Source organism: Candidatus Nebulibacter yamunensis (assembly GCF_024208055.1).
GTDB lineage: Bacteria > Pseudomonadota > Gammaproteobacteria > Francisellales > Francisellaceae > Caedibacter > Caedibacter lacustris.
Genome location: NZ_JAMBMW010000017.1, coordinates 1 through 44,517, shown reverse-complemented (window position 1 = coordinate 44,517; position 44,517 = coordinate 1). Strand labels below are relative to the sequence as shown.

The 44,517-nt window shown below is 37.4% G+C and carries 48 protein-coding genes; 30 read left to right on the top strand and 18 right to left on the bottom strand.

Annotation, left to right across the window (positions count from 1 at the left end; translation table 11 throughout):
• Positions 1 to 122 precede the first annotated feature (122 nt).
• From M1V25_RS07985 to M1V25_RS07895, 19 genes are all read left to right on the top strand, one after another.
• Complete coding sequence (locus M1V25_RS07985) at positions 123 to 422, top strand: hypothetical protein (protein ID WP_498842948.1); 300 nt, start codon at positions 123 to 125, stop codon at positions 420 to 422.
• A gap of 14 nt (positions 423 to 436) precedes the next feature.
• Entirely contained in the window at positions 437 to 1,168 is a 732-nt protein-coding gene (locus M1V25_RS07980; RefSeq protein WP_498842947.1) for a hypothetical protein, read from the top strand.
• A 48-nt stretch (positions 1,169 to 1,216) separates the two neighbouring features.
• Positions 1,217 to 1,696, top strand: coding sequence for a hypothetical protein (locus M1V25_RS07975; protein WP_498842946.1), 480 nt, complete (start codon positions 1,217 to 1,219; stop codon positions 1,694 to 1,696).
• Positions 1,697 to 1,770: 74 nt separating this feature from the next.
• Complete coding sequence (locus M1V25_RS07970) at positions 1,771 to 2,031, top strand: hypothetical protein (protein WP_498842945.1); 261 nt, start codon at positions 1,771 to 1,773, stop codon at positions 2,029 to 2,031.
• A gap of 9 nt (positions 2,032 to 2,040) precedes the next feature.
• Positions 2,041 to 3,792, top strand: coding sequence for a hypothetical protein (locus M1V25_RS07965; protein WP_498842944.1), 1,752 nt, complete (start codon positions 2,041 to 2,043; stop codon positions 3,790 to 3,792).
• A gap of 52 nt (positions 3,793 to 3,844) precedes the next feature.
• A complete protein-coding gene (locus M1V25_RS07960) occupies positions 3,845 to 4,057 on the top strand; it encodes a hypothetical protein (protein ID WP_498842943.1) in 213 nt (70 codons plus the stop codon).
• A gap of 3 nt (positions 4,058 to 4,060) precedes the next feature.
• Positions 4,061 to 4,429, top strand: coding sequence for a hypothetical protein (locus M1V25_RS07955; RefSeq protein WP_498842942.1), 369 nt, complete (start codon positions 4,061 to 4,063; stop codon positions 4,427 to 4,429).
• A 9-nt stretch (positions 4,430 to 4,438) separates the two neighbouring features.
• Positions 4,439 to 6,211, top strand: coding sequence for a portal protein (locus M1V25_RS07950; RefSeq protein WP_498842941.1), 1,773 nt, complete (start codon positions 4,439 to 4,441; stop codon positions 6,209 to 6,211).
• A gap of 50 nt (positions 6,212 to 6,261) precedes the next feature.
• Positions 6,262 to 7,185 carry a hypothetical protein gene (locus M1V25_RS07945; RefSeq protein WP_498842940.1) on the top strand — a complete coding sequence of 308 codons (924 nt, stop codon included), beginning with the start codon at positions 6,262 to 6,264 and terminating at the stop codon, positions 7,183 to 7,185.
• A gap of 268 nt (positions 7,186 to 7,453) precedes the next feature.
• Positions 7,454 to 8,575, top strand: a complete 1,122-nt coding sequence (locus M1V25_RS07940; protein ID WP_498842939.1) for a phage capsid family protein — start codon at positions 7,454 to 7,456, stop codon at positions 8,573 to 8,575.
• A gap of 11 nt (positions 8,576 to 8,586) precedes the next feature.
• Complete coding sequence (locus M1V25_RS07935; protein ID WP_498842938.1) at positions 8,587 to 8,937, top strand: hypothetical protein; 351 nt, start codon at positions 8,587 to 8,589, stop codon at positions 8,935 to 8,937.
• Between the two features lie 2 nt (positions 8,938 to 8,939).
• A complete protein-coding gene (locus M1V25_RS07930; protein WP_498842937.1) occupies positions 8,940 to 9,284 on the top strand; it encodes a hypothetical protein in 345 nt (114 codons plus the stop codon).
• Position 9,285: 1 nt separating this feature from the next.
• Positions 9,286 to 9,498 (top strand): hypothetical protein, encoded by a 213-nt coding sequence (locus M1V25_RS07925; protein ID WP_498842936.1) that lies wholly within the window; start codon positions 9,286 to 9,288, stop codon positions 9,496 to 9,498.
• 18 nt (positions 9,499 to 9,516) lie between these two features.
• Positions 9,517 to 9,924, top strand: a complete 408-nt coding sequence (locus tag M1V25_RS07920; protein ID WP_498842935.1) for a hypothetical protein — start codon at positions 9,517 to 9,519, stop codon at positions 9,922 to 9,924.
• Positions 9,924 to 12,074 carry a hypothetical protein gene (locus tag M1V25_RS07915; protein WP_498842934.1) on the top strand — a complete coding sequence of 717 codons (2,151 nt, stop codon included), beginning with the start codon at positions 9,924 to 9,926 and terminating at the stop codon, positions 12,072 to 12,074. The genes M1V25_RS07920 and M1V25_RS07915 overlap by 1 nt, the downstream gene beginning before the upstream one ends.
• 2 nt (positions 12,075 to 12,076) lie before the next feature.
• Positions 12,077 to 13,513 carry a hypothetical protein gene (locus M1V25_RS07910; RefSeq protein WP_498842933.1) on the top strand — a complete coding sequence of 479 codons (1,437 nt, stop codon included), beginning with the start codon at positions 12,077 to 12,079 and terminating at the stop codon, positions 13,511 to 13,513.
• Positions 13,514 to 13,529: 16 nt separating this feature from the next.
• Positions 13,530 to 14,798 (top strand): hypothetical protein, encoded by a 1,269-nt coding sequence (locus M1V25_RS07905; protein WP_498842932.1) that lies wholly within the window; start codon positions 13,530 to 13,532, stop codon positions 14,796 to 14,798.
• Positions 14,795 to 16,747: a hypothetical protein gene (locus M1V25_RS07900; RefSeq protein WP_498842931.1), complete on the top strand. Its 1,953-nt coding sequence runs from the start codon at positions 14,795 to 14,797 to the stop codon at positions 16,745 to 16,747. The genes M1V25_RS07905 and M1V25_RS07900 overlap by 4 nt, the downstream gene beginning before the upstream one ends.
• Positions 16,744 to 17,571: a hypothetical protein gene (locus M1V25_RS07895; RefSeq protein ID WP_498842930.1), complete on the top strand. Its 828-nt coding sequence runs from the start codon at positions 16,744 to 16,746 to the stop codon at positions 17,569 to 17,571. Before M1V25_RS07900 ends, M1V25_RS07895 begins: the two co-directional genes overlap by 4 nt.
• Positions 17,572 to 17,581: 10 nt before the next feature.
• Here M1V25_RS07895 and M1V25_RS07890 read toward each other — a convergent pair whose 3' ends face one another.
• The 6 genes from M1V25_RS07890 to M1V25_RS07865 all read right to left on the bottom strand — a co-directional run bounded on the left by M1V25_RS07890 (position 17,582) and on the right by M1V25_RS07865 (position 21,061).
• Positions 17,582 to 17,893 (bottom strand): hypothetical protein, encoded by a 312-nt coding sequence (locus tag M1V25_RS07890; RefSeq protein WP_498842929.1) that lies wholly within the window; start codon positions 17,891 to 17,893, stop codon positions 17,582 to 17,584.
• Entirely contained in the window at positions 17,880 to 18,230 is a 351-nt protein-coding gene (locus M1V25_RS07885; protein ID WP_498842928.1) for a hypothetical protein, read from the bottom strand. Before M1V25_RS07885 ends, M1V25_RS07890 begins: the two co-directional genes overlap by 14 nt.
• An 86-nt stretch (positions 18,231 to 18,316) precedes the next feature.
• Positions 18,317 to 18,580 (bottom strand): type II toxin-antitoxin system RelE family toxin, encoded by a 264-nt coding sequence (locus M1V25_RS07880; RefSeq protein WP_498842927.1) that lies wholly within the window; start codon positions 18,578 to 18,580, stop codon positions 18,317 to 18,319.
• Positions 18,577 to 19,167: a Panacea domain-containing protein gene (locus tag M1V25_RS07875; RefSeq protein WP_498842926.1), complete on the bottom strand. Its 591-nt coding sequence runs from the start codon at positions 19,165 to 19,167 to the stop codon at positions 18,577 to 18,579. The genes M1V25_RS07880 and M1V25_RS07875 overlap by 4 nt, the downstream gene beginning before the upstream one ends.
• 57 nt (positions 19,168 to 19,224) lie before the next feature.
• The gene (locus M1V25_RS07870; protein ID WP_498842925.1) at positions 19,225 to 19,449 is read right to left on the bottom strand and encodes a hypothetical protein; all 225 of its coding nucleotides are present in this window, start codon (positions 19,447 to 19,449) and stop codon (positions 19,225 to 19,227) included.
• Positions 19,450 to 19,597: 148 nt separating this feature from the next.
• The gene (locus M1V25_RS07865) at positions 19,598 to 21,061 is read right to left on the bottom strand and encodes a hypothetical protein (protein ID WP_498842924.1); all 1,464 of its coding nucleotides are present in this window, start codon (positions 21,059 to 21,061) and stop codon (positions 19,598 to 19,600) included.
• A gap of 398 nt (positions 21,062 to 21,459) precedes the next feature.
• On the opposite strand from M1V25_RS07865, the gene M1V25_RS07860 reads away from it, so the two are divergent.
• From M1V25_RS07860 to lysS, 5 genes are all read left to right on the top strand, one after another.
• The gene (locus tag M1V25_RS07860) at positions 21,460 to 22,821 is read left to right on the top strand and encodes a flavin monoamine oxidase family protein (RefSeq protein WP_116963742.1); all 1,362 of its coding nucleotides are present in this window, start codon (positions 21,460 to 21,462) and stop codon (positions 22,819 to 22,821) included.
• 144 nt (positions 22,822 to 22,965) lie between these two features.
• Entirely contained in the window at positions 22,966 to 24,516 is a 1,551-nt protein-coding gene (locus M1V25_RS07855; RefSeq protein WP_498842923.1) for an AbgT family transporter, read from the top strand.
• 102 nt (positions 24,517 to 24,618) lie between these two features.
• Entirely contained in the window at positions 24,619 to 25,479 is an 861-nt protein-coding gene (locus tag M1V25_RS07850; RefSeq protein WP_116963744.1) for a DUF2608 domain-containing protein, read from the top strand.
• Between the two features lie 109 nt (positions 25,480 to 25,588).
• Positions 25,589 to 26,684 (top strand): peptide chain release factor 2 gene (gene prfB / locus M1V25_RS07845; protein ID WP_116963745.1). Its coding sequence is split into 2 segments (ribosomal slippage): positions 25,589 to 25,660 and positions 25,662 to 26,684, totalling 1,095 coding nucleotides; the frame shifts between segments, so codons are not numbered across the junction.
• A gap of 22 nt (positions 26,685 to 26,706) precedes the next feature.
• Entirely contained in the window at positions 26,707 to 28,245 is a 1,539-nt protein-coding gene (gene lysS, locus M1V25_RS07840; protein WP_498842922.1) for a lysine--tRNA ligase, read from the top strand.
• Positions 28,246 to 28,260: 15 nt separating this feature from the next.
• On the opposite strand, the gene M1V25_RS07835 is transcribed toward lysS, so the two are convergent.
• Both M1V25_RS07835 and M1V25_RS07830 read right to left on the bottom strand, forming a co-directional pair.
• Positions 28,261 to 29,487 (bottom strand): MFS transporter, encoded by a 1,227-nt coding sequence (locus M1V25_RS07835; RefSeq protein WP_116963747.1) that lies wholly within the window; start codon positions 29,485 to 29,487, stop codon positions 28,261 to 28,263.
• Positions 29,488 to 29,529: 42 nt separating this feature from the next.
• Complete coding sequence (locus tag M1V25_RS07830) at positions 29,530 to 29,715, bottom strand: MGMT family protein (RefSeq protein ID WP_239986748.1); 186 nt, start codon at positions 29,713 to 29,715, stop codon at positions 29,530 to 29,532.
• Positions 29,716 to 29,936: 221 nt separating this feature from the next.
• On the opposite strand from M1V25_RS07830, the gene M1V25_RS07825 reads away from it, so the two are divergent.
• Positions 29,937 to 30,428 (top strand): WbuC family cupin fold metalloprotein, encoded by a 492-nt coding sequence (locus tag M1V25_RS07825; protein WP_116963749.1) that lies wholly within the window; start codon positions 29,937 to 29,939, stop codon positions 30,426 to 30,428.
• Positions 30,428 to 31,603 (top strand): chromate efflux transporter, encoded by a 1,176-nt coding sequence (chrA, locus tag M1V25_RS07820; protein ID WP_498842921.1) that lies wholly within the window; start codon positions 30,428 to 30,430, stop codon positions 31,601 to 31,603. Before M1V25_RS07825 ends, chrA begins: the two co-directional genes overlap by 1 nt.
• Before the next feature lie 6 nt (positions 31,604 to 31,609).
• Here chrA and ttcA read toward each other — a convergent pair whose 3' ends face one another.
• Entirely contained in the window at positions 31,610 to 32,416 is an 807-nt protein-coding gene (gene ttcA, locus M1V25_RS07815; RefSeq protein WP_498842949.1) for a tRNA 2-thiocytidine(32) synthetase TtcA, read from the bottom strand.
• A 102-nt stretch (positions 32,417 to 32,518) separates the two neighbouring features.
• Positions 32,519 to 33,181, bottom strand: a complete 663-nt coding sequence (locus M1V25_RS07810) for an O-methyltransferase (protein WP_498842920.1) — start codon at positions 33,179 to 33,181, stop codon at positions 32,519 to 32,521.
• A gap of 194 nt (positions 33,182 to 33,375) precedes the next feature.
• Here M1V25_RS07810 and M1V25_RS07805 point away from each other — a divergent pair, with 194 nt between their 5' ends.
• From M1V25_RS07805 to M1V25_RS07790, 4 genes are all read left to right on the top strand, one after another.
• Positions 33,376 to 33,630, top strand: coding sequence for an FAD/NAD(P)-binding protein (locus M1V25_RS07805; RefSeq protein WP_498842919.1), 255 nt, complete (start codon positions 33,376 to 33,378; stop codon positions 33,628 to 33,630).
• Positions 33,631 to 33,765: 135 nt separating this feature from the next.
• Complete coding sequence (locus M1V25_RS07800) at positions 33,766 to 34,941, top strand: ATP-grasp domain-containing protein (protein ID WP_116963752.1); 1,176 nt, start codon at positions 33,766 to 33,768, stop codon at positions 34,939 to 34,941.
• A gap of 9 nt (positions 34,942 to 34,950) precedes the next feature.
• Positions 34,951 to 36,042 carry an MFS transporter gene (locus M1V25_RS07795; RefSeq protein ID WP_498842918.1) on the top strand — a complete coding sequence of 364 codons (1,092 nt, stop codon included), beginning with the start codon at positions 34,951 to 34,953 and terminating at the stop codon, positions 36,040 to 36,042.
• Positions 36,043 to 36,320: 278 nt separating this feature from the next.
• On the top strand, positions 36,321 to 37,313 hold the full coding sequence (locus M1V25_RS07790; protein WP_116963754.1) for a P-loop NTPase family protein: 993 nt from the start codon (positions 36,321 to 36,323) through the stop codon (positions 37,311 to 37,313).
• Positions 37,314 to 37,386: 73 nt separating this feature from the next.
• Here M1V25_RS07790 and M1V25_RS07785 read toward each other — a convergent pair whose 3' ends face one another.
• The 8 genes from M1V25_RS07785 to M1V25_RS07750 form a co-directional block, all read right to left on the bottom strand.
• Complete coding sequence (locus tag M1V25_RS07785; protein WP_498842917.1) at positions 37,387 to 38,562, bottom strand: MFS transporter; 1,176 nt, start codon at positions 38,560 to 38,562, stop codon at positions 37,387 to 37,389.
• Between the two features lie 22 nt (positions 38,563 to 38,584).
• Positions 38,585 to 39,370, bottom strand: a complete 786-nt coding sequence (locus tag M1V25_RS07780) for an SDR family NAD(P)-dependent oxidoreductase (protein ID WP_116963755.1) — start codon at positions 39,368 to 39,370, stop codon at positions 38,585 to 38,587.
• 18 nt (positions 39,371 to 39,388) lie between these two features.
• Complete coding sequence (locus M1V25_RS07775) at positions 39,389 to 40,180, bottom strand: SDR family NAD(P)-dependent oxidoreductase (protein ID WP_498842916.1); 792 nt, start codon at positions 40,178 to 40,180, stop codon at positions 39,389 to 39,391.
• Positions 40,170 to 41,489, bottom strand: a complete 1,320-nt coding sequence (locus tag M1V25_RS07770; protein ID WP_498842915.1) for an FG-GAP repeat domain-containing protein — start codon at positions 41,487 to 41,489, stop codon at positions 40,170 to 40,172. Before M1V25_RS07770 ends, M1V25_RS07775 begins: the two co-directional genes overlap by 11 nt.
• Positions 41,490 to 41,545: 56 nt before the next feature.
• Entirely contained in the window at positions 41,546 to 42,514 is a 969-nt protein-coding gene (locus M1V25_RS07765; protein ID WP_498842914.1) for a hypothetical protein, read from the bottom strand.
• Between the two features lie 500 nt (positions 42,515 to 43,014).
• Positions 43,015 to 43,728, bottom strand: a complete 714-nt coding sequence (locus M1V25_RS07760) for a helix-turn-helix transcriptional regulator (protein WP_498842913.1) — start codon at positions 43,726 to 43,728, stop codon at positions 43,015 to 43,017.
• The gene (locus M1V25_RS07755) at positions 43,715 to 43,939 is read right to left on the bottom strand and encodes a hypothetical protein (protein WP_498842912.1); all 225 of its coding nucleotides are present in this window, start codon (positions 43,937 to 43,939) and stop codon (positions 43,715 to 43,717) included. Before M1V25_RS07755 ends, M1V25_RS07760 begins: the two co-directional genes overlap by 14 nt.
• 31 nt (positions 43,940 to 43,970) lie before the next feature.
• Positions 43,971 to 44,517 (bottom strand): flavodoxin family protein (locus M1V25_RS07750; RefSeq protein ID WP_498842911.1); only part of this gene is annotated, 547 nt, incomplete at its 5' end.

The window sequence follows — 44,517 nt, the reverse complement described above, 5'->3', positions numbered from 1 at the left end:
GTAAATCAAGGACTCAAACGCTTGTTTTACACTTAGTTACAAACTGTAATTAAAACGTAATTGTGTTAGCTCCCTGTTTAGCGGTATGCTAAATTGCGTAAACTAAATTGAAGGAGATTATTATGCGGTATTTAATAACACTGTTATCTTTAATAATTTTTTCTTGTTCTCAAGCAAATGTAGAGATGCCAGTCAAAATTGTCAGTCTTAAAGATAATATTTTAGCTTACGATGAAGTTTTAGCTAAAATGGAAAAATATAATATTCCTTTAAACGACGTAGTTCTTCTTTTTAATAGAATTATTTCCAGTAATCAAGATAACAATGGTTTAAGAGTGAAGTATGATTCCTTAGGAAATTTAACATTGTTTGTAAATGTAGACAAATTATTGGTAACAAACTTAGATGTCGATGATGAATGAAGGAGGATGTTAGAATGAATAAATTCAGAAATTGTTTTATATTATTTATCTCACTTTTGTTGCTATTGCTTCACGCAAATGCTAGTGCAAGAGCCTTGTATTTTTGTACTAATGATTTAGAATTATCAAAAAATGATCAGCGTATTCCTAACTATAAAATATCAGGTTACATAGAGCCTTTATTAAATTTAAATGACTCTTCTAATTCTATATTAAGACATTGCTTTATTTTACTTGGACGTGAAGACGATACAGGTAAGGTTCATATTAATCAATCTATTGGTTTTGGTAATCATGAGATAGTAAGTTTTAGCGAAGGACAGGCTGGATCAGAAAATTTTGATAATAAAAAGGGTGTTTCCTGTGCTAAAATTAAAGATTATGGTAAGGCTAAGACATGGAAACAAGATTGGTCACTAATAATTGATTACTTTGATAATGCTATAGACAAAGGATATAATATTCTACATACAAATTGTTGTAACGTTGCATATAATTCAGTCAAATCTCTTGAAGGAGTAAACTTGAAGGAAGTTAATGATTCTTCCTACAATATTAACTATGGTGTTGGAATATACCGAGAATACCCAAAATCTGGTGAATTAATAGGTCATACCAAAGATTTCAAAAATAAATACCCATCGGTTTGTAGTGTTATAGGATATACTGCTGCTTTTGCAGTTGTGGGAGCAGCAGCTTATGGGGTATACAAATATTGCAATCAACAAAAAGTGAAAGTGCAGTAACTTTATTTTATGCTATAATAGGTTTTAATTTTACCTTTACTTATGGTTATGTCTTATATTGAGCCTAACTTTTTCAGCTCACTTCAAACCGGTAGACGGGTGCTCGAAGCCAAGCATCTTTGGCTGGGTAATGACTCTCATATAGAAACCCCTACTCGATTAACTCCGGAGCTAATGCCTTTACCACAGGGGATGATTATTATCGGTAATGTCGATAATGTAGGACAAGCAAGCAATGCTTTACTTGATTTAAACACGGAAGTGACTCAATTAGGGGATGAGGTGACTTTACTTCAAAACATTTTAGGAAATATTCAGCAAACGATTACTACGCTATTTGATCAGCTTGCCAATCAACAGCTAACCTTAATGGGGGATATTCTTGCGACAGGTTTGATTTCCGGACCAATAGCTACCCGTTTTGCAGATAATCCTGTGTTTCATGGTCATAGTATTACTTTAGCGGGTGGGTCGGTTGAGGAAAGACCTTCTGATCCTACGGTTGGGATGTTACGATACTGTATCTAACTGTAGATTTTCTATAGCTTTTACTTCGATTTCTTGTTACAATTAGTTTCATAAATGGTTTTGAGGGGCTTATTGTGTCCGCAAAAGTTGAATTTTATGATGGTGCTGCTTGGGTACCGGTATTACTGGGTGCTTTACAAGGGACAAACAATCAAATTACGGTTACCCAAGACCCGGTAACCAAGATGTTTACGCTTGCGATTGCAGTCAATCCGGTATTGCCTGGTGATACGACGATTGACAGTACGGGTTTTCTTAGATTACCGGTAGGCAATAGCGCAGATCGACCAACTACACCACAGGCGGGCATGATTCGCTTTAACACTTCTCTATAAGGGATTATCGTGCAAGTTGAATATTACGATGGTGGCCAATGGGTGGGTTTATGTGCGCCAAGTGCTGCTGTTCCGATCACAACCGGTTTGGATTGGCGTAATGGCAATCAAAGAGGGTTTCGGTTAGGGCATTTAACGCAGCCTACGGATAACTTAGGGATGTTGCATTTAAGTATGTTGAGTTATCAGCAGGCTAACGAAAATTCAGGGTTGGTATCGACTCGGATTATGACGTTTAACGATAATAATAGTGAGGTGTTTGAGTTTTTAAAACCCGTTAAACTGACACAAGGGTTTAGCAGTAATTTCACGCTTGATTTAAATGGTAATCGGATTATCAATCTTGCTGACCCGTTAAATATCGGCGATGCGGTTAATTTGGGTTACATGAATCAGGCGATTGCAAATGCCTTTTCAAGTGCGACAACGATTACGTTAACGGGTGCAGTTTCAGGATCGGGTAGCGGCACGATTAGCACAACACTCACTACTCGATTAAATCAAGTATTGGTCCCGACTGGTACAGTAGATCTAAACAATCAGCGGATCACTAATCTAGCTAGTCCAACACTCAGTAATGATGCAACCAATAAAACCTATGTTGATAACCGAAGGCTTGATCAGCTATTAGCACCGACAAGCGCGATTAATATAAATCTTCAACGGATAACGAATGTAGCCAGCCCAAGCTCGAGTAGTGATGCGGCAACCAAAGCCTATGTTGATGCACAAGCTTCTAGTGGCACCCCTTATATTAACCAGTTACCGATTAACGGCGATGTGAATTTAGGCAGTTATGCTCTTGGGGCATTTAATCTAACAGCCGGTAATCAAGTCACGGCTTATCAGTTTGTAATTAACAATAGTAGTCTATTAAATGGCATTGGCTTAAAAATCAATGCAGTTTCGAGTAGAACAATCGAGTTTGGTTATAACAGTAACCTAAACGAAGCCTATGTGTGGACGGGTTCAGCGACTCCGATTAAATTGGGTACCAACGGCATTAAACGAATGGATATCTCGGCTACTACGGGTAAAACGACGATTTACGATGGAAGTTATCAGTTGTATTTTAGACCGGCTAGTAATTATTTAGATTTAAGGGGAAGTTATGTTTACAACTCAGCCACCTCTAGTATTATTGAAACGAATGCGTTAGGAGAAACTGCCGCGATTGTGATGAATGGTGATTATATGCAATTCATCACGCCGATGGATACATTAGGGTTTATTTTTACCGATGAGGATAATAATCCGCAAACTACTTATGTGTCGTATATTTCGAGTAGTGGTTCTTTGGTTATTTCTAGTTCAAAAGAACGCAAATACAGTATTTATAAGAAAACGCAAAAAGACTATTTGTCGCGTTTGAATCAGTTAGGCATTTACAGTTATGCGCTGAAAGTGCCGGTGCTAGAAGAGGACAATGTTGAACGTAAAACCCGTAAATATTTTAAAAACAAAGAACTACAATTAGGGGTGTTAGCGGAGGAAGTAGAAACGTTATTTGACAATGCCACGAATATTACCAAGTTAATCACGATCGATAAAAGATATAATAACAGCAAAGACTTTAATCAGTTGACCCAGAATTTCCAACCGGCTATCACCGATGAGGAATATATCGCTAAAAAGCAAGAGAATAAAGGTATTGGTGTTGATTATCAGCGGTTACTGTGCTATACCATTTTAGCGATGCAGGAATTAAGTCAACAAGTGGCGCTACTTGAGAAGCAAATTCAAGTCCAAAAACCTAACTAAGATGAAGACAATAAAGACAATAAAATAAAGTAAAAAAAAATAAGGAAGCGTTATGATAGTATCGGATAGAAATGCCTTAAAGTTAGTGTCGCAATTAAGTGTAGACAGTCAGTTTTGTAACCAGTATGGCACACAGATATTTGGGTATCGTGGTGAGGACAGTGACGAGTATCGCAAACTGTGTGTTCAGTATCAGGAAGTGATTGCTGATATGGAAAGGACGATTGCCTTAATCAAACCTAAAATACCGGTAGCCAAAGCTTAAATCATGACGGCTTATCCTTTTATCAAGCATCGCAATGCCTCGGTTAAGATGACTAATCTAGAAACCGTGATTATTGAGGCCCAGCAAACGTTAATAATAGACAGCTTACATGCGGTTAATACAACGATTGCGGCGGATGCAAAACTGCATTTAAGCGTGTATATGGTCAAAGTTGTTGGTGGAGAACGGGTGAAGATTCCTTTGATTCAGCGCCAACTTTTTGGTGCTAATCAGTCACGAGGTTTGCTCGAGCATGAAGTGCTCTATTTAGAAATCGGGGATGCACTCGTAGGGGTTACAGATTTTTCAGAGAACAGTATGGTGGTAACGGTTTCTTACCGTGAATTAAGCGTTGTTGACGACGTCAATTAAGGCAACTTAATGAAATTAAGCGATAAACAGCAAAAAGCGTTTGATAAAGCGCGTTATTTTTTTCGTTATGCGGCGTCTAGTCCAACGATTAAGGCTTTTCGTCAGAAAGTGATTGAAGATTATGGTTTTTATGATGGCACGGGACAGTGGGATAGGATACAGTTTGAGCGTTTACAGAAAAGCGGCTGCACTCCTCAGGTATTTAATGTAATTAAGCCGCATATTAATAGTTTAACGAGTGTGGACGTGCAAACGCGTTTTCGGATAGCCTTTCGTAGTCATTCAGGGAAGCCAGAGGAAGATTTATTGGCTAAAGCGGTGACGCACTTAGCCTACAGTATACAAGAAAACCAGGATATGACCTATCGATCAACGGCGAAATTTATGGATGTGTTGATTACCGGTATTGGCTGGAGTAATGTGTATCGTGACCCTCACTTGAGGGAAATCCAATACGAACAGGTACATCCGTTAGATGTTTTGTTTGATCCGGATGATTTAAGTTGTCAGTTGACTGAATCGGAGTTTGTGATTCGGATGCGTTGGGTACCGTTATCGCAGGTTGAGAAGTTGTGGCCACAACACAAAGCGTATTTTGAATCGCGTTTTGATGAGTATACCTCAGACAGTCACCGGGATATTTCTCCGGAAATACAACAACGACGTGAAGTTGAATTAGACAGTTTTTATTTAGGTGAAGGGTATGGTCGACGTATTCGAGTGATTGAAGTGCAATATCGTGAACCGAAAATGAGTTTTCAAGGAATCGATCAAAACGGGCATTATTTTGCAACGTTTAATGAAGAAGAAGCCGGTGCTTTAGTTGTCGATGCAGAAAGTGTAGAGCAGAAAAAAGCCACTGAGATTATGCGTGTACTGTTTTGTGACGACCGTTTACTTGAATACGCCCCACTGCATCCGTCGTTACCGGATTTGCCTGATTTTACGTACATTCCGTGTATCTGGTCACGGCGTTGTTCGGATGCGGTACCTGATGGTTGGTTGTCGTCTATGAAGCCAGTACAAAGACAGTACAATGCTTTGCAGACTAAACTGTTGTATATGTTGAATTCGACACGGGCGATTTACGAACAGGGGGCATTTAATAATAAGACGCCTGAAGAAATCGAAGCGATGTTAAGAGACCCAGCAGCGGCAATAGAAGTTATGCCGGGTACGCGTTTTGATTTACATCCTAACAGTCAGATATCAAGCGGGTATTTTAGCCTGTTAGAAAAAACGGTGGAAGATATTCAGCGGGTTTCCGGTTATTATGATGAAGCGTTAGGTAAGCAAACCAACGCACAAAGTGGGGTAGCGATTAAAGCGCGTCAAGTCAATTCGGTTCGAGGACAGGCTATTGCGTTTGATAATTTGAAGTTAATGAAAAAAAGAGAAGCAAGGATGATGCTTAACCTCATTCAAAGTAGCGGGGAGCAGTTTATTGAATCGCGGATTTTGAATGAGGAAGAAAAAGACAGTATTTTATTGAATGTGGTAAAAGAGATTGATGGTCAACGGGTTATTTTAAATAACATTCGCACTTTACCGTTATCGATTTATGTGGAAGAAGTGCCGGATTTTGAAAGCCCTTCACAGGAACAACAAGCGACTCTTGAAGCCTTGCTGGCTAACCCTAATGCGATGATGATTCTTCAATCACCTCAGTTGTTAAAACGATTGGGTGTAAGGGATTATCAGGATGTTGCGCGGGATTTTCAAGCGTTGCAACAGCAACAGACGCAGCAAGATTTACCGCCAAGACCGGCACAAGCCGCTTAACCTAAATTAAGTATAAAAACGGTAAAAAGTATAAAAAGTAAGGAGGTTTTATGAATGGGCAACCAACACCCTTAAGCGAAATTTTAGATTTTAGCACACTGAATGCTGAATCTACGCAAACGGATACTGAGTTAGGTAGCGAGGATAAATTACTTAAGGCAACGACAAGCGTTGAGGATTCGGAAAAGGAAAAACAGCAAAAACAGCAAATAGGTCAAAATATAGCATCAGGCAAAGAAGATAAAACTAGCCAAAAAGAGTATGCGGATGCAGATGATGCCACTAAAGCCAATACAAATGAAATCACAGCAGATAAACAATTAGCCGAACTTCAAAATAAGCATAAACAAGCGATTAAATGGAATAATCAGCTGTCACGTAAAATGAAGGTGTTAGAACAGAAATTGGCTGAGTATGTTGATGGTGGTATATTAACCGGATCGGAAGCCGAAGATTTACAGGTGCATATTGAGCATGAGCATCCGTATGAAGAAGAAACGGGTCATTATAGCACCTTATCGAAATACGCTAAAGTCTGGGACAGTGAAATAGATAATTTGCGTAAATATACGGATGACAAAGAGATTGATCGTAAAATTTTAGCGTTTCAGCATTTACTTAAAACCGCGACGGAAGCTGAGTTGAACCCTTTGTTTGAAGCGTTTGAGCAAGTCCAATTTGACCCTGTGGCGCTTACCCGAGCGATGCTTAAAGCGGGTGAAGAGTATGATCAGAATGTTTATAAAGATTTATTGGATAAAGGGGGGCTTAAGAATCTCACCAAGCATTATCAAAAAGCCTTATTAGACAAGCAAAAACAAATTGACAAACTTGAGAAAGAATTGTTACAATTTAAAGACAATAGTGATTATATTTCAAGCGGTGTGTACCGGCTACCGGATCGTGCACAGCAAGGTACTAAACTTGATAACAGTATTGGTTCTCTGCTGAATCAGGCACTTGCAGGTAGGTAATCACAGCCAGTTGTCGCGTGAGCTAACTCCGACCCTCGTGAGCATGAGAAAGCAAGTGGTTTGCGTTAACAGCTGAAGCGTTGAGTTCAAAGACGCAAGCGTTTTACTCTAAGGACGCCAGGGTTGATCCCTCCTACCCTTAAAAGTGAAAGCAGCTCCTACCCTTTGAGATCGATGGACATAAAGATGCTAAGCCGGTGAATTGAGTAGCGTGGTTGTGTGCATTTTCAGTTTATAGATTTTAAAGTTAAAAAATATAGGAGTAATTATGTCTTTCAATCCCTCTTTACCTAACCATTATGATATTGGGTTAGAAGATACTAAACTACGTGATCAGTTTTTCAAAGAATATATCGGTTTAACCAATTTATCGGGTTTCATGGGAAACTCTGATACGTCAGCGATTCACCTGGCAGAATTGCAAACGGGTGCTGGTGCTTCTTACGTTTTCTCGCTGTTGCGTGAACTTGAATTAGGTTACAGTGTCGGTGAGTTTGAACAGTTGCAGGGTAATGAACAAGATATCAATATCTACGCACAGACCGTAACCACTAAAAGAGAACGTAATGCGGTGAAACTGCAATCACCGGATATTGTTCGTCAACGCTCACCGTTAAAAATTTACGAAGCATTGCAACCGGCTATTTTACGTTTACAACGTAGGAAACTGGTGGATGATATTTTGCGTGAAATGACTGTTAAACTGTATAATAGTGCTAGCGGTGGTGACGGACCGTTGATAGACCGTGTGTTATTTGGTGGTAAAAGTTATCAAGCCAGCATTTATGCCGGTTGTAATGCAATGAATGCCGCTAGCTTTGAGGTGGATTCCCACACTAAGGATGGGTTATCAGTGGAGCATATTCGTAAACTGCATCGTTATGCGCGTATGGGGGGTACAACCGTTAATCGTGAAACACCGTTAACACCGGTACAGTTGAAAACGCGTAAAGGTTTCCCCGTTGAAAACTATATGTATTTGATTGACCCAGAAAGCTATTCATCTTTAGCTAAAGATCCTGCTTGGGCGGTGTATTTTGATTCAGCACGTAAGCAGGTTGAAGATATGCCAAACGGGTTAGATGGTGCCCGTTACCGGGGTCAAATTGAAGGGGTGATGATTTACGAGTGTCATGAATTGGCGAATTTCCGGGTGAATACGAGCAACAGTAAAGTGGCTGCGTGGAATCTATTACTAGGTGGTAACGCCTTAGGCTTAGTGTGGTCATCTCGACCCCAAATCATCACTGAAACCTGGGATTATCAGGATAATATTGGTGTGGGCGTTAAAGAATACCGTGGACAAGCGGCGTTAAAATTTCCTAGTAGGCAAAATCCTACCGTCACTATTGAGACCGGTATTATTCACTCATTTGTGCGTATTAGTTAAGGAGTGGTGTGATGATTGTACGTTATATAGAAGTGGATCACAGCGACCCAAATGCGGTGATTGACACATCAAAACATAAAGGTTCGGATAAACAGCTGATTGTATTTGATATTCATTTACATCAAACATTTACACCAAATGCGGATGTAAATAGTTTTTACCCGTTAATTAAGCATTTCTCAGGCGGTAAAATTTTAGAAATTCAAAACGTTAAAATCCGTACGTCAAATGATTTTGATTTACCTTATACAGATTTTCAGTTTTATTTGCGTAATGATCGTGAAGTACGTTTGTATGTTCCACCGGAAAAGTCGATACCCGCCAACTCACATATTATTATCACCTTGATTATGGGTGTATAAGCATGATTGTGCGTTATATTCAAGCCACTAAATCATCGGTTGATCTACCGGTGAATAGTGCTGAAACAACAGGATCCGATAAAAAACTGATGGTAGTTGATATTACCTGTAGCCAGGCACTTATGCCAAATGCCACTACCCTATACCCACTTTACCACTTAGCTTCTGGTGGTAAAATTCTGGCAATTCAAAGTATACAAATGTTTGTGTTGAATGCAACTCTCTTTAATTCAAAAGTACAGTTTTATATTGAGCAAGGGCATACAATTAAAATAGGGTTAGATGAAACGGCTACCACTTTACCAGTCGATACGCGTTTTGTGTTGAGTCTGATTATTGGGGTATGATATGAATGTCAGGGATATTTTAATCCAAGCGGCATCGCAAAGTGTTGGGGAGGTTCCGACTGAGGAAGAACTTCAGCTGTACTTAGGGTACTTGAATCAAGCCCATTTTGAGTTATATCATTTTACGGCATTGATTAATCCCTTGGTGAATCGGTTACATCAAACGGTTGATGTAGTTGACGGTAAGTCTGTTGATGTGATTGAGTTATTTTAAATTACCGATGTCTATTTAGTGGAAAAAAATATTCCGTTAAAACCAACGAGTTTCAATAGCATTGTTAAAAAAGACCCGGCACTTAAAGCCACGGGGACGCCGGAATACTGGTTTATCTTAAATCTTCTATTGTATTGTTATCCACGCAAAACCTTAGCGGTTGGTGTCTGGGGGATTGAGCGACCGGTTCCTTTGAACTTACAGGATACAACAGCCGATATTCCGTATGAGCCATCGTATCAACCGCTGCTAATCGACGGCACCAGCCTGTTAATGTATCAAAATGATACGGGTATGAAAAACAGTATTGAATTAAAAACCACCTATGAGCGTTGGCATCAAGGCATGCGCCGATTTCATGCGTTTCTAAGTTCAATTTACCAAGGACCCTTTTCTACTATATCGAGTTATCAGAGGGTGTGGTAATGTTTAAGTCTAGCCAATATGATGTGATTGAGGTACCGGTTCCCGTTAAAGGGATGAACCAGCATATTTCACCAGAATTGCTACCGGTAACACAAAGTTATTGGTTGGAGAATATCCTCCCCACACCGCTAGGTCAAGGGCAGGTCCGTTATGGGTGTAACAAATTACCGAATATTACTTTGCCGCAGGATGCGCAAATACAGGAGATGTTTTATTTTAGTTATGTTAATCATTCTACTTCTTTTACTCCTTCTACTCCTTTTATTGATCGGCCTAAACCGCAAGATCAGCTACTTTTGTATGTACAACATTACCTAAAGGATGAGAGTATCGTTTCACCGGTTATGTCTGAAAATGGTGTTACTTTTAGCTCACAACATGCATCCTATTTTATTCCAGGCACCCCGCTTAAATTAATTTACCGCAAAGGGAATAGCCAGCACATAGCTTACTTGGAGATTAGGGAGACATCGGTTGAAGCTCAAACCGTCACGTTGACGGTTGATAGCAATACAGCGTCACTGACTAACGCTACTATCGAAGAAATACATTACCCTCGCGGTAGTATTTATCTTTATGATCTAACAACACAACAGTTGAACACCACACCTTTAAAAGAAAATTTAGCGATACATACGCTTCCACGAGCGATATTTTTTCAGAATAAACTTATTGTATGTAATGGAGTCGACCGTTTATTGAGTTGGGATGGAGTAAACTTAGCGGAAATTTACGACTTTGTGGCTGAAAATACGCTCTTATTAACCAAAGAAGACGTTCATCGTTTTAGTTGTGTTATTAATACGCTCTCTTTTTTTGTGCTGGATAAGTATTTTCCGGATCAGCAAATACAACTGATGATTGATAATCAAACGTATACTTTAACCATTGATCAAGTTAGCTTTAATGAAGGGGATAAAAAACTCACCCTAACGACAGTAGAAGTGTTACCGGAATTTACGGTTAATATGCGTCTGTTTTACAAAGATTACCCGCCTAGATTTAGTTATCTTCATGTCCACAAAGATCGTATTTACGCATTATCCGAAGGGGCGGTTAATTCAAGCTATCGTAGTCAACCATTGTATGTTTATTTTACTTATCGAGAATTATCGATTAATAACTGGGTGGATGAAACGACTAAACAAACGCCGTTTATTGATCTATCGTATACCCACCAAGAATATGATCAAATAGAAGCCATTCAATCGTTGAAAGATCAAATTCTTTTTATTGGGCGCCGTAAAACGCAAATTTGGCACGGCACCTATCCATTAGATAAAACTCAGTTTTACTGGAAAAGTACAATTCATGCCGGTGTTGTTCATGGCAATTTAGTCACTTCGGTTAGCAACCATCTGTTGTTTGTTTCCCCTAGCGGTTTAGTTTCACTGGGTGCGCAAGAAGGGATTTCAACAACACAAGCCGGTCTTTTAGCTAATACGCAAGCCCAGTTAAACAATGTACCACAGCTGGACCCATTAATTGAGCAATATTTAAAAAGCCTTGATAATCCGATTGCTTACCGTCAATGCCGTGCCTTTCGATATGAAGATGGTCCGTTTATGGGGTTTAAAATCGGTGAGCATGAGACGTTAATCAATTTAATCAATACCGAGATACCCAGCTGGAGCGTATTGAGTGGGCTTTTTAAACAGGCAAGTAGCTTTTGCGCTATCCATCAACAGCTTTTTATTAGCAAAGCTAATCAGGTTTATTACTATGCCGATGGTCGAAAAAGCCGAAAAAACACAGCGTTTACCGATGATGGTGAAGCGATTCATTTTCACTGGAGTTTACCCATCATTCAAGACGCTGTTAAACGTTTTAGTTGTCAACGTTATGAAGTGAATATGACGAATCCTGAGATCACGCCAAACCCAGCCAATAGCTTTGAGTTAACGGTTTATGGTGATAGGCCGAAGGCGTTTGAAGTTCGTTCAACGTATCCAATGGATAGTGCCAGCAGTCATAATCTACCGGCTGTTGCTGGCATTGATGATGGTATTGCCGTCAACCGCCCCTATGCCGCATTTAAAGCGCGCATGAAGTTTGTTGCGGTAAAATTCTGGGGGCAGTTATCGGGTTTTGTCACGCAAGGCCCTGTCCTGATTAAAAGTGTTAAGTTTTTAGGGCGGAGGGAACGGTAACGATGAGTGTAAGTGATAAAGTCAAGAAAAATCTACAAGACCCAAGTTATGTATCTACTTTAATATATCCGGCGCAAGAACTTCCTTCAAAACTCGACGATGAAACTAAGTTGGCTTTAGTTGAAGCGGCGAAATTAGGTGCGGCAGCGTCAAAAAAGCGATTAGGCATAAAAACCCGACACTATGAGACGGATAATCTTCCCTCTGCGGTGGAAGCTGATGCTATGATGTCGCCTTTAGAGCGCGCATATATGATGGTTTGGGGTTATTCTGTTGGAAGGCAATTCGACAAAGAACTGAGAGACAATGGTTATTATGCTATATCACGCATAGATGACTACACCAATAAATGGGCTAAACAATACGAAAGTAAACCTAAAAAGGAACCGGAGATGACCGCTACCTCTACAAAAATCACTAATCCAACACCACCTAACTTCGATTCGTTAGGTGCGCAAGAACTCATTGATGTTATTGACGAAGTGGCAGGCACAAAAACAGTTACCGTTACGGACGCCAGTGGTAAGAAAAAACGGGTTGTTTCGAGGTTGCCGCGTACGGAAAAAGAAGAGCAATACTATCAGCAAGCGCAAGGTTTAATTGGTAATGCTTTAAAAAATCTAAGTGAGCTATTTAAAAATAAACCCGAAACGGTAGTTGAGTTTAAGCCTGTTATCGATACCTTTGCTCGTTTGAATGAAGAACGAGTGAACGATTTAGCTAAACGACCCGGGCTGGAAGGTATTAATCAATATGTGAATGAATTTAGAGATTATCAGCGTAACATTCTTAATGATGTGTTTTCACAGCATAGAATGCAGCAAGAAAGCCAACTGGCTCAAAGCGGGCATTACAATAGCACGGCAGGGCAAGCGCATAGGGCGTACATGGCTAAACAAGAAGCATTAGCTCGTCAACAAGCGGATATTAATGCGCGCACGTATGGTGAAGATATTATGGCTAAACGTCAGCAAAACTTTGACACCGATTACGCGGCAAGAGAACGCGCTAGAAACTCGCAGCTTGAACAATCATTACAGCAATACACTTTGGCTCAACAGCAAAAGCTTGATTTAGAGCGTAATAAAGAACAGCAAATCAAAGCTCAATTAAATCAATTGCAAACGGGATACGCATTGACCGGTCAAGACTTGCAAAATGCTATGAACTCTAAATCAGCGGAATTAGGGCTCGGTCATTCTCAAGGGATGGCTAATTCAGCCTTCCAACAAGCGACATTGAACAATCAGCTAAAACAAAATCAATTTCAGAATGAATTAAGCTTGCAGAATCGAATGAACGATATATTTAGCCTTTTGGTCAATCAAAATCAAGCAAGAAACGCTGCTGAGCAAACTCGGGTAACTTCTTCGGCAAATGCTCAAGCAGGGCAAAATACTGGTACAACGTTCGGTTATGAAAAACCGTTTAGTAAGTAATTAAGGTAGGTAAACGATGATCGGCGGATTAAGTGATTTTTATTTAGACAATCAAACAAAAAGACGCAAAGATGAGTTTGAGGACAGCCGTACTAAAAAATTAGGTTTAGGGCGTTTAAAAAACCAAGATCAATTTGAAAAAAGTATCTTTGACAATAAAGCTAAACAACTAGCCTATGAGGGCACGCTCGATAAGCTTAGAGCGATTAACGAGTATGCAATGCAAGAAAACGCCCGCATTAACGCGGAAAAACTCTATGATGAAGAGACTAGAAGAATGGTATCACCCTACATAGAAAAAGTCGGAGAGTTGAATCCTAATGATCGCAGGGCTTTTTGGTATAAGTTAAATGATCGTATGCGCGAGAAATCTGGTAATCACTCTTTTTTACATAGTGTTAGCGATGACGGATTAACGGCTACCTTTTATGAGAATGGCCGACCTTACACCGTAGACGTAACAAGAGATTTTGATGATGGTAGTGGCGCATTAGGTGCAATTGCTAATAAAAACTTAGATTACGGTTTACGTAAAGATGAATTAGCGGTTAAACAGCAAAACGCCAATACAAAAGAATTGCAAACCATTTGGGGCCGCGATATTAATCAACAACGTATTGATCAAAGAGATAGATTGTACAACCCACAAGGTCAGTTTGATCGCAGTTATGCTTCCACCTCAGGTAAAACACAAGCTGCCGCCATGGATAAGCTTGACGATAATATGCTTAAAATTAATCAAGGATTGCGTACACTGGACATTATGGAAGATATCGCGCATAAGCATCCAGATATTTTTCAAAGTCAATTAATGAATCTTTGGTATAACAAAGAACCTTCTGTTTTTGGTAATGCGCTTCGTCAGGCATCTATCAAGCTTGCACCAGAAAAAGTCAAAGCCATCACTGAGCTTAACAAGTATATTAATGAACTCGTTATCGATAAAGCCGCATTATTTGCAAGACCAAATATGTATATTGAAAAAGTAGGTGCTGCTTCTGTGCCAAACTGGATGCAAAGCCAAGAAGGGTTTTTAAGCGTGCTTCACAATATGAGGCAAGGTATGCAATACACCAATGACTTTGCGCAAAATAAGCGACAAGCCTACACACAAAATTCACCCGTTGGACAGATATACCCCGATGCTCCAAAACCCATCTCTTCACCTAATACAAATAATACCGAGACAGGTATCAGATTAAAAGACCCTGAAACTGGTGAGGAAGGTGTGTTTTCGAAAAAAGACGCCCAAGAATTGATACGTAAAGGAGCAATGCTGGTATGAGTTTATTTGAGGGTTATCAGCGGCTGGATGACAAAAAATCCGGAACACAAAAACAAAATCAATCTAAACTATTCGAAGGGTATCAACGCTTAGACTTACAGAATGAGACATCAGAAACCAGTCAACAAAACCTCGATGAAGGATTTTGGATGGATTTTGCTAAAACAGTTTTACGAGATGGCGTCAAACCTGCTTTAAAAGGATTAGCCGCTATACCTGATTTTGCTGTAGCTTTAGGTAATGTAGGGTTAACTGCTGTAAACAAAGCTACAGGCGCCGATATCCCATTAGGTGATTACCCGTCTGATTATATCAGCAAAGGAGTAGACTACGCCACAGGTGGATTGTCTAAAGGTGATCCGGGTGTGATCGGAAAAGGAATCGAATTTGCTACAGGAATGGCTGGTGGCGGCGCTGTAGCTAAGACTTTAACGGCAGGCAGTAAAGTAGCTCCTTGGTTAGGCAGTACTAAAGCTGGTGATGTTGCTACTGCCGGTGCTATGGGGGCTACTACTAAACTTGCGGAAGATGCTGGGGCTGATCCTTTAACAGCCGCTGGGGTAGGGTTGTTAGGACCACTTGGCGTACAAAAAGCAGCTGTCAAAGCCTACGAGAAAACAGTTCCTGCTTTACCAATAATGAGTCAACAAGCTAAACATTTTAACCTAGAAGCTTACGATGCCGCGCAAAGGGAGGGTATTCAATTACCTCTTGCCGCGGCAGATAAAAGCCCGTTCACAAAAGTCTCGGATACCGCGGGAAAGCATTCGATTGTGGCGGCTAATATGCTTGAAAAAGAAAATGAACAGGTGAAGCAATCTTTTAAAAATGCACTTGAGCGTAATTTAGATAAAACGAGTCGGAAAAATACTTTAGAAAATCAGAAATTAAGAGATCTACTCTATAAGGATAGTAAAGGTATCTTAACGGATAAAGATGTCATACAACCAACAGAAACTTTGAAAAGCTTCGAAGCTGCTAAGCAGTCACTTACAGAAAATGCACTAACGCCAACAAAAAAAGAAAAAGAGTATATTCAACAGTTAGATAAGTTACAAAACTCCTTGCTGGGGGTAAAAGTATCGCAATTGTTGGGTAAAGACGGGCAATCGATTAACCTAGCCGATTACAAGCGTTTACAATCTCAAGGAGATGTCCCTGTTAAAAAACTGATTGAACAAAAGCAAAGGCTTAACAATCAGATTAATAAGTTGCCTCAAGATGAATGGGCGTTGAAAGATGAATTAATCAAAGTACGCGACGCTTTGAAATCCGATATCGATACGTATGCACAAAACAATCCCGCATTTGGTGAAAAATGGAGCCAAGCAGAAAAGTTACATGCTGAAATGGCTAAACGTCAAGATCTGAACGATATGTTGAAGCTGAAAGAACAACTCCATCCTGAGATTGATTTTGACCCAAAAAAAGTTGCGGAAAATTATCTTAATGTGCGTAACGATAAGCAGTTTATAAAGTTAATAGGTGGAAAAGAGAATCTTAAGCATTTTGATGATATTGCCACAGCAGCGCAAAGTTTACCGCATAGTAACGTATCTAATTTAGCTAAAAATATGAAGATTATGGCTTTATTAGGCACCGGTGCTTCCGCTATCACAGGGTTGTTAGTTGGAGGAGCTGGCGCGGCCACGGGTATTGCTGGGTCTCTCGCTGGGGTTCTTGCTATCGATTATGGAGTAGGCAAGTACCTCACTAATCCACAAGCGTTAGCTAAAATAGCACAATACGCGCGTAAACCCACACCTGAAAACGCTAAAATTGTTAATAACACATTTAAGAAAGAATTCGGTGAATCAGTTGATCAGGTGAATACTAAATTTGCTAACTTCATCAATCAACTCAGTGATAGTGACAAAGCTAAACTTGGGTTAGTAGCCACTCAGGCAGTAGCTAAAAATCAAGAAGATAAAGGGTACAACAAGGTATGATTAAACGGGCTACTCACCGCTTACTTTCACTTTTTTCACTTTTTTTTACTTTTTTTATGGCACTGATTTTACCGGCTTATGCTTTTGATTATGCCTATTTCAGCTATTTACAAAGTGGCTTTGAGTATTTGTGTAAATTCTGTAACAAGGATAAAAGTAAAGCCGAAGACAAGGATACAATCAACACTAACCAGCAGTGTAATAACCAAAACAGTTATACCAGTCAATCAAACCCTACTCATTATTGTGTCAATTATTGTGATCCTAAGCAGTTGATCCTGAATGAATCGGTAAATAATCAGCAACAAAATCAAACTGATAACAGTACACACACTCAGATAGAGAATAGCCAAGCCCACTCTTCGGAGATAACGGATAACACTAGCCCAGAACCCCCTGAAACCAAAAGACCTCACGCTATCCACTCCCCCTACTTCGGTTTACTGATTGGTTATGAAAGATGGATCACCTCTCACTATGCTCTTGGATTAGAAACCGCTCTTAATCTCCCTTATCAAATCGCTCTATATGATAGTCATAAATATCAGCAATGGTCAATTCCTTTTAGAGTAACCCATCGCTATCAATTCGATAACGGATTCAGTGTGTTGGGTAAGTATGGGTTGAGTTTGAATCAGTTGAGTGGGCATCAAACAAAAACACGGCATTTTGCACAGATCATCGGTGTCGGTGGAGGGTATTCACTCAGTAACTTTACGGTCAATCTCGAGTATCATTATGTTTTAAATCCCGCTAAACTCGATAACATTCGTTCAACTCAAAATCAAGTCAATATAGGCATTGTTTACAGTATTCCCTTTTAGAGGAGACCTATTAATCTTTTAATTTGTCGACTACCCCCTGGTTGTAAGCTGTTAAGGCTTCATAACATGCTTTAGCTCGAGACACATCTTCATTTAAATCATTCATATAGAGGTACAAATTACGTATAGTTGTTTTACCCGCTTCATCAACATAAATAAAGTTTGTGTTGTCGGTATCACAATAACGCAGTACGGATAGGTTATAAGTCGCAACACTTTTAGCTTCCTCATTATTAATGGTATGCTGTTTAAAACTGAACACAGAGCAACCTGTCGTTAACAAAACCACACTCACTAACAGGATGATGTTAAAAGCGTTCATAATTTCCTAAGTACTCCAAGTTACCGTTTTTCTCGTAAATACAACTAATACCGTTATTCTGTTCGCATATGGTTTTGATATCGATTTTAGTTAATGGCGTTTGATTGTTTAATAAATAATGGTTGTTCATAAAAGTCTTACCTATTAGGTCAAGCTTTTGTGATAACATAGTGTTATTGTTAAGAGCGGCTTCTTGCAAAAGAAGCTTGTTATTTTGGTTTTGTTCAACTTGAGCACTTAACGTAAAATAGGATTTACCTAAATACACCGTAACAGGTAGCACAATCAGTAGCACAAGAAGTAAGATAATAATTGATGCGTTTTTAAGGGCGTCCATTAAAAAACTAAGTGTTAGAGATTCAATGTTTTATTGTATCAGAAATGTATCAGAATGTCTTGGTATAAAAGAGGAGTGAATAAAGTTTACGCGTTATATACGGATTGACGATGTGCAATTTTAATTACTAAAATCGTTAATTGGGTGTTTTTAACTTCATATATAACTCTATATGGGTCAATTCGTATTCGGTATGTTGAATCGTGACCTGAAAGCTTTTTGCATTTTTCAAACGATTTTGGGTTTTCAGCTAACGCCTCTAATTTGTCTATTATTTTTCTTTGCAGGACTTTACTCAAGAGTCTAAGCTCCTTTGCAGCTGATTTTTTATACGTAATAACATATTTCACAGATCAAGCTCTTTTTTCAACTCGACATGAGTTAAGGTTTCTTGACTGTCATAGTTAGATTTTAAATAATCCAATATGTCGCTTATATCTTCCAATTCTTCATCACTTGTTGAATGGCGTAGAGCAAAAGTATCAGAATTTCTAATTTCATTTTCAAAAAAGCTTTTAATATCCTCTTGAGAGATTATTCTGCTCGCTGTTCTTGAGTTTAGCCAAGGAAGTTCGCTATGAGTCATATTTCTTAGCTGCCAAGCGCCGTATCTTCCGTAAACAAAGTAAGCAAAGTCAATAATCTGTTGCTCTTCGTCGGAAAGTTTATCAACAAGTTGATCATTATTAGGGTAAAGAGTAAGGGGATTTCTTCCTTTTTCAAAGTCACTATAAACACTTACTACAACAGGACCGTGATTCCACGCATGTATTTTTTCATCAAACAAACATTTTCCGCTGAGTGCTAAATAAAGACCTTGCGCATAATACAATAATTTTTGAAGTTTTAACTGGGTAATGTGTTCGTCTGATTCTTCTTGGTAGTCTCTTTGCAACAAGAAAGCCGCAACACTTTTTGCTTTGCTGCACAGTTCCATATTATCTCCTTTTTAAAATTTATTTGAGTGTTGTAATGTATATTGGTCGGGATGTTTTTATTCGATTCCATGTTCAGATTTAACCTTTAAAATAGAAACACTGAAATCACTCTCAATAGCTTGCCTATCTTTTTTAACTTGAAAGCTGTATGGTTCATATACTCCATACTTACGAGCATAATAATGAATATCTAAATCTTTATTTTGGTATTTAAAATGCGATAGGTCAAATAAACTACCCAACCCTTCAATAAAAGACTTTGTTGTTGATGAAAGTTTCATTTGAATGCCCCTTAAAAAGTTGTTTAACTTAGGTGAAGTATATACAAGAAAGAATAGAACGTAAAGGCACTTACATTTTAACGCTTTCTACCTATACGCTACCTTTTATGATTTTAGGTTTTTAGTGTTAGGTGCACAAAGCCTTGATTTATATGGTAGCTACGACTGGACTTGAACCATTTACCCCAGCACGATCATAGCGTTGGTCTTTTAAAATATCCCACATGATTATACCATCACTGATGCCTTTCATTTCATTTAGCATTTTGTTAACATCGGTCTTAGTAAGATATAAAGCATCTTGATCATTTTGTGGGTAACCTGGTTTGCCTACTTCAAATCCAAATGAGAGTTTGCCTTTAAGGTGATATTTAGCGGGTTTAATGATGCCACTTGCATCAACAATTTCTTGACGTGGTGTATCAGACTTAAGCCAGTTTTTATATTCATTCATATAAAAACTCACTTGTCCTACAAGGTCAGTTTTTCCAATATATTGCCCATCCTTTTTAGAGAGGTCATAACTCATAACTGCCATCGAATCGAGCATATTAGCTGTATCAATGTCTTTGTGTGCAAGCTCATACATCAAACCTTTTAAATTGCCATGATACCAAGGTGCGCCAACGTCATAAGTGGTATTTGGGTCCAAGCCCCATTTACTCATCATAATTGGTGTAGCACCAACAGCAGGTAAAGCAGCGGAAAGTTTTAAATTAGGATCAATCAATTCAATATAGTGATGAATTGTTTTAATGATGTCCCCAAATTTGGTAACTGTATCAGGCATAATCCCTGGACTACCTAGGCTGATACTTCCACCTTCAGTATAGGCGTAATCTTTACCGAAGTTATCAATTAATACATTGTAAGGGATGTCTTGATTTGGATATTCTTTTGCTAATTGATTAGCTGAGTAACTATCAGGAACTTTCCATGTATGACTATTTAAATCTGCATGCCAAAACTCTTCGTAATCCAGATCGATTCCGGCGGCACCTAAATCATAGGTAAGTTTAACCAGATTTTCATAAGCTAATTGTGCCTGCGTTCTTGTAGCTTTGTCATCAAAGCGAGCAGCAACCTCTGGATTAGGGAAGGTGTCATATGTCGCATCTTTTGGACCACAATCACCAGAAAGTCCCATAGCTCTTAGACTTTTAGGGTATAAAACAGGATCACAACTAAAGTTCCAGCCACCAACTGCAAGATAAGTATCTACACCTAAGTCATGCAATTGTTTTATATATGATTTCAATGTTGTAAAGTCAATTTTAGCTGCGGGGTTATTATGTTGTTCTTGAATCTTTTGCACGTCGGCTCGATCACAAAAATAACCGAACAACCCAGTACAAGCAAGACTATATGATTGATAATTCATTAAGCTGGGTTGCACAAATGATAAAACAAGCTTATTGAAGTTAGTTCCTTTTTCCATTTTGATACTGTCAATAAGCGTTTTTAAGGCATTTAAATCAGCATAAGTTTGTCCTTTACTATCGCTTAAGTAGTAGGCAGTAACTTCAGGTGAATAAGTTTTTATATTATCTGCGTAAATTATTCCAGTTAAACTTACGGTGATTAAAGTGCTAAAGTATTTTATTTTTGACATGGCAAAATTCCTATTTTTTGTACTAATAAATAATTCATTGTTGATGGTTTACAATACTTCATTACAAACTAACTCTACTGTTCTGGTATGAATTGGCAAAGTAGTTTGCTGTGAGGTATGGAAATACGTGCTAGCTTATCCATCACATAAAGTGTGAAAAATCATAATATAAAGTTGGTAAATCCTTTAGTAGATAAAATCGCTTTTTGTGTAAGATAGTTGCTACTTTATGTTAAGAAATAATCCATTAATTAAGTAAAATAAATATCTTATATTGGTTTGAATTAATAGAGCATAATGTAGTATTTACATTTTATTATTGTGTGCTGGATCTCTGGAAAAATGATTGATAACAGGTATATACTTAGCTTGGAATGCGAATATCGAGAAATTAAAATATGCAAATTTATGACGTAATTGTTGTTGGCGCAGGTGTATCTGGGTTGGCTGCAGCCAATAATTTAATGTTAAACGGTTTTGATGTGCTTGTGGTTGAGGCACGTGATCGCGTAGGGGGGCGTATAAATAGCCAAGCTTTTGCTGGAGTTATAGTGGATTTAGGTGCTTCATGGATTCATGGTGTGCAAGAAAATCCAATCACACGCTTAGCGAAAAAGCATAATATTAGCACTTGGCGTTCACAAATGTGTGGTCCTTCACCGGACAATATTCTGCATAGAGAGATGTTTAATACTGAATTTAAGCGTTTGACCCATGAGCAGAAGCTTAAAATTGCAAATTGGATGGCTGATTTTCTAGACTATTTGGAAACGGTACAAATAGATGAAGAAAGTCACTTAAAGTCGATTGCAGATTTAAAGCGACAGTTTATTTTAGAGCAAAATATTATAAAGGAAGATGAATCATATATTGATTATATTGCCGATACCTTATTTTTATATGAATATGCAATTGAAGCGAAAGATTTATCTGCTGAGAGTCACCACGCCGATATTGATTTTGCTGGTAGTGATAGGTTATTTCCTCAAGGTTATGCTCAAATTACCGATTTATTGGCTAAAAACTTAGTAATACAATTAAATGAACCTGTGCAAAGCATTGATTATAGTGGTGATCTGGTACAAGTGATCACAGCAGCTTCACAATATCACGCAACATATGTTTTAGTTACAGTTCCTTTGGGTGTATTAAAGCATGCTGATATAGGTTTTAACCCTTATTTACCACAATCTAAGCGTAAATCTATAAGTCAGCTTGAAATGGGAATATTGAATAAAATTTACTTAGAATTTGAGGATGTATTTTGGGACAAAGAAGCTCAAAGTATTGCGTGCTTATCACCTGAACATCGCATTGCGCGTGAGATGATGAACTTTTATCCGCTAAGTCAAAAGCCTATTTTAATGGCATTTACAGCTGGTGTAGTTGCTAAACAACTAGAGCACCTTAGTGATAGAGAGTTAATTGCATTGGTAATTGATTCATTAAAGCATATGTATGGTGAAAATCTGCCTAATCTTAAAAATTACTGCATTACTCGTTGGCATAGCGATGAATATAGTTATGGGTCTTACTCCTATTTACCAGTTGGGGTTAAAGCAAAACGTAGACAAAAACTGGGTAAACCTGTTGATAACAAGGTATTTTTTGCAGGAGAAGCGACTTCATTTTATTTTCCATCAACTGTACATGGTGCATTCTTAAGTGGCGTGCGATCAGCCTATCAAATTTTGCAGATTGATTTATTAACAGAGGATGTGCGCAAGAAAACAGCAATTGTTGAAGATCCATATCTGTAAAAATAGTCTCTAACGTCAGCCTTTCGGTAATACTTTTCTAATACTGCTACTCATTCTATTTACATAAAGTTTGCTATAGAGTATTGCTTAATTTAAGGCTATACAGTAAATTTCAGACTTTTAAGTCAAAAATGGGAGAGAGAGATGACAAAACAAGGCTTCATTAATAGGTCATTATCTGCAATTGAAACGGTTGGTAATAAACTACCACCACCAGCGATGCTGTTTTTTATGCTAACAATTTTTCTGATTGTCTTGAGTGTATTATTTTCTTGGCTTGATATTAAGGTTTTAAATCCAACAGTGCAAACTGAAGAAACTTATATTAGTGTATTTAATTTATTAAGTGCAGAGGGTATTCGTTATATTTTCAGTAGTGTTGTCAGTAATTTTGTCAGTTTTGCGCCGCTAGGGACTGTCTTAGTTGCCTTTATCGGTGTGAGTATAGCGGAGCATTCAGGATTTATTAGTGCTTCAATTCGGGCAATAATTGGTAAAAGTAACCGTGCTACCGTAACCACAATTATTGTATTTGTGGGTGTTATGTCAAATACGGCAGGAGAATTGGGTTATTTAGTTATTATTCCCTTGGCTGGGGCGATTTTTCATGCTATGGGGCGTCATCCTATTGCAGGGATGGCAGCTGCTTTTGCGGGAGTTTCTGGTGGTTACAGTGCAAATCTTCTATTGGGAACTGTTGACCCACTATTAAGTGGCTTAACACAAGAAGCAGCGCATTTTATTAATCCAGAGTATCGAGTGGGCGTAGAGGCTAACTGGTATTTTATGATTGCTAGTACATTTTTAGTTACATCTGTCGTAACAGTTCTTTCAGAGAAAATTATTGAACCAAGGTTAGGTAAATATCAAAATGGTGATGCACTGGATTCTGAAGAAAGAGCATTAGAGGCACAAATTCATCTAACAAAAATAGAGAAAAAAGGTCTATTTTGGGCGGTTATCTCAATCGTTATCTTATCATTAATCATTATTTATCTTGTTGTGCCAGACGGAGCTATTCTACGCAACCAGAAAACAGGATTGATCACAAATTCTCCATTTTTAGATAGCATAGTATTTTTGATACTGCTATTTTTTGCTGTAGCCGGTATCGTCTATGGTTATACCACCAAAAACTTCAAAAATACTAAAGATGTGGTTAATGCAATGGATAAAACATTTAATACACTTGGTGCATACATTGTCTTGGTGTTTTTTGCTGCACAATTTGTTGCTTATTTTAAAGTCACTAATCTTGGTACAATTGTTGCAGTTGCTGGTGCGACAGCGCTTGAAAGCATTAATTTTACTGGTGTTTCATTGATGATTAGTTTTGTAGTTTTATCAGCATTTATCAATCTTTTTATGGGTAGTGCATCCGCTAAATGGTCAATGCTCGCACCTGTTTTTATTCCAATGTTCATGCTTTTAGGCTATTCACCTGAATTAGTTCAAGTTGCCTATCGTATAGGAGATTCAGCAACAAACATTATTTCACCATTACTGAGTTACTTTGCCTTGATTGTGGCATTTTTCCAGAAGTATGATAAAAACTCAGGCATTGGGACAATTGTCGCTACTATGTTACCTTACTCGATAGCTTTATTGATTAGCTGGAGTATCTTCCTTTATTTATGGGTATTCCTGTTTAACCTTCCAGTAGGGCCAGGGGTTAATTCGTTTTATACGGTTTAGCAATCCGACATTATTTTGATAGTAATAGTAAAAAGTCTTTTAGTTTTCACGAAAAATCCCCTTATAATTAAGCCGTTTTTGTGACTGGAAAAGGGGATAGGTATGAAGGTCTTGGTTGTATGTGCTGCTGTAACTTTTACTAACTTAGTTAATATAGGTTTTTCTAAATCAATGATTAATCAAAAAGTGACTATTACACAAATTAAAGATGTAGAACCTTACGTTGATAAATTAAGTCAAAAATATGGCAAGGATTCAGTATGTATGGTTTATGACATTGACAATACATTGATTACCAACAATGGGAAATACGCAAGTGAAAGGTGGACATATTGGCAGCAAAGTGAAGGTAACCACCATGCTAAACATTTATTAAAAGACAAAAACGCGAATATTTATGATTTTTTAAATGCGGTGCGCTATTTTATAAATTACAGTACTGTAGAAAAAGATACAGTACAAATTGTTAATAAATTACAATCAGACCATCGTTCAATTGCATTAACTTCAAGAGGATTTAGTGCAGAAGCAACTACATTAAGACAGCTGCGTTTTAATGGTATTGATTTTACAAAAAATCCTATTGGCAGTAGGGAATTTGATGCAAGCTTTTTAAATCAGAATAAATACAAAAATGATTACACAATGTATAGTAATGGTATTCAGTATGCAGCTGGCGGAGATAAGGGAGAGCTTTTATATAATTTGATTAAAAAAGAGAGAGAAAAAACGGATAATCCAAATTTATGCCAAGCATTAATCTATATTGATGACACTAGTAGTAAAGTTGATATGATTGATAATAAATTAAAGAATAAATTTAGCTACTATGCTATTCACTACACCTATTTACCGGACCCTGAGGATAAAAATAATTGGCAACCAGATAACTGGCACAAAGAGTCTAGTAAAGTTCAGCAACTAGTTGATTTTTTAAACACTACATCACATTTAGCGCTTTAAATTATTCGATAATATTATCTTTATTTAAATGTTAAAATAATTCACCGCTATGTAGTGAGTGTGATAGAATATCGACCACTTTAATCATTGAACGTATTTTTATTCTGCAATGGAAGTAAATAGCTATAAAACACAATTAAAAGATATGGGTGAACGCTTGGATATCCTGAGGAGGTATCTTTGACTTTGTACACAAAAAAGAACGACTCGATGAAGTACTGATGGAGCTTGAAAACCCGGCAATTTGGAACAATCCAGAGAATGCACAAGCCTTAGGGAAAGAAAAAAACACATTAGAGCTTATCGTGAATAATATTACCCAAATTGATAACGGTCTTGATGATGCATTAGAACTCATTGAGCTTGCGCAAGAGGCTGAAGATGAAAGTATTTTGCATGAGATTATTGCAGAAATACATTCTTTAGAGGGTTCACTTGCAAAACTTGAATTTATGCGGATGTTCAGTAATCCGATGGATCCAAATAACGCATTTTTAGATATTCAATCTGGCTCTGGAGGAACAGAAGCGCAAGATTGGGCACAGATGCTGATGCGAATCTATTTGCGTTGGGGTGAAGCACATGGCTTTAAAACGGAGCTTATCGAAGTATCTGACGGTGATGTCGCGGGCATTAAAAGCTGTACGATTCACTTTGAAGGTGAGTATGCCTATGGTTGGCTTCGTACAGAAACAGGTGTACATCGTTTAGTACGTAAATCTCCTTTTGATTCAGGTAATCGCCGTCATACTTCATTTGCCTCGGTATTCGTTTCACCTGAAGTCAGTGACAATATCGAAATTGAGATCAATCCAGCAGATTTACGTATCGATACTTATCGCGCGTCAGGAGCAGGTGGTCAGCATGTCAATAGAACTGACTCAGCTGTACGCATTACTCATGAACCAACAGGGATTGTGGTGCAATGTCAAACGGATCGCTCACAGCACAAAAACAAAGATCAGGCGATGAAACAACTTAAATCAAAGCTCTACGAGCTTGAAATGCAAAAACGTAATGTAGAAAAGCAGGCTTTAGAAGAGTCAAAATCAGATATTGGCTGGGGTAGTCAAATTCGCTCATATGTGCTTGATCAATCTCGTATTAAAGATTTGCGTACTGGTGTTGAAAATACAAATACGCAAGCTGTTTTGGATGGTGATTTAGATAGGTTTATTCAAGCAAGTTTAAAAATGGGATTATAAAAAATAAACTTAGGTAATGATAATGGCAGAGCAAATTGAAGATAAAGTATTGACAAAAGAAGAAGTGCAAGTAGAAGAAAATAATCAAATTCAGGTGCGAAAGGAAAAACTAAAAGAGCATATAGCAAAAAATAATAGCATTGGTTTTACCAATGATTTTAAACCCAATGCAGTAGCTGCATGTTTACAGGCAAAATATGGCACAATGGAAAAAGCGGAGCTTGAAACACAACAAGATAAGCCGATTGTTAAAGTAGCCGGGCGTATTATGCTAAGGCGTGTTATGGGGAAGGCTTCTTTTATTACACTACAAGATATGTCTGGTCGCATTCAGGCTTATATTCGCAAAAATGACTTGCCAGAAGGTGAATACGAGCGTTTTAATGCACATTGGGACTTGGGCGATATTGTAGGCATTGAAGGAACAATTTTTAAAACGAATACGGGTGAGTTATCGGTACATGCAACAAACGTTAAGTTGCTGACTAAAGCGATTCGTCCACTCCCAGATAAATTTCATGGACTTTCAGATCAAGAAATGCGTTATCGTCAACGTTATGTCGATCTAATGACCAATGAAGAAAGTCGTCGAGTATTTAAAATACGATCAAAGATAATTCAATTTATTCGTCGATATTTTGACGAACATTACTTTATGGAAGTTGAAACTCCAATGATGCACGTTATCCCAGGTGGTGCTGCGGCTAAACCGTTTGCGACACATCATAATGCACTTGATATGCCACTTTATTTACGTATTGCACCTGAGTTGTATTTAAAGCGTTTAGTAGTCGGTGGTTTTGATCGTGTTTATGAAATTAATCGCAACTTTAGAAATGAAGGGTTATCTACGCGTCACAATCCTGAATTTACAATGATTGAATTTTATCAAGCCTATGCTGATTACAAAGATCTGATGGATTTAACCGAAGACTTGTTGCGTAAAATGGCACAAGAAGTATTAGGCATGACCGATATTCATTATCAAGGTCAGGATTTTGACTTGGCAAAACCATTTGTGCGTATGACTATGTTCGACGCTATATTGCACTTTAACCCTAAGATCACAAAAGAAGCATTATCTGACTTTCAACAAGCCGTGTTGATTGCTAAAAAAATGAATCTCAAAATCGAAGCACATTATGGTTTAGGAAAGGTGCAAACCGCGATTTTTGAAGAAACAGTTGAGCATCAATTGATTCAACCAATATTTATTACCGAATATCCAGCGGAAGTATCACCACTCGCACGTAGAAACGATCATAATCCATTTATCACAGATCGATTTGAGTTTTTTATTGGTGGACGTGAAATTGCCAATGGCTTCTCTGAATTAAATGATTCAGAAGATCAAGCAGAACGCTTCAAAGAGCAGGTTGTAGCTAAAAATGCTGGTGATGATGAAGCTATGTTTTATGATGCTGACTATATTCGTGCCTTGGAATATGGCTTAGCACCAACCGCAGGTGAGGGTATTGGTATCGATCGCTTGGTAATGTTCTTCACCAATAGCGCATCCATTCGTGATGTAATCCTGTTCCCCCATATGAGACCTGAGTAGAGAAGAAGGGAATAATTAACGAGGCACTTTAACAACAAACGTGCCTGCGATAATAATAGCAATAGCTGCAAGGTAAAACGGCAATAATAGATAGATGTTAACCAGCATCCCTAAAGTAAAAGCATTGATTGCCCAGGCAATCCCGAACACAGAGGTCGTTCCACCCATGATCACGCCTTGTTCATGAGTATCTACTTTGCTTGCGATGACAGACAACAATGCCGTATAAAATACTATTTCTAACAGTGATCCGAAAAATGCACTAATAACCATAGAAGTTGGAGTGATCCAGATGGTACACACAATAATTAATGCTCCAATGAGAATAGCTGTTGTAATCATTGCTTGAATTGTATTTAATCTTTTTAGTACGACATTTTGAAAGTAAAGCGTTGAAGTAGCAAAACCCAAACTCATAATCACAAATACAAAACCAATAGCAGCAGACTCAAAGTGGAGGGTCTGTGCCAGTACCAAAGGTAACGTTTGTGCGTAATAACCCCAACCGATTTGTAACATTAAAAAGGCAAGTGCAAGGATTTGTACGCGTTTGTCAATAAACATGATTCTGAAGCTAAATATTAGACTAAATATTTTAAGCTTTGTGGTTTTTTGAATACGATTGGTATAGGTTTCTGGCAAAAGCAACCAAACACTGAGTATATTAATTATCGATAAACCTACGCCAAACCAAAATGGGAGGTTGATCGCCTGATATTCTGTTTGTGCTAACAATCCAACAACGGTTGTAATAAGTGGTCCCAAAACAAAGCCAATAGATGCAGAAAGCGTGATTAAGCTTAAGTTTTTTATTCGTTTTTCATCACTGGAAATATCAAGAATAACAGCCTGAGCAATCCCAAAACTTCCACCAAAAAAACCACAAATAAAGCGGCTTAGCATAAAAATCATAAGCGATTGACAGTTAAGAGCAATAACCGATAACAGGTAAGCAACAGCTGTGCCAAGTAGCGAAACAAGAATTATAAGCTTGCGTCCATGAATGTCTGATAGTTTGCCTATGATCGCACTGCCAAGAAAAATACCTAAAGGCCAAAGTGCCATCGATAAACCATAATAAAAATTACGTACTGAATCAATTGTATCAATGTTAAAAAAAGGACTTTGTTTAGACATCATGATCTCGGGAATAATAGGGAAAACAAGTCCTACTCCCATGACATCAATAACGATGGTTAGCATTAAAATGCTGATTAATAAGCGATTATTTGTTGTTTGCATAAATCATTACCGATAAAAAATTCGTTTATTTATTTAAGTTTCTCAAGCATCAGCACCTGTTTGCTTGATTGAGATGCCACCAGTATAGTCTCCAACCTGACCATTTAGTCTAATAACTCTATAACAAGGGACAATAATTGAAATTGGATTTTTAGCATTGGCGGAACCAGCTGTAAAAGTTAAAGGTGTTTTATAAATTATTTTAGAGTATTTATTGTTTTCTCTCATCTTCATATGCCATAAAGCTTATATTTTCAGTATTTTAAGCATTATCAATTTTTTTTGAAGGATAACAAGTTTTGTATATTATAAAAATTGATTTTATTTTCAACGACTGCTGTTGATAATCAATAGAGGTTAACCTTTAGTCTCAAAAATATAGTTAGTTCATCAGTCGAAATAAAGATAATATATTGGAAAGTAAGACACTTAAAACTTGCACAGTAAAAATGAAAAAACTAAATAATACCCTCATTCAAAAAATGCTAATGGATGCGCACGCGTCGCCAAGGTTAAGGTCACACCATAATTTACATTCTGAGTTAAGTGATCCAGTCAACAGACTGTGTATAGCCTTAACAAAAGGCACCTATATTCGTCCACATCGTCACTCCGAGTCACATAAATGGGAACTCATCTTAGCACTTAAAGGTCAAACAGCTGTTGTTATTTACGATGATAAGGGTGTGATAATTGATAAGTTTATAATTGCACCAAATACTGATATGATGGGTTTTGAAATACCATCAAACACTTGGCATTCGTTTTATGCGTTGTCAGATGAGTCTGTATTTTTTGAAGTAAAACCTGGACCTTTTGAGCCAACCCCTGAAACGGATTTTGCAAATTGGGCACCAAAAGAAAGCGAAGTTCATACCATTGATTTTCTAGCTTGGCAGTTTATTGCGGGACTGGGAGAGAAATATAGAGCTAAACCATAATGCTTAAAACAGCGCTTCAAATTTTTTGTATATTTTTAAAGCTAGGGCTGACTTCCTTTGGTGGTCCTATTGCGCATCTTGGCTACTTCCATCATGAGTTTGTTGATAGAAGGAAATGGCTATCTGAAAAAGCATATTTGGATGTGGTGGTGCTTTGTCAATTTTTACCTGGTCCTACTAGTAGTCAAGTGAGCTTTGCTATTGGTTTAAATCGTGCAGGTTATCTCGGAGGAATAGCCTCATGGCTTGGATTTACTTTACCATCAGTCCTCATATTAAGTCTTTTTGCCTGGTTGATGGGTGCTAATCAATCTTGGGCTAATACAAGTGTTATTCATGGATTGAAAATTGTGGCTGTTGTCATTATTACACAAGCAGTTTATTCAATGAGTATAAAGATTTGCAATACAACTAAAACTATGGCAATTGCAATAGCAGCTACTTGTGTTGCTTTGCTTTTACCATTTGCTTGGGCGCAAGTTCTTATTATTCTTTTTGCTGCTTTGTTTGGAATTTTATTATTAAATCAAAATCATATGACTGGCTTAGATTTTTTCTCATCAAAAATTAGTAAGAGAGCAGGAGCGCTATGGTTGATATCTTTTTTTATCTTGCTATTGGTGTTTCCAGTGTTGAATTGGCTGCAAAGTAGCAAACTATTAGAGTTGTTTAATATTTTTTATCAAACAGGTGCAATGGTTTTTGGTGGTGGACATGTGGTGTTACCTTTATTAGAGGCTAAGCTTGTCCAGACTGGATTGGTTTCTCAATCAGACTTTTTAGCAGGTTATGGCTTAGCGCAAGCAATTCCTGGTCCTTTGTTTAGCTTTGCTGCTTATTTAGGAGGAATTATTGATACAAATAAACCGGTTTTTACAAGCTTAGTTTGCTTAATTGCAATGTTTTTATCAGGTTTCTTATTACTTATGGCTGTTTTACCGTTTTGGCAGCAAGTTTGTCAAAGGACAAAGGTACAAACAGCACTTAAAGGAGTAAATGCTGCTGTAGTTGGTTTATTATTAGCTGCACTGTATCAACCTGTATGGATAAGTAGTATTTTAAATACTAAAAGCTTTGTGATTGCTTTGATGTCATTTTGGCTATTACAGGGCTATAAATTAGCGCCTTGGTGTATTGTGGTATTTTGCGCTTTATGTGGTTGGTTGCTTTTGTAACGTGCGTTAGAGAGCTTTAAAATTAAATAAACTCTGATCCAATAGTTGCGAAGGGGAAACTGATTTTAATGAAGAGAAAATAACTTCTTTTCTACCAGGAGTTTGTGCTTCCATATCTGTTAGCATTTCTTTAACTTTCTTGCGTTGAAGGTTTTCTTGAGCGCCACATAAATTGCAAGGAATAATCGGAAAGTTCATTTGTGCAGCATAAGTGATGATCTCCTCTTCGCTGACATATGCTAACGGGCGAATAACAATATTGCGACCATCGTCGCTTTTAAGCTTAGCTGGCATCGCTTTTAGTTGTCCATTGTAAAATAAATTTAAGAAAAAAGTTTCAACTATATCGTCTTTGTGATGACCAAGTGCGATTTTAGTTACCTTATTTTTGTATGCAAAATCGTATAAAATTCCACGGCGCATTCTAGAGCAAAGACTACAAGTCGTTTTACCTTCGGGTATAATCCGCTTAACTACACTATAGGTATCACGCTCAATAATATGATATTCAATATCAAGTTTACTTAAATAGTTTGGTAGTATATCTTTTGGAAAGCCAGGTTGTTTTTGGTCAAGGTTAACGGCGATGATCTCAAATGAGATAGGTGCTTTTTTCTGTAAAATCAACAATAACTGTAACAATGTATACGAGTCTTTGCCACCAGATAGACAGACCATAATTTTGTCATTGGCTTCTATCATATTAAAGTCTTCGATTGCAAGTCCAACCTTGCGCAAAAGACGTTTTTCAAGCTTTGGAAATGGTAAAGCAAGTAAATCTGTTTTAATTTCAGGAAGTTCAACTTGAATCATTTTGATCATAAGGTTAAGAGCGTTGCGCTATGATATCTCACTTATAAATCATTGAAAAGTTAGGACTTAAAGTAAAGCCGTCTGGAATAGACAAAATCTAACTTACTTTTTTCTTACAATTGTTACGCCATCTCCTATCGGTAACAAGGAGGCGTCAACACGCTGATCATTTTTAATCATCTGATTGACCTCTCTAGTGGTTTGGATGCTTTCATTGACAACATTTGGATCGGCAACTTTACCATTACGTAACATGTTATCTAGTACCATAATGCCATTCGTTTTTAGCAGTTTATAACTTTTAGCATAGTAATCTAGATAACCTCCTTTATCAGCATCAATATAAATAAAATCAAAAGAATTACCTTCATTTTGATCAATTAGTAGCTGTAAGGTATCGCTTGCTGGTGCAATTTTTAACTGAATCTTGTGAGCGACATTTGCCTGGTGCCAAAATGTTTTATATTCATTTAGGTATTCATCGGTAACATCACAGGCGTAAACGATGCCATCTTGAGGCAAGGCTTCGGCAATCGCGAGTGTGCCAACACCTCGAAATACACCAACTTCAATCGTTTTTTTTGCATTGATTAGTCTAATTAAAAGCTGCATAAAGTGAAGTTGTTCTGGTGCGGTGATCATTTGCGCATGTTGGTCTTGACGTGCATGCTCAAATAACTTTTTTTGGATATTACTGTTTGTTGGAGTGTTATCTAAAATGTACTGATGAAGCGCTTGTTCTTTTAGCAAAGTGTCTAAACTCATGATGAAAGTCTCCGTTACTTTTAATTTTTATGACTTAATTACTTTACCTATCTTGAGCGCAAATTTCTAGAAAGTTAGTTCTGGGTCATCAATGTGTAATTTCTAAATAATTATAAATTGTCTTTGACAATAAATTTGCTGTTTTGTAGACTCTTCCGGAATTTGGATTTGATGGGAAATTTAGAGGGAGATAAATGGCTAAGAAGTTGGCACTTATTGGATTTGGTGCAGCTAATTTGTGTGTATTGACGCAATTGAACAAACACCTAAAATACAATGAGATTGAAATTGATATTTACTCACCTTTAACGGGGTGGGGGGGGAGGTTTATTCGAGGCTTAGCCTATCAGGAAGATATAGATAAGTTGTTATTAAATCACCATCATAAATATATGTCTATCGACCTTGATGCTCCTGATGATTTTAGTTATTTGTGGAATAAAAGTTAATTATGCCACATCAGAAATTGCACCTAGGTTTTATGCAATTGGGCACTTAACCTGTGGCACTTTTTTATATACACAATCAATACCTCATTTGGCAAGCAGAGCTAAAACGATCGTTGAACATTTAATGGAGATAATATGAAAGTAATTACTGGTGGCTGGAAAATAATATCATTTATTGATCTTATGAAATTAAAAATCAATGAAGATACTGTAGTAATGACAGAAAATAATCATGATTTACTCGTTCATCTTAAGTCGTTGAACATATTTAAAGACGTGATTGGGTATGATGATTATTATAACAATAACAGCGTTTTGCGCGATATAGAACAACTGCATCAGCAACAAAACATTACCGATATTATTCCTCTTTCTGAGGCGGATATATTACGGATGGCTGATTTGCGCGATAAGTTAAACATTCCTGGACAACGTTATAAAGAAGCTTTATTACTTAGAAATAAACAGCACATGAAAGATAGAGCGGCAAGTTATGGTTTGCACACGGTAATTCCTAAACCAGTTAGCAAACTTGACTTCAATTATCCGTTTGTTTTAAAAAGTGAAGATGGGGTGGGTAGTTACAATACCTTTATTATCACCAGCAAAGATGACTACGAGAGAGTTAAACATCTCATTACAGACAATTATATATTTGAACCATATATAGAAGGTGATATGTATATAATTGATGGTCTTGTATCAAGAGGTAAGGCAATCTATATTAATCCAGGCAGGTATATCGGGACCCCACTTAATTTTGTTGGTGGCAATACACAGTCAGTGATGCCACTTTTTGAATATCATCCCTTTTATGATCAATTATTGAGTTATGGTAAAAATCTGGTTGAAAATGTTTACCCTATGCCCACGCATAGTTGGTTTCATATCGAAGTATTTGTCGATAAAAATGGCTATATAACGCTATGCGAGATTGCTTGCCGAGCTCCTGGGGTCAACATTCCATTTAACTATAAACTTTCACATGATACAGATATTAATGTTGAACATATTAATTTGCACTACATTCACAATTATGTATGCCCACCAAAAGTAATCAAAAATTATAAAGTGGGTTCTATGTTCGTTCCACCTAAAGAGGGAAAAATATTGGCTAAACCAAGGCTTCCAGATAGTCAAAATATTATTGATATTGTAGATATGCTAAAAGTGAATCATCAATATGAAAAAATGAAAATGAGTAATGATCCAATTTATAGAATAGTATTCAAAGCAAAGTCAGATCAAGAATTTGACTTTATTGTATCAGAACTTAATGAGTGGGCTAGAAATTTGTTATGGGTCAACTAAACGTTGAAAATGTTTAGAATTATCCTTGATAATCGTGATTATAGATACTTTTGGTTTGTTAATTTGGGAAGTAATACAGCTATATGGATGCAAACCATGCTGTTTGGTATTCTTGTATCGCAATTATCAAGTTCTGCATTAACTAACTCATTAGTACACGTTGCTGCAACGCTTCCTTTCTTTTTACTATGTTTTATTGCTGGCATTATCGGGGACAGATTTAATCAATATTGGGTTATGTTAATTTGTCAATGTGCGCTTTCAATTACAGCAGTTGCATGTGCAACAATTGGTTATTTAGGTTTTTTTAACACATTTAATTTAATTGTTATTACGTTTATTTTTGCAAGTATTATGAGTTTTAGAATGCCAACCTCAGTTGCATGTGTTGCTTCATTAGTCAGAGTTGATCAAGTTGCGTATGCCTCAGTTTTAAATAACCTATGCTTTAATATTTCACGAAGTCTTGGACCTGCTTTAGTAGGAGTGTTATTACTGGTTGTCACTGCTCCTACTATATTTATTCTAAGCACAGTCATTTTTTTGTTGCCTGTAATTTACTTTTACAGATATAGAAAGAAAAAAAGCCTTACAGTTAGCAGAACCAAAAAACTAGAGGGAATAAGTCAATACATTAAGGAAAAATATTTCATTTATTGCTGTCTGGATATAATGATAATTATGTTTTCTTCTAGTGCAGTGTTAGCATTGTTACCCTACTTTGTGAAATATAATTTGGGTGGTGATGAAATTGCACAATCAAACTATATGGCTTGTATTGGATTAGGAGCATTTTCTACGATATTTGTTTTGCCTGTTTTGATTAAACGATTTTCTCGTCAACAGAATGTATTAATTTGTTATGGTTTAACCATATTTTCAACACTGTCATTTTTATTTTATAAATATGAAGATGAATGGGTAATTGCCATCAACTATTTTATATGTGGTCTTGCTTGGTCGATGTCAATATCGCTCATAAATGCAATGATTCAAGAACGTTATAGAGGGGAAATTGCAGCAAGGGTTATTGCTTGTATATTTTATGATGATGTACATAGGACAAGCGGCAGGAAGCTTGTTTTTTGGCGCGATATCTGAGTATTCAATGTTGCTGGCATTTGTAGTTGCATTAAGCATACTGGTGCTGAGTATACTTACACGATATATTGGCGTTCGGATTTAAGCTTATTGAGACCATAACTGATGCCAGAGCACCTGTGGAAGATTAACTCATAACAGGTATTAAAAAAAGAAAACCAAAACCAAGAAAAAAGACGATTTGATCAAATACAGATAACAGGTATTCTTTTATTTTACGTACTAATATAACATCTTATCCTTGTTGATTTTTAATTTAAAACATAGGAAAAAATAAAATGAAAAAAGTACTTTTTATACATAACTCATCAAATGAAGATGATAAGCAATTAGTTACAAAATTAGGTTTTGACAGTCAAAAGCTTCAGACCATCGGGGTTGATTTTGTAAAAAAAAGTGATATGCAAATATGGACAACCGTAGGTGTAGAACGATTTGAAACTATATCTCAATCCTATCTTCAAAATACAGCTTTACTTGTTTTTTCGCCTAATATATCCGTTCCCAATGCGGAAGAATATGCTAAAAAAAATTCAGTACCATCCTTGCATTTACAAAAAGGTGATCAAAATCTTTCCGGAAATAATCTGATAGAGTTAATGCAAGAGGCGCTTGATCCATTAACAATACAAAAAAACTTATCAAATTTTTTACTCAACAAGTCTTATCTAAGCAAAACACACAAAGGTGAACCTCTAATTAAAAACTCTGGACTAATCGCTACAAGTGTTTTGCCATTCCTAACAAGGCAATCTACTGATAAAAAAATGTTAGCGGAACTTCAAAAGAAAAACCATGAAATTTTAAAAAACGGATCACCAGCCAATAATATTGAACAAAAATTAACCAATTTGCTGCAATTTATACACTCACATACTGCCGTGCCAGAAGAGGTCAATAGTCAGTTAAGCACATACACATATAAACTAGAACACGCTGGTCAAACGTATAATGTGCCATGGAGCGTAATGCAGGCTTACGATCCTAAATCAGCAGGCAATTACGACAGTACAATGGTAATAAACCGATTAAAACAAGATTTAGCAAAAGTCAATGCTAGTGACATTATTGCACAAAAACTTCTTTCGCCAATGTATGGTGTATTATGGAATAATAAACATGGAGTCTCTACAGAATATATAGAAACTCTAAAATCTTCGAATGCACTTTATAAAGAGATAAAATACTCAGATAAAAAAGAAAGTAATAATCACTGTTTTACAATATTTTCAAAAAATAATAATAACCAAAATATTGAAAACGTGTGTTAGTACAGATCAGTCTAATGCAAGGTGATTAACAATCGAATATAACTGATACTCAGGTTAACTCATCCTCTTAGTGTTACTGATAATTGCCAAAATTAAACCTATTGCTGTTAAAATAGTACCAACCCGAGGTATAACCTAAACCAATTTGAATGGTAAAACCTCCTAGGAAAACGCCTAAAGCAGTTCCTAAATTAAATGCAGCAATGTTGGCTGCCGAAGCTAAGGTTGGTGCTCCCTCAGCTTTGTTTAGTATGTATTTTTGTAACGGTGAAACAAGTCCAAAACCAATCGCGCCTAATAAAAATAAAGTAATTGCCGCGGGAATTTTATAATGTGCAGTAAACACAAATATTCCGAGCAAAATAGCTAAAGCCGTTAATAAACCATAAATAGTCGGTATCAACGCTTTGTCGGCAGCTCTACCTCCTAAAATATTCCCGATGACTAAGCCAACTCCATATATTCCCAGCAGCCAACCTACAGCATAGGGAGTGTAGCCTGCAACATAGAGCATCATCGGCGCCACATAGGCAAAAGATGCCAGTAGTCCGCTAAACCCTACCGCTGTGACCAACAATGCCATCCATACCTGTGGACGTTTAAAAACTGCCAACTCGTGTCTTAAACATGTTTTTGGAACAATCGTATGACTTGGAAGAAATGCTAAGATACCTATTAAACCAATTACTCCTAATACTGAAATCACCCAAAATGATGAACGCCACCCAAAGTGTTGCCCTAATAACGTCCCCATTGGCACACCTATCACATTCGCTAGAGTCAGTCCTGTGAACATTAATGCTATTGCTGTCGCGCTACGATTTGGTCCTACCATGCTTGCAACGACAACTGCTCCAATTCCAAAAAATGCCCCATGGCAAAATGCTGAGAGAAAGCGTCCAACCATAAGGATAGCAAATGTGGGTGCCAAGGCTGATACTATACTTCCTGTAATAAACAAGACCATTAGGGATACGAGTACTTTTTTACGCGAGATATGAAGTGTTCCCGCTGTAAGTAATGGTCCTCCAATTCCAACGCCCAGTGCGTACCCTGATGTCACAAACCCTGCAACAGGTATGGTAATATCAAAATCATTTGCTAAATTCGGCAATAATCCTGTCGTTACAAATTCTGTCGTTCCAATGGCAAAAGAACAAATTGCCATCATTAACAAAGCCACACCAATTGAATATGATTCCATTTGTAAATCCTCTGATTGGGCTAACATTATTGTCGACTTTGACATGAATGACTCCTCTTTTAGTCAATTACAAAAGTCCTCGAAGTACACCACCGTCTACACGCACAGCGGCACCAGTCGTTGCTGAAGCCTTATATGAGCATAAGTACACAACCATATTTGCTACTTCTTCAGCTGAAGTCATGCGACCTAATAATGATGTCGATCTAGCCTGTTTTATAAACTCTCGGCTAGCTTCTTCGAGCGTAAGCGCTGGATCTGGCACCATCTCACGAATAAACTTCTCAACACCTTCGCTTAACGTTGGACCGGGTAATACACTGTTGACAGTTACCCCATTGCCAGCCACCGTTTCAGCAAAACCTCGTGCAATTGCCAATTGCGCTGTTTTCGTCATGCCGTAATGCACCATTTCTGGCGGGATCTGTATGGCAGATTCGCTGGATATAAAAACTACACGCCCCCACTGTTGCTCAATCATGTTAGGAATATAATGTCTTGACAGCCTGATGCCGCTCATTACGTTAATAGCAAAAAATTTTTCCCATTCAGCATCGCTTATTTCAAACACAGGTTTTGGTTCAAAAACTCCTGTGTTGTTGATGAGTATGTCTACATGCGGAATTTTTGCGAAAAGTTTCTCACAGCCAGCTGAGGTGCCAACGTCTGCTGCAATACCACGAACGCGTTCTTGTGTAGAAAATAATGTTACTGCTGCTTCAACTCTTTTATCTGTACGACCATTGATAATAATATCAGCGCCAGCGTGATGAAGCGCTTTTGCAATAGCAAGTCCTATACCTGCTGTTGACCCGGTGATTAAAGCAATACGTCTGCTCAAGTCGATGATCATAAAATTTCTTCTCCTTAATTAGTATACGACCGGTGTAATTCCACCATCCATGGTGAAATTCGCGCCAGAAATAAAATTAGCTAGATCAGAAGCTAAATAGAGTGCGAGATAGGCAACCTCTTCTGGTTTACCTAATCGACCAACTGGGATTTTTTGTGCTTCGACATATCTTTGTAATGCTGTCTCACGATCAACACCATATTGTCTTGCCAAGACATCTGCCAAACCACCCGCTTTATCATAAATTGCTGTTCGTATAAACCCAGGTGATAACACATTAGAACGAACTCCTCTAGCAGTAAATTCATTGGCGATTGTTTTTGATAGCATCGTAACCGCAGCCTTAGAAACGCTGTAATCAGGTAGTTTCGCATTAGGCATACGCCCAGCCTCAGAAGCCGTATGTAACAACACTCCGTTGCCTTGTTTCAACATATACGGAATTATGGCTCTTGATGCACGAACATAGCCTAATACGTTCAAATTTAGCGTGGTCAACCACTCTTCATCCGTAATATTCAAAAATCCAGATCGAGATCCCGCTATCCCCGCATTGTTAAACAATACATCGATTCTATTAAATTCTTTCACAACGTCATCAGTGAGTTTAGTGACCTGTATCTGATCTGTCATATCAACTTTCATGGGAATAATTTGCCCTAATGCGTGTAACTCATTTAACGCATCTGGATTAATATCTACGCCAATAACAATAGCACCTTCAGCAAGAAATGCTTTTGCCGAAGCGTAACCAATACCAGAACCAGCCCCAGTGATAATTACTACTTTATTTGTTAGATTAAAATCCATTGTTCGATCCTTGAGCGTGAGTAATCATTTCATTATAGTGAACAACTATCTTGGCATTCTTGGCGACATAATAGTTAGGCACAGAGTAAGCAATCGTTGCAAAATCAATTGTACCTCGATTTTTAAAGTCGCCAATTGCGATCCTTGCCACGGATTCATCGGATACCCGCCATTTAGCAAAGACCCCATTTTTTATATCGATAGCTTTGTAGTAAAACACACCTTGCCACGGCCATGGACCGCGTAATCCAACCAAGAACTCATCGTCACCATCACTATCAAAATCAGCGCATAGCACTTGATGACCAGGACCTTCCCCATTTTCATTAGGATCGCCAAAAACATCTAATATTACCCTACTCCATTTAGCATCAGCACCTGGCTTACCATCTGACTTGTAATAAACCGCAACTGTATTACCATGGAAAGGCTCAAGTGCAGCGACATACGCAAATGAGTCGTTTCCTATGCGTCCTACATCCATGTCACCTGAACCTTTGAAAGATGTTCTTTCAAATTGTGTCAACTCACCAGTGCCAATAAGTTTGCATTGCCATTTTTTAATATTTTCATCGTAGTAAAGCCAAGTAACACCTTCATCTGAAGCAAGGATAATAGAGTCTAGATTAGAGTTTGGAATAAGCTCTGACTTTATTTCCGCACCATGAATCATTCTAAAACTACTGTGATTGATAGTTTGCATTGACCATTCTTTAGCAGTATGTACATCGTCAGGTTGTGTGAACATAACTACAGGCAGAACAGCATGTACACTTTCTCTGGCAACAATAGGAAATCCCAGAATCTCCAGTCTGTCAGTCTGCGTGAAATGACCAATTCTTAAACGATGCATACCTGTTGTACGACCAACATAGTGTCGTTTCCAACGTTCTTTTACATCAGCATTTTGACCAGGATTCTCAATCCAATCAATCTTGCCACCTGAGGTATCTGCATCATGTATTGTGCCAACAGGACCATAAAGTTCATAGCATACCAGAATATCTGGATAGCCATTACCTGTTATATCAGCGTAAGCACCACCTACCGGCATTCTAATTTTGTCAACTACTAAATGTTTTTGCCAATCAGGATTTTTATACCAGTAGATTTCACCTAAAGTCAAACCGTAGCCAAATAAGTCTATCTTACCGTCTTGGTTTATGTCTAAGGCTTCTAACCAATACCCATCACGCAAATTCTCTGCTACGATCTCTTTGGTAAATTTAGGCACAAAACCTGCTTTGGTTGCTTGATCGTTTAAAAACTTTGTAAAGTCACCTACTGTTTTATCCGTTAGTGTTGCCATTACTTTTTCTCCTCTCCTACTATCTGAATTATTTGAATTCTTCACTACAGCTATATCTATGCTACGCAGTATTGGGTATTTTTGATCTCCTCCTCTAGAAGTGATAACACACGCTCTTCAGCCGTGAAAATAGAAGTTAACTTTGATGAGAAAACATGAATAAACCTGTTATGACGTGACTTATCACAAAACACCAATAATGGACGAGTGTCACTAAGGTCTCTTACTTTTGTTTTCAGTGCCAAAATATGGTCGATTACTTCAAACTCATCCAAAAAGTGCGGATAGAATTTGGCTATGTCCTCAATGATATTATCTGTAACTTCTCTGAGCTGTTTTAATGGCAATCCTTTGTGCAAAGCTTTTCGAGCTTCATCGATATCATTAAACTGTTGATAACTGGTATATTGAACATGGAATATCTGAAAGAGCTGATGATCTCGATATTTTCTATACTGAAGTGGAATATCTGCATAACCATATGGCTCTAAGCTTGGATATGTACCATCAAATATTCCAAAGCTTTCGTATGTACGTTCAGTTTTTAATTGCTTAGTTGCCACCAGCAGTGAAAAACATAAATCAAAATAGTGCTGGTGTTTGCCAGAAATGTACTGAAATGCTTGATTATACGTACAGTTAATAACAAAGTCATAGGGTGTATTATCTACCTGAATTAATTCATCATTCAACACTTTCAAATCGTTGACGCGTCTATTTAATTTCAGTCGAACGTTACTTTCATTCAGTGCTCTTTTAAACCAAGCTTTTGCTTTATCAACCAACAATATAGCCTCATGCACTCGGAAACCACCTTCAACGTTGGCAAAACCTAGTTCAGTTAGCTGAGAGAATGTGAGTTCTTCAATTTCCAATCCGGTACCCTTCATAATTGTTTTCATAGTTTTATAATCAATTAGGGTTTTATCATCATTTGCCACACAAAATATTTTTGAGTTGTGTGAAGCATAACTAACTAAATTTGGATAATGAGCGATGAATCTTGCTTCATCAATCTTGCACATTTCTCTCGTAACTCCTGAGCGAGGGTAGTGATATCCTTTGTAGTTATAACGCCTATCTTAATATATCGTTTGAGTAGCGCTTTCTCCCATATTGGATAATCGCTTAGTTAACAACAATCTTAATGATAATCAAGCGACAAAGATGAGTACTATTTGTTAGAAATTTTACTGCAAAGAATTTACTTAATCATCAGTGAAAAAAATTATATCTTTACGGTGGTATTTTGTTGTTATTATATTGTTATCTGGATTTTTTTGGATCGTATATTATGAACTTGGAACACAGAGTTCTAATCGCTTTATTTAAAAAGCGAACAATGTCATTGAGTGAATTAAGAAGAAGTTTTCATAGAGTGAAACTCTCTGATAGAGATGTTGCACTGAGTACTTTACATGAGCAAGGATATATAATTTGCGAACGCAGTCTAAGCAAAACGAGTAGCAAGATCATAACCATTTACAGAATATCTAATACGGGTGATCAATATATTCAAACCGAGCTAAATTTTGTTTGTAATTAGTTTTTCCAGTATCTTTGCATGCAACAAAAACTCGGAGGGAAGATAGTGATGCATATTTTCCTCCTCCACCATATATTCCGAGAATAATTTCTTGCTGCCATTGAAATGATACTTTAGCTTTGCTTTGTACAGATAGTCTTCGACTGTTTTGACGCTTAACCCTAAAATACTTGCAATACTCTTCGATTTAAAGTTCATTGATGCTAAATATACAACCTCAGTTTCCCTTACTGATAACTCACCGATGTTATCCTGTACAATGAGAGAATTCTCTCCTAGTACTGCTTTGTTATGTTTCGATAATTGCAGCGATAACACAAGAGACAAACCAATGATATCACGCTGATTATCTATGCGCCAGCCGCAAAACTCTGTCCCAATTATCTTGTTTTCTTGTTTTTTAGGCAACTTCCTGAAGAAAGTAGCGGACAATCCCTTTGCATAGTAATGAACATCAAGACACAACATGGAATTTCCCTTTTTTTCAACCAATCTGTCCTGATCGTAAAACTTCTGAGCATGTTGAGCCGTTGTACATGGAGTTTCAAAATCACTTAGCCCAATTAAACATTTTTCACTCCCCACGAGTTTACAATAACTTTCACTTACTTCTGTAAAAATCGACAGTTTGTTCTTAGTCCCTGTATATACCGCTACCCCTTTTGGGGGATAAATTTTTTCAGACAGTTTCATTGCATTTAACCTTATCGCTTTTTATTTCCGGTAAATACCAATTAGATCCAATCACTTTTGCCCAAATGCAATCCCCTATACCATAATAGGTATTTGCAAGATGGACATTGTTTCTATCTTGTGCTAAAGGGATAAGCGTTGAGCTTGACAATATCTCTTTTACATGATTAATACATACCATTTCATAATCAAATTTGATTACTTCCGACATTATCCCTTTTCTCCCAAATCCACTTGTAAAGCTAACCAAAGTTAAAGATTATATAAAAAATAAAACTTTCGCTGGTTTGTTTATTGTGCGCAGCAGGCTGTCTGAACAATGTATTAAGCTTATCGCCATTAGTGCTATTTGAGCTAGTAAAACCACCGGCGAATTTATCTTTCCAAGCACTTACCGCCCAACGAGATGAACTTTTGTCCATAAACTGTTTAAAGTCACCAGAAACAGTTCCCATATAAGTGGGTGAACCAAATAAAATACCATCATATTGATCCAATACTTCAACATTTGTATTTGCATCTGCAAATATCATATCGACATCTTTAATGTGTTTTGACACCCATTTTTTAACAGCTTCTGCTATTGCTTTGGTTGTGCCATGTGACTGCTGTACACGATTGCTATTTTCATTTATTTCTCCCTTATCGGAAATGGTTTTAGCCGTATGCGCTGAAAATGTATTGTTCTTTGCTAAAAGCTCACTGACACCAATAATGGCATGTTTCTTATTACCACTTATCTTAAAGGTTTCAAGCGTAGATACCTTCGCCAAAAGCGTATCCGGCTCG

Coding starts and splice junctions, on each gene's coding strand:
- M1V25_RS07985 (WP_498842948.1), top strand. CDS start 123: ATGCGGTATTTAATAACACTGTTATCTTTAATAATTTTTTCTTGTTCT.
- M1V25_RS07980 (WP_498842947.1), top strand. CDS start 437: ATGAATAAATTCAGAAATTGTTTTATATTATTTATCTCACTTTTGTTG.
- M1V25_RS07975 (WP_498842946.1), top strand. CDS start 1,217: ATGTCTTATATTGAGCCTAACTTTTTCAGCTCACTTCAAACCGGTAGA.
- M1V25_RS07960 (WP_498842943.1), top strand. CDS start 3,845: ATGATAGTATCGGATAGAAATGCCTTAAAGTTAGTGTCGCAATTAAGT.
- M1V25_RS07955 (WP_498842942.1), top strand. CDS start 4,061: ATGACGGCTTATCCTTTTATCAAGCATCGCAATGCCTCGGTTAAGATG.
- M1V25_RS07950 (WP_498842941.1), top strand. CDS start 4,439: ATGAAATTAAGCGATAAACAGCAAAAAGCGTTTGATAAAGCGCGTTAT.
- M1V25_RS07945 (WP_498842940.1), top strand. CDS start 6,262: ATGAATGGGCAACCAACACCCTTAAGCGAAATTTTAGATTTTAGCACA.
- M1V25_RS07940 (WP_498842939.1), top strand. CDS start 7,454: ATGTCTTTCAATCCCTCTTTACCTAACCATTATGATATTGGGTTAGAA.
- M1V25_RS07935 (WP_498842938.1), top strand. CDS start 8,587: ATGATTGTACGTTATATAGAAGTGGATCACAGCGACCCAAATGCGGTG.
- M1V25_RS07930 (WP_498842937.1), top strand. CDS start 8,940: ATGATTGTGCGTTATATTCAAGCCACTAAATCATCGGTTGATCTACCG.
- M1V25_RS07925 (WP_498842936.1), top strand. CDS start 9,286: ATGAATGTCAGGGATATTTTAATCCAAGCGGCATCGCAAAGTGTTGGG.
- M1V25_RS07915 (WP_498842934.1), top strand. CDS start 9,924: ATGTTTAAGTCTAGCCAATATGATGTGATTGAGGTACCGGTTCCCGTT.
- M1V25_RS07910 (WP_498842933.1), top strand. CDS start 12,077: ATGAGTGTAAGTGATAAAGTCAAGAAAAATCTACAAGACCCAAGTTAT.
- M1V25_RS07905 (WP_498842932.1), top strand. CDS start 13,530: ATGATCGGCGGATTAAGTGATTTTTATTTAGACAATCAAACAAAAAGA.
- M1V25_RS07900 (WP_498842931.1), top strand. CDS start 14,795: ATGAGTTTATTTGAGGGTTATCAGCGGCTGGATGACAAAAAATCCGGA.
- M1V25_RS07895 (WP_498842930.1), top strand. CDS start 16,744: ATGATTAAACGGGCTACTCACCGCTTACTTTCACTTTTTTCACTTTTT.
- M1V25_RS07890 (WP_498842929.1), bottom strand. CDS start 17,893: ATGAACGCTTTTAACATCATCCTGTTAGTGAGTGTGGTTTTGTTAACG.
- M1V25_RS07885 (WP_498842928.1), bottom strand. CDS start 18,230: ATGGACGCCCTTAAAAACGCATCAATTATTATCTTACTTCTTGTGCTA.
- M1V25_RS07875 (WP_498842926.1), bottom strand. CDS start 19,167: ATGGAACTGTGCAGCAAAGCAAAAAGTGTTGCGGCTTTCTTGTTGCAA.
- M1V25_RS07870 (WP_498842925.1), bottom strand. CDS start 19,449: ATGAAACTTTCATCAACAACAAAGTCTTTTATTGAAGGGTTGGGTAGT.
- M1V25_RS07865 (WP_498842924.1), bottom strand. CDS start 21,061: ATGTCAAAAATAAAATACTTTAGCACTTTAATCACCGTAAGTTTAACT.
- M1V25_RS07860 (WP_116963742.1), top strand. CDS start 21,460: ATGCAAATTTATGACGTAATTGTTGTTGGCGCAGGTGTATCTGGGTTG.
- M1V25_RS07855 (WP_498842923.1), top strand. CDS start 22,966: ATGACAAAACAAGGCTTCATTAATAGGTCATTATCTGCAATTGAAACG.
- M1V25_RS07850 (WP_116963744.1), top strand. CDS start 24,619: ATGAAGGTCTTGGTTGTATGTGCTGCTGTAACTTTTACTAACTTAGTT.
- lysS (WP_498842922.1), top strand. CDS start 26,707: ATGGCAGAGCAAATTGAAGATAAAGTATTGACAAAAGAAGAAGTGCAA.
- M1V25_RS07835 (WP_116963747.1), bottom strand. CDS start 29,487: ATGCAAACAACAAATAATCGCTTATTAATCAGCATTTTAATGCTAACC.
- M1V25_RS07830 (WP_239986748.1), bottom strand. CDS start 29,715: ATGAGAGAAAACAATAAATACTCTAAAATAATTTATAAAACACCTTTA.
- M1V25_RS07825 (WP_116963749.1), top strand. CDS start 29,937: ATGAAAAAACTAAATAATACCCTCATTCAAAAAATGCTAATGGATGCG.
- chrA (WP_498842921.1), top strand. CDS start 30,428: ATGCTTAAAACAGCGCTTCAAATTTTTTGTATATTTTTAAAGCTAGGG.
- ttcA (WP_498842949.1), bottom strand. CDS start 32,416: ATGATTCAAGTTGAACTTCCTGAAATTAAAACAGATTTACTTGCTTTA.
- M1V25_RS07810 (WP_498842920.1), bottom strand. CDS start 33,181: ATGAGTTTAGACACTTTGCTAAAAGAACAAGCGCTTCATCAGTACATT.
- M1V25_RS07805 (WP_498842919.1), top strand. CDS start 33,376: ATGGCTAAGAAGTTGGCACTTATTGGATTTGGTGCAGCTAATTTGTGT.
- M1V25_RS07800 (WP_116963752.1), top strand. CDS start 33,766: ATGAAAGTAATTACTGGTGGCTGGAAAATAATATCATTTATTGATCTT.
- M1V25_RS07795 (WP_498842918.1), top strand. CDS start 34,951: ATGTTTAGAATTATCCTTGATAATCGTGATTATAGATACTTTTGGTTT.
- M1V25_RS07790 (WP_116963754.1), top strand. CDS start 36,321: ATGAAAAAAGTACTTTTTATACATAACTCATCAAATGAAGATGATAAG.
- M1V25_RS07785 (WP_498842917.1), bottom strand. CDS start 38,562: ATGTCAAAGTCGACAATAATGTTAGCCCAATCAGAGGATTTACAAATG.
- M1V25_RS07780 (WP_116963755.1), bottom strand. CDS start 39,370: ATGATCATCGACTTGAGCAGACGTATTGCTTTAATCACCGGGTCAACA.
- M1V25_RS07775 (WP_498842916.1), bottom strand. CDS start 40,180: ATGGATTTTAATCTAACAAATAAAGTAGTAATTATCACTGGGGCTGGT.
- M1V25_RS07770 (WP_498842915.1), bottom strand. CDS start 41,489: ATGGCAACACTAACGGATAAAACAGTAGGTGACTTTACAAAGTTTTTA.
- M1V25_RS07765 (WP_498842914.1), bottom strand. CDS start 42,514: ATGTGCAAGATTGATGAAGCAAGATTCATCGCTCATTATCCAAATTTA.
- M1V25_RS07760 (WP_498842913.1), bottom strand. CDS start 43,728: ATGAAACTGTCTGAAAAAATTTATCCCCCAAAAGGGGTAGCGGTATAT.
- M1V25_RS07755 (WP_498842912.1), bottom strand. CDS start 43,939: ATGTCGGAAGTAATCAAATTTGATTATGAAATGGTATGTATTAATCAT.